The sequence below is a fragment of the Asticcacaulis sp. genome, assembly GCF_035497195.1.
In the GTDB taxonomy this organism is placed as follows: Bacteria; Pseudomonadota; Alphaproteobacteria; order Caulobacterales; family Caulobacteraceae; genus Asticcacaulis.
In genome coordinates this window covers 741202-798872 of sequence record NZ_DATJDZ010000014.1, presented here as the reverse complement: position 1 = coordinate 798872, position 57671 = coordinate 741202, and the positions used below count along the sequence as shown (strand labels likewise).

Below are 57671 nucleotides of genomic sequence, written 5' to 3'. Positions count from 1 at the left end.
GCGCTTTTCTTGATTTTCTGAGCGCACATGTGCAAATGAAATGACGCTGTTTTTTCCCCAGCGGCCTTGACACCGGTGTCACGATATTGCCTATTGACGCGCGAGAGGCTCCGGCCGCTTAACGACAAGAAAACAAGCTACAGGGATTCAGATGCCGCAGGAAAATACCGCCATCGGACCGGATGGACAGACTGGAAAACCAAGCCGTTACCGCTGGATGATCTGCGGTCTGCTGCTGGCGGCGATCGCCATCAACTATACCCACCGCCAGATGATCGGCATCCTGAAAGACCCGCTTTCAGCCGAGATGGGCTGGACCGAGCAGGGCTATGCCAATATCGTTTTCTGGTTTCAGGCGGCCTATGCCCTGGGTTATGTCGCGTGGGGGCGCATCCTCGACAAGATCGGCGCGCGCATCGGTTATACGCTGGCCTTCGTTCTGTGGACCCTGGCGCACACCCTGACCGGCGCTGTGACCACCAGCCTGCAATTCACCCTCAGCCGCGTGGCGCTCGGCCTCGGCGAATCGGGCAGTTTCCCCTCCAGCCTCAAGGCGGTGACCGAATGGTTCCCGCAGAGGGAACGCGCACTTGCCGCCGGCATCTTCAACGCCGGTTCGAATATCGGCGCCATTATCGCGCCGCTGCTCGTGCCGATGATCGCGCTCGGCGCCGTCAGCCTCAATTTCGGCCATGAAGGCATCACCCTGCCGGGTCTTGGCTGGGGCTGGCGCGGGGCGTTTTACCTGACCGGCGCCGTGTCGCTGATCTGGGCCGTGGTATGGTGGATCGTCTATCGCCGCCCGTCCGAACACCCGAAGGTCAACGCCGCCGAGATGGCGCTGATTCACAGCGACCAGGCCGATACGGTCGAAAAGGTGTCGTGGTTCAAGCTGCTGCTCATCAAGGAAACCTGGGCCTTCGCCCTCGCCAAGTTCCTCACCGATCCGATCTGGTGGCTGTGGCTGTTCTGGCTGCCTGACTTCTTCCAGAAGACCTATGGCCTTGATCTCAAGACCTTCGGCCCGCCTGTCGTCGCCGTCTATCTGCTGTCCGATGTCGGCTCCGTCGCCGGCGGCTGGATGTCGTCCTTCCTGATTAAGCGCGGTTTTTCGGTCAATGTGGCGCGCAAGGCCACGCTGTTCGTCTTCGCCCTGATGGCCCTGCCGGTGCTGCTGGCGCAGAATGTCACCAACCTGTGGGTCGCCGTGCTGATCATCGGCATCGCCGCCGCCGCCCACCAGGCGTTTTCCGCCAATGTCCTCACCCTGCCGTCCGATCTCGTTCCGAAAGCGGCCGTCGGTTCAGTGATCGGTATCGGCGGCATGGCCGGCGCCATCGGCGGCATGTTCTTCTCCAAGTTCGTCGGCTATATTCTCGACAAGACGCACAATTACTCCGCCATCTTCATAATCGCCGCCTTCGCCTATCTCGTCGCCTTCGTCGCCATTCATCTGCTTAGTCCGCACCTGAAGCGCAATGTAACGATTGGACAGTAGCGCTTATTTAAAATGTGTGTATTCCTTTAGGTTCAGGTGACAGTCTCAGGCCGGCGGCATTGAGACTGTCACCTGACAATGCCGCGAAAAAGCGGTAACTACGGAGGGGTATATCGTGTCTATTCGCGCGAGAATTCTGATCCTGGTCGGCTGTTTCGCCCTGATGGCGTTTACCGTCACCGGCCTCGGCCTCCTGACCATCAGCGATTACAACCGCATGATGAAGGACTACGACCACGCCTATGACAGCACCTGGCGCGGCGAACGTTTCAATCATCTGATCAGCAATGTCGTCATGGAGACGCGCGGTATCTATATCGCGGTCGATGACAAACAGCGCGCCGGTTTCCTCCGGAATATGGGTGATGACCTCAACGAGATGGAAACCTTCATTCATCAATGGCAGGTCGACGCCAGGCCGGCCGAAAAAGCGCAGATCGATTCTCTGGCCGCCCAGGCCGCGGGCTTCATCAGCCTGCGCCGCCACGTCATCGATCTGGCGGTCAGCGGTGATGTCGCCGGCGCCGAAGCCCTGAGCACCAGCAACCGGGCCGACCGCATCGGCTTCCAGGTCCAGATGGAGACCCTGGTGCAAAAGACGCGCAAGGACCTGGCCGCCGCCAAGGCCGAGGCCGATCATTTCAACAAACGCCGGGCCAGTGACTTCCTGCTGACCGCCCTGGTCGGCATCGCCATCATCATGGCCCTGTCGCTGTGGATCGTCTCGCACTTCATCACCGATCCGCTGCGCAATCTCGCCTCGGCGATCATCCGGACCTCGAAAGGCGAATACGATCAGGTCATCGAGGAGACGGACGGGCAGGACGAAGTGTCATCGGTGTGGCGCGCCCTGGCCGTGCTCAAGGAACGCGCCCAGGAGGCCGAACGGCTCGCCGCCGCCAAGGCCGCCGAGGAGCACGAAAAAGAGATGAAACTGCGCGAGATTTTGCTGGATTAGGGCCAGAGCGCAATCCGATAAACTGGTCACCACTTTTGGCTTCGCCGAACTTCGATTCGGATAAATTGCGCGGCAAAACAAAAAACCAGAGCAAATGACGATTCTGTCTAAAGTCATTTTGCTCTGGCAATCAGGGCTTATCCACCACCATCTTGCCGATCGGCGCCAGCGCCAGTTGCGCCAGTTGGATATCCTTGAAGGCGAACGGGATGCCGATGATGGTCACCGCCTCGGCAATGGCCGCCAGCACATGCGCCAGGGCGATATACCAGCCGGCGAAGACAAACCAGATGACATTAAGAAAGACACCCAGGCAACCGGTGCCGAGGTCGGCCTCGCCGGTATGCGCCTCGCGGTCAACAATCTGCTTGCCGAACGGCCAGAAAACGAACCCGGCAATCCGCCAGGCCGCGAAGGCCCACGGCAGGCCGACGATCGTGCAGGCCAGGACCAGTCCACCGAACAGCCACAGACAGCCGGCTATGAAGCCGCCAAAGATGAACCAGAGGATGTTGAGCAGAAGTGTCATGTAACCGTCCCGGGCGAAAAGCGCCGGGGTGCAGTATGCCCCACTTTACGCCGGCGTCATGTTAAATTTCCGTCACTTGCCCGCCATCGGCCTGAATTCCGGCGCGGGAACGGGCTACCTGAAATCACGGATACGTGCTATGGACTTGCGAGGGCCGCAGGCATATACTTGGCGGACACTAAAGAGCAGCTTTACGTCCCATACCAATGCTTAGAAAGGCTTTAAATTCGCATTTAACATTGGATTCAGACAAGTTCGATTACTTGCTATTGCGAATGAATAGCCCAAGCAACCGAACCGTACTGTACGGATTTTGGACAGCCCTTTCGCCGGACGCATGGACACAGACACCGAGGCAGACGCCAGATGGCAGACCTGATCAATCTCAACAAGGCCAGAAAAGCCAAGACAAAACAACGCGAAACCGCAAAGGCAGTGGAAAATCGTATTATATACGGCATTTCAACCGATGTTAGAAAACGAGAAAAAGCAAAGCAAAAAAGAGACGCTGAAAAAATCGGCCACAAACTTCTGAATTCCGCCCCTGACAATAAAAAAGGTTGACGACTTATAATAAAAGACCACAGATTAACTTCACTCTATGAGTATGAGGTTAAATAATACCAGAGGTCGTCATGAATAAACTACCCCCCGTGGAACCCAGAGGCCAATCGGGCGTTCCATACTCAACGGAGGCATGTCTTCATGAAATCGGAGGAAAACAATGCCTGGTCTAAAAAAACGTTCCGTAAACCTCGCCGGCCATGCCACATCGGTCGCCCTGGAACCCGAATTCTGGGTGGTTCTGGAAACGATCTCAAAGGATCGCCGAATCAGCCTGGCCGCCTTGATAGCCGAGCTTGACTCGAAGCGGGGAGAGAGCCTGCTGGCCTCTTTCTGCCGCCTGTCAGCGCTCGCCTATGTGCAAAGCAAGGGCACCGCGGCAAAGCGCAAGAAAGCCTCCGAAGCCTGAAAACCCGTCGCCCTCGTCTTCCGCCTGTCGCGGAAAAGTTGAGAACGGCGGTATTTTTAAACTCCGGGGAATAACAAAGTTACGCTAAATGAGGCGTCCGTAACCCGGATATGTCAAGTCCGGGTTACGCGACCGCTTCTCGGCGTTCACTTTTTGTGCCATTTTACAGCCTCAGCGCCATTTCGCACTTGGCGCGGCCCGCAACTGCGATTAACTGAGGGCCATGACCACATCCCCCTCCATAAGCCAGATGGCTGCCGTAAAGCCTGACTTCTTCACCGGCCTCAATCCGGAACAGGAAGCCGCGGTGCGCACCGTGCAAGGCCCCGTTCTGGTGCTGGCCGGCGCCGGCACCGGCAAGACGCGCGTGCTGACCACCCGCATCGCCCATATTCTGGCGCAAGGCCTGGCGCGACCCTGGGAAATCCTCTGTGTCACCTTTACCAACAAGGCCGCGCGTGAAATGCGCGAGCGGGCGCAGAAGCTGATCGGCGCCTCGGCCGAGGGCCTGCAAAATCTCGGCACCTTCCATTCGATCGCCGCGCAAATATTGCGCCGCCACGCCGATCTGGTCGGGCTGAAATCGAGCTTCACCATTCTCGACGATGACGATCAGGTGCGCCTGCTGAAAGCGATTTTCGAGCAGGAGAGCATCGACCAGAAGCGCTACACGCCGAAATCCTTCGCCTGGCATATCGACCAGTGGAAGAACAAGGGCCTGACGCCGGACAAGGTGCGAAATGATGAAGGGGCGGAATTCGCCGGCAATCGCGGCGTCAAGCTTTACCAGATGTATCAGGACCGCCTGCGCATCCTCAATGCCTGCGATTTCGGCGACCTGCTGCTGCACAATCTCGACATCCTGACGAAACACCCGGATATTCTCGAAACCTATCACCGCAAGTTCAAATATATCCTGGTCGATGAATATCAGGATACCAATGTGGCGCAGTATCTCTGGCTGCGCCTGCTGACCAATGCCGATCGCAACTTGTGCTGCGTCGGCGATGATGACCAGTCAATCTATGGCTGGCGCGGCGCCGAGGTTGATAACATCCTGAAATTCGAACGCGATTATCCCGGCGCCAAGGTCATCCGGCTGGAACGCAATTACCGCTCGACCGAGCATATCCTGGCCGCGGCCGCAGGCCTGATCAAGGCCAATACCGCCCGTCTCGGCAAGACGTTGTTCACCGATCAAAAAGGCGGCGACAAGGTGCAGGTCCAGGGGCTGTGGGATGGCGCCGCCGAAGCGCAGTTCGTCGCCGAGGACATGGAGCGCCAGCACAAGGGCACGCGAGATGCCGATCCGCGCAAATGGTCGGATATGGCTGTGCTGGTGCGCGCCTCCTTCCAGATGCGGGCGTTTGAAGAACGCTTCGTCATGCTGCAAATCCCCTATACGGTGGTCGGCGGCCCGCGCTTCTTCGAGCGCGCCGAAATCCGTGACGCCATCGCCTATCTGCGCCTGATCCAGTCGCCCGACGATGATCTGGCCTTCGAGCGCATCATCAATGTGCCCAAGCGCGGCATCGGCGACGCCACGGTGCAAAAGCTGCTGCAACAGGCGCGACTGGCCGGGGTTTCGGTGATGACCGCCGTGCGCGACCTGATCCAGACCGACGAACTGCCGACGCGCGCCAAAACCCCGCTGGTCGGCTTCATGCGCGATTTCACCCGCTGGCTCGACCTCAGCAAGGACGCGCAAGCCAATGTCCTGCTTGACACCATCCTGACCGACGCAGGCTATTACGACATGCAGCGCGCCGACAAGACCTCCGGCCAGACGCGCCTCGACAACCTTAAAGAGTTGAGCGACTCGATGGCCGCCTTCGACGATCTGTCGGCCTTCCTCGAACACGTCTCGCTCGTGATGGACCTGGAACGTGATAATGGCGGCGACAGCGTACGCCTGATGACCCTCCACGCCGCCAAGGGGCTGGAATTCCCCGTCGTCTACCTGCCGGGCTGGGAAGAAGGCATCTTCCCGTCGCAGCGGTCGATGGATGAGGGCGGGCTGAAGTCTCTCGAAGAAGAGCGCCGGCTGGCCTATGTCGGCATCACCCGCGCCCGTGAAATGGCCCGGATCAGCTTCGTCGCCAACCGTCAGGTCTATGGCCGCTGGACCAACCAGATTCCCTCGCGGTTTGTCGATGAACTGCCGATTGAAAACGTCGAGGCCACCTCGCAGACCGGTTATGCCTCGCAGGGCTGGCAATCGCAGCAAAGCCGCTGGGATCGCGCCGGTTACGAGCCGAACTACACCAAGAAGGCGGCCGCGCCCGCCTATGGCGGCGATCTGGCCGGGGTCGATATGCGCCGGCTGGAGCCGAAAGCCCGGCCGACGCCCCATCGTCAGCCCGCACCCGTCAAGGCCTCAGCCAAGCATTTCACCCTCGGCGAGCGCGTCTTCCATATGAAGTTTGGCTATGGTCTGATCGTCGAGATCGAAGGCAACAAGCTTATCGTTAATTTTGAGACCTCCGGTGATAAAAAGGTCATAGACAGCTTCGTTGAGCGGGCATAAGGAAGAGGTTTGCACCTGCGAAGACGGTACCGGGGGGTACGTCGCTTGCGGGAGCAACGGAGACCCTGAATGCCCGATTCCCAAGATCATGGCGCCAAAAAGCCTGCCCCTCCCCGCTTCCTACTCTTTGAATATTCCGAACTGAACCCGGCCATGCGCGCCGACCCGCACGCGCTGTTCGATCCGCAGCGTCGCGAACGCCCGGTCGAGCACGACGGCATGATCCCGGCCATGCTGATCAGCGCCTATGGCGTCGGCCGCGAAAGCCTGATGGACCGTTCGCTGTCGCGTAATTTCGATGACGCCGCGCCGGAAAATCCGGTTATCGCCAACGTCCGCCGGCTGAACGCGGCCATGGCCGCCGAGTTCGGCAAGCACGATTCCATACTGACGCTCGACGATCCGGATCACGGCCGGGTGCGCGGCATCGTCGCCGAAGCCTTCCTGAAACGCGCCGCCGGGGTGCAAGGTCTGGTCGCCCGCATCATCGACGAACAGATCGATACCCTGGCCGGACGCGACAGCTTCGATGCGATCCATGACTACGCCGGCCAGATTCCCATCCGGGTGCTCGGCACCTTGCTGGGTTCGCCGCCGGAGATGTTCGCGTCGCTGAAAGTCTGGACCGAGGCGGGGCAACTGGCTTTCGATCCCACCAAGTCCGCCGAGCAGGAAAAGCTGGCGCTGGAGGGCCGCCGTGGAATATTGAGCCACTTCAAGGGCCTGATGGAAGCGCGCCGCAACGCACCACGGGATGATCTGGTCAGCGATCTGCTGGCGGCGCAGGCCAGCGGCGCCGAGATCGACGACAACGAAATCCTGTTCAACCTGTTCGCTCTGCTGGTGGCCGGCCACCTGACCACGGCCGACCTGATCGGCAACGGCATCTACCTGCTGCTCACCCATGATGACGCCCGCCGGGCCATCCTGGAAGACCCGAAGCGGATCAATGGCGCCATTGAGGAAATTCTGCGTTATGAGCCGCCGATCTCGTTCTCGGCGCGCTTCGCCAAGGCCGACGGGGCTGCTGGCGGCTGCCCCTATCACAAGGGCGACGCCCTCGTAGTCAGCCTGATCGCCGCCAACCGTGACGAAGACCGCATCGATGATCCGCATCGTTTCGACATCACCCGCCGTCCCAATCCGCACCTGTCGTTTGGCGCCGGCGCGCATATCTGCATCGGCGCGCCTTTGGCCCGTATCGAGGGCCAGACGGCGATTTTGAAGCTGCTGGAACGCTTCCCCAACCTGCGCAAAGCCGATGACAGCCCGCCCGACTGGCGCGTGGTTCCCGGCGTGCGCGGACTGGCGAAACTGGATGTGGCGACTTGATTTTTAAACGGTTCGGGCAGATATTGATCAAATGAACATGCCGCTTGTCCAGAAAACCGCGCCTTCAAAGCGCCGCCCCAAAAACGGAACGCGCAAGTCCGAAGTGCTGGGCGTTACCAAAGATGGTGTGAAGATCCTGAAACCGGCGCGGGCGCCGACCAATTTCACGATCGAGGAAGTGCGCGAAGCCGTTGCGCGAGCGTTGGGTAAAAGCATCTGATCAATGAATTCCGAGGACGTTTTTATAAATTGTCCGTTTTCGGATGACTACGACTCCTATTTCAAAGCCATTCTGTTCACCGTCATCCGCAGCGGCTTCAATCCCCGTTGTGCGCGTGAGGATGATGACGGAGGTGACGTCCGGTTTGAGAAAATCTGCCGCATCATCGAAGACTGCAAATACGGCATCCATGACATTTCCAAGACGGAGCTTGACGCCGCATCAGGCCTGCCCCGCTTCAACATGCCCCTGGAACTCGGCCTGTTCCTAGGCGCCAGGAAATATGGCGATGCTGAGCAGATTCTCAAAAAGACGATCATTTTCGACCGTGATCCACATCGCTACCAGCAATTCATGTCAGATATTTCGGGACAGGATATACACGCCCACAATAATGATATCCCCCAGCTTATTATCGGCGTAGCGGCGTGGCTTCGCCGCGCTTCCAAACGAAAAACCGTTCCCGGCGGAACGGCGATCGCCGACGAATATGCGGTTTTCATGCAGAACCTGCCGATCATGCTCGCGGCAAGGCAGATGCAACCGGAAGACCTGACCTATGACGACGACATTACCTTTATCGCGGAATGGCTGGTGAAAAACGCATGACGCTTTTCAAAATCGTGGCCCTGTCTTTGCTGACCATCGCCCTGCCCTGCCTTCCCGTTCATGCCGCCGAAGCCGAATGGCGAGCGGCCGATCCACAAAATGTGCTGGTCATCGACACCGAAAAGGGTCGCCTCTTCATTGAGCTGCATCCGGAAATCGCGCCGAAAGCCGTCGAGCGGGTCAAGCGGCTGGCGAGGCGCGGCACCTATGACGGTTTGAAATTCCACCGCGTCATCCCCGGCTTCGTGGCCCAGACCGGCAACCCGAACAACCATGACAGCAGCAAGACCGAACTGCCCAACCTGACGCCGGAGTTCCGCTTCCGGCTCAATGCCGCCATGCCGCATACCGTTGTAGCGCGACCGGCGGGCCTCAATGAAGGCTTCATGGGCGCCCTGCCCTATATCTCGGTCGATGAAACGCGCATGGCCGCCAACCCCGATCAGGCCGTCCACGCCTGGGCCACGCACTGCACGGGCACGATGGGCATGGGCCGTGACGATACACCGACCAATTCCGCCAATTCGGAAATCTATTTCATGCTGGCGCCAACCCAACGGCTGGATCACGAATATACCCTGCTCGGTCAGGTGATTGCCGGCGGTGATATCCTGCAATCACTGACCATCGGCGAGCCGCCGGCGCATCCGGATTCGATGATCCGCGTGCAGGTGCTGGCCGATATGCCAAAGGCGCCGCGTATCGAAATCCTCAAGACGGACAGCTCGGCCTTTGCCACTTTGGCGGCACAAAAGCGCGAGGAAAAAGGCGCCGATTTCTCGATCTGCGACATCACCGTGCCGGCGCGGGTGATCCCGTGACCGACTGGATTATTTCCGGCAAGGTCCGGGCGCGGGAAACCGCTGACGGCATCGAGATCGTGATCGATGGCCTGACCACCCAGGCGAAATATTACAAGCCGCTGGTCTATGAGTTCTTCCGCAAGGAATGGCGCGGTTCAAGGCCTGCCTGGGGCGATTACGCCGTCGAAATCCGCATGGAGCATATCGGCGACCCGCCGTGGATGGATCTCGACAACCTCGCCAAGGCCCTGCTCGACGCCATCAAGGGCTTTGTCTTTCATGATGATTCACAGGTGGCCCGCCTGCTGGTCGAGCGCCATCCCGGCGAACGCGAACAGATCCATATCCGGGTCTACGCCATCAGGCGCTGATCACCCGCTTCCGATCTACCACGACCAAGGTTCGAGCGCGCCCCAGATGGTCAGGATGAAGATGTAGAACAGCCAGTAGAGCAGCATCAGGCCATGCGCCACCTTCTGCCACACCGGCCAGTCGTCCCCGTAACGGCCGCGGCCGCTATAGACGAGATAATAGGTCGCCACCTGATAAACCGTGCCGAGCATCGCCACAAAGGCCAGCGCCGAAGCCAGCCGCACCTGACCATTCGGCCAGTGGGTGAACAGGTCGCCGGGGTTATCCGCCAGCGCGGTACGCCAGGTGTGGAAGATGAAGATCGCCGCCAGCCACACCAGCGACAGGCAGGCCGAAATCACGGTGGCGCGGCCCTGCTCCTCGGTCGGGTGCTCGTTGCGGCCCGGTCCCTTGGCCAGCATGATCCACACGAAAATACAGGTAGCGATCATGATGGCCGTCAGCAGGGTCACGACCGATGGATTATACCACCAGCCGACCCGCTCATACCTGGCCACATTGGTGGCCGTCTCGAAGCCGGAGACTTTCGTGCCGTCGGCATTGAACAGAAAATGCAGGCCGCCGGTATCCGCCGCCGGACCGGGATCTTCGGCATCCTGCTGCGTGAAGAAACCGGTCGCCGAGGCCGGCACAAAGGCTGACAGGCCGTTCTGCGTGCTGAGGATCAGGCGGCCGTCGCCGTCAATGCTGACATCCGCCGTATTGAGCAGACGGGTGACCGCGCCTTCCAGACCGCCATAGGCGCGACGGGACGAGACATATTGCCCTTCGATGGCCTTGTAATAGTCGCGATGTTGGGCGTAGGCGTTCGCCAGTGACGGCATCAGCGGCGGCTTGACCATATCGCCGTTCAGGTGATCAAGCAGCAGGTTCGGGTAACTGGCGGTCAGAGGCCCGCCGGTTTGCGTATTGGCGCCGATGAAGATGCCCAGGTTCATTTCCGGCACGATGATCATGTTGGCGTTGAACCACAGGGTCGCGCCGCCATGACCGTAGGTGGTGAAACCCGCCGGCGCCTCGCGCACCATCAGGCCCGACGCCCAGCCATTATAACCTTCGGGCATTTTCAGCAGTGGCTGGCGGAAGGCGCTGGCGGAATCGGCATTGAAAAGCTGGATGCCGTCGATCTGGCCATTGCCCAGCATCATGGCCATCAGCCGCGCCATATCCTGCGCCGTCGAGGAGGCGCCGAGCGCGCCGGAAAGCGGAATGGCATGTTCGAAGGGCTGCGCTTCGTAGGTGGCACCATCCCAGACGAAGCCGTCGGACAGGTCCTGCGTCAGGCCTGCTGACAGGGGCGCCGGCAGATTCTCCAGATCTAGCGCCTGCGGACTGTAGGGTTCGCGCAGGGAGGTGTGGTTCATCCCCAGCGGCTGGAAGACGCGCGTTTCCATCAGGGTCGGCACGTCCTTCGCCCGCGCCGTCTGCTGCAAAGCGCGGGCGGCCAGGGCGGCGCCAAAATTGGAATAGGAGGCGAATTCGCCCGGTTCACGCACGCGCTTTGGCCGGTGAACACGGAAATAACTATCCGCGCCGGTCAGGTGCGATCCGTTGAGCTGGAACAGGTGGCCGAGGCTGGTATCTTCATACCCACTGGTGTGGCCCATCAGATTGCGCAGGGTAATCGGCTTGAAGCGGCGGTCCTCGCTATAGACATCCGCCGGCAGGTAGCTGCCGATCGAGGCGTCCATTTTCACGCGCCCGGCCTCCAGTTCCTGACGGGCCACGATCCAGGTGAAGGTCTTGGTCACCGAGCCGATACGAAAGAGCGAATTATTGGGGTCGACCCGGCGCACCGGCGACAGGCGATCATAACCATAGCCCTTGAGCAGCAGCGGGGTATTGCCCTGCACGACGGCGACCGTGACGCCCAGTACATGATCGCGCTGCATCAGGGTGCGCACCACCGAGTCGGTGAAGGTTTCGATATCCTCGGCGCTGATCGGCGTCGCGGCTGTGCGTGGCGGCAAGGCGGATGCCGCCACCATCGGTGTAGCCGGCTTCGCCTCGGCGCCGGGAAGCGCCGTCTGGTAACCAATCGGGCCATCCGCCGGAACAACCGGCGGCGGGGTGATCGGGAGGGCGACCGGCTTTGGTTTCGGACGCGGCCTTTTCGACGCCGACACGCTGGAAGACGCTGCATCGGACACCGGCGTCGGGACGTAGGGCTTGAGTTCGGGGATTGGCGCGGCGGTGGTTTCCGGTTCGGGCGCTTTTACCTCAGCTACGGGGGGCGTGGACTGGGTGATCGCAGGCCCGGCGGAGACGCAGAACAGACCGAGCGCCAGCATCACAGCCAGGCGCTTGCCCGTCATCCTGAACCTGTGAGCGAAACCCCGAAAAGCCATCTTCGATTCCATCCCGAAACGCATACGTCTGTTATGCGAATTTAGGCGATTCTGGCAGCGGGCGTAGCCTCTTTTTTCGACCGGACGCTTTATTTCTTGCGGAACTGATCCAGCGACACGATCTTGGGGGCATCGCCATCGGGTTCAGGCGGCTTTTCATCGGTCGCGGCGCTCTTTTTGGCGCGCTCGGCCGAGGGCGCCAGTTCGGTGACGATATCGCCGATTGTCTCGCCTTCGTCGATATCCTGGGTCAGGGCCGCCGGATCATCGACCTCGAATTCCAGCATGAACTGGGCATGCGGATCGTGGAAACGCGTGATGGCGTTATAGGGCACGGTCAGAATCTTGGGCGCGCCGCCAAAGGTCAGGGTGACGCGGAAGAAATCATCCGTCACACGCAGGTCGCGGAACTGGTGCTGCAACACGATGGTGATGTCATAGGGATAGCGCGCCAGCAGGTCGGGCGGCACCGAAACGCCGGGGGCGCGGGTCAGGAAGGTGATGTAGAAATGGTGCTCGCCGGGCAGGCCATCTACCGAGGCGGCGCGCAACAGGCCCTGCTTGATCACACCGCGCAGAGCGTTCTGGGTCAGGTTGGCGTAATCCATCTGGTCGATGATCAGTTGATCTTCGGACATAAGCAAGGGGCCTTTACGAGCGATATTGTGCAGTGCCCGCAGACTTAGCATGGCCGCACAGAAACGAAACAGCAAATTGCCGTGAAAAGCGACATTTCTATAAAGACCATAGTTTTTATATGGAAAACGGGGTGCTCGGTAGCCATTCCTTAACCCTGATAGCGGATGCCTCATTACCGTTAAGCCTGAACAGTTGAGCCTGAATATGCGTATCGAAGCGTTTGAAAACCGCCTGGCCTTTGCCCAAATCACCCCTGCCGATACGATGCGGCTTGCCGAGGTCTGGGAAACCCTCTCCCCGCACCTGCCACGCATCATGCAAGCCTTTTACGCCCATGTCATCACCGAACCACGACTGGCGGCCATGATCGGCACGCATGAAGACCGCCTGCAATCGGCGCAGATACAACACTGGAAGACCCTCTTCACCGATGGCTTCTCACCGCGTTATTTCGAGACGGCCCATCGCATCGGCCGCACCCATCACCGCATCGGGCTGGAACCGCGCTGGTATATCGCCGGTTATCAGTTCGTCCTCGATCATCTGGTGGACGTCCTGACCCGCGCTTATCGCTTCCGGCCGCAAAAACTGGTCCAGGCCCTCGCCGCCGTCAACAAGGCGGTATTTCTCGATCTCGACATCGCCCTTTCAACCTACCAGCAGGCCGGTGAAGACGTCCTGCTGCAAAGGAGCCGCGCCACCGAGGCCGCCATCAACGGTTTTCGGGCACAATTCGAACAGGTCACCGAGGCGATCGGCACCCATTCAGACGCCTTGCAGGCCACCTCGCACGATCTCGGCCAGATCGTTGAAAGCGCCGGGGAAAGCGCCCGCGCCGTCACCCACTCCGCCACCCGCTCTTCGCAGGATTCCGCCTCCGTCGCCGCCGCTTCTGAAGAACTCACGCGCTCGATTCAGGAAATCAGCGGCCGCATCATCGACGCCTCCCAGGGCATCCGCAACGTCGTCGGCATGGCCGGTATATCTTCGGCCGAAATGGCGCACCTGTCCGAGGCCGTCACGCGGATCGGCGACATTCTTGGCCTGATCCAGAACATCGCCAGCCAGACCAACCTGCTGGCGCTCAACGCCACCATCGAAGCCGCCCGCGCCGGTGAGGCCGGTCGCGGATTCGCCGTGGTCGCCAGCGAGGTTAAGGCCCTGGCCAGCGAAACGGCGCGCGCCACCACCGAGATCGGGCGTCACATTCAGGAAATCCAGACCTCGACCGACCGCGCCAACGCCTCGATCCATGACATGGTGGACGCCATCACACAGGTGGAGGGTTCGACCACGCAGGTGGCCATGGCCATGGACCAGCAAAGTGCCGCTACCCTCGAAATATCAGGCAATATCCAGAACGTATCGGATGCCGCCGCATCGCTTTCCGGGCATATCACCACGCTCGACACCGCCGTGGACCGCATCCGCTCGGCGTCGACACAGGTGGATGGCTCCGCCGGCCACCTCAATGCCAGTTCGGACGACCTGCGCAAGCATGTCGAGGCCTTCTTCGAAAACCTGCGCGCGTCATGATTTCGCTCACGGCGCATGGCGCCTCCGCGAGGGCGGCGAAACGTCGCCAACGATCCGCCGATCGCTGAAAAATTAAAATAAAGGCCCAAAAAATTTTCCGAAATGCGATGACTAATCGCGTTTCGGCAAGTGCGACTGCGCGCCGGCGACGTTTCGCCGTACTTCACATTCATAAAATGAAGGTGCTGGCCTTCTGTTGCAAGGCGGCCAACACTCCACATTAAGGTCGGAAGCGCCTGAACACATGAAGGCGTAGGTGGGAAGCTTCTGTTGCAAGGCGCTTCCCGGGCCCCGCCTGAGAGGCTTATTTCCCAGGAGTTGTAGGCTGGATTAACCAGACTGCATTACGCAGCGATGGCTTGATCCGAAGCGAAGTTATCGTTCGCAGTTAAAAAATGAGGCGATCACAGAGCCTCACACTGAGGGAAAGCTTCACCTTTACACGCCTGTCGATGCTGATCGGCCCCATAGTTCCCTAAGCCTGGGAGAGATGGTGGAGCCGCCGGGAATCGCACCCGGGTCCAGTTCGCTTATTACGTGGGCGTTTATCCCCATAGTCGGACCGAAACCCGACACTCTCAATATAGGCGCACCCGGCGGCCAAGGGAAGAGACGACGTAACAAAATCGTCCTTATCGAATTTTTGTCACAGACCCGTGAAGTCGCGGGGCAAATTTATATGACCTCCACTAGCGTGCCCCCATCAGATTTAGCTGAGGAACTCCACCATGACCCGATCAACCCATTTACGCGCCGCAGCTGCCTGCGGTCTCATTTTCGCTGTTTCGCTCGGCGGTCTCGCCGCCTGTAGCAAATCCACCACCGACAAGGTTGAGGACGCCACCGCCAGCGTCGTTTCCGACGCGTCTGCCGGCATCAGCAGCATTGGCGCCGATATGGACGCCAGCAAGACGCAGGATTTCGTCACCAAGGCGGCCATCGCCAATATGTTCGAGATCAAGACCAGCGAACAGGCGGTCAAGACCTCCAAGAACGCCGATGTCCTGGCCTTCGCCAAGATGATGATCAAGGACCACACCGCCGCCGGCAAGAAATTTGAGACCGCCGCCGCCGCCACCTCCGGCCTGACGCCGCCGGCGGCCCTGGACGACGATCACCAGAAGAAGCTCGATGACCTGGCCGCCAAGACCGGCACCGATTTCGACAAGGCCTATGTCGATATCCAGCAAAGCGCCCATGCCGATGCGGTCAGCCTGTTTGACGACTATGCGAAGAACGGCAAGGATACGGCCCTGCAAACCTTCGCCACCGACACTCTGCCGACGCTCCAGGCCCATAAGGACAAGATCGACGCCTTCAAGGAATAGGCGCCGACAGGCAACAGAATTGAAAGGCCCGCCTCCCAAACCGGAGGCGGGCCTTGTTATGCCAGCAGGGGATATCTGAAAAACGTTTGATTTGTTACAAATTTTAAGCCTTGCAGCCTTGAAATTTATCTTGCGGCGGGACTAAACACCTAAAGTCCTGGCGTGATCAGAAGAAGCCAAGTTTCCCCGGCGCGTAAGACACCAGCAGGTTCTTGGTCTGCTGGTAGTGGTCCAGCATCATCTTGTGGGTTTCACGGCCGATGCCCGACTGCTTGTAGCCGCCGAAGGCCGCACCGGCCGGATAGGCGTGATAGCAGTTGGTCCAGACACGACCGGCCTGGATGCCGCGGCCGGCGCGGTAGGCCGTGTTCATGTCCCGCGTCCAGACGCCGGCGCCCAGACCATAGACCGTGTCATTGGCGATCTCGATGGCCTCTTCCACCGTCTTGAAGGTCGTGACCGAGACCACCGGCCCGAAGATTTCCTCCTGGAAGACGCGCATCTTGTTGTGGCCCTCGAAGATGGTCGGCTTGATATAGAAGCCGTTATCGAGGTCGCCGCCAAGACGGCTGGCCTCGCCGCCGGTCAGGACTTTCGCGCCTTCGTTGCGGCCGATCTCCAGATATTTCAGGATCTTGTCATACTGCTGCTGGCTGGCCTGGGCGCCGATCATGGTGCCGGTATCGAGCGGATCGCCCTGGGTGATAGCCTCGACGCGCTTGATGGCGCGCTCCATGAAGCGGTCATAGATCGATTCCTGCACCAGGGCGCGCGACGGACAGGTGCAGACCTCGCCCTGGTTCAGCGCGAAGAAGGCGAAGCCCTCCATCGCCTTGTCGAGGAAAGCGTCATCTTCGGCCATGACGTCGGCGAAGAAGATGTTCGGCGACTTGCCGCCCAGTTCCAGCGTGATGTTGGTGACGTTGTCGGCGGCATAGCGCATGATCTCCTTGCCGACGGCGGTCGAGCCGGTGAAGGCGATCTTGGCGATGCGCGGGCTGCGGGCCAGGGGCGCGCCGGCTTCCAGCCCGGTGCCGGAAACGATATTGAGCACACCCGGCGGCAGCAGGTCGTGGATCAGTTCCATGACGACGAGGATCGAAGCCGGGGTCTGTTCGGCGGGCTTCAGGATGACGCAGTTGCCGGCGGCGAGCGCGGGCGCCAGCTTCCAGGCGGCCATCAGGATCGGGAAATTCCACGGGATGATCTGGCCAACCACGCCCAGCGGCTCATGGAAATGATAGGCGACCGTGTCATTGTCCAGTTCGCCGATCGAGCCTTCCTGCGCCCGGATGCAGCCGGCGAAATAGCGGAAATGGTCGATGGCCAGCGGAATATCGGCCGCCGTGGTTTCGCGCAGCGGCTTGCCGTTGTCCCAGGTCTCGGCCTCGGCGACCAGCGCGAGATTGTCCTCAATGCGCTGGGCGATCTGGAGCAGGATATTGGAACGTTCGGTCACTGAGGTGCGGCCCCAGTTTTCGCGGGCGCGGTGCGCGGCGTCAAGCGCCAGTTCGATATCTTCGGCCGAAGAGCGCGGCACTTCGCAGATCTTGCGGCCATTGACCGGCGAGGTGTTGTCCATGTAGCGGCCGTTCACCGGTTCGATCCACTGACCGCCGATATAGTTGCCGTAGCGTGTCTTGAAGGGGGCGCCGGCCTCGATGATGCGCTCGAATTTGGTCATGTTGGGTCTCCTTGCCTGTTCATTTGGTTAAGCCAAGGCTGCGCGCCTGTGCGGTGCAGCAACAAGCGCCATACGGCTCTCGGCACACCCGCAGACCGGCTTTTGAAGCGGTTTTACGGTGGCCTGTCGCGCGGCACGACAGGATTTCCGCCCCTGTCGCAGTTTGCGACACCACCGGCGGGTTTCGCATCAAAACTGCCGTGAAAGCGGCGAATGCGCTTGCATCATCAGGCCAAAGGGTTTTCTCTTTCCCTAAAGACAGGGAGTAGAGTTGACCGCTGCCGATCCATCGCAAATCCAGAAAGCCCGCGAGGTCTTCTTCGCGCGCAAGGGCCTGCCTGTCGATCAGATCGGTCATTCCATCCTGCGCTCATGGATACGCTGCGCCGACATGGGGCTGGACGAACGCGCCCTGCCGGCCATAGACGCCCCCACGGCGTCCGAAATCCGCCTGCTGCATGAAAAGCACGAGGCTCTGCGCCGCATTTCGCGCCCCGAACTGGACGCCCTCTATTCCGAAGCGCGCGAAATCTCCGGCATTGTCATCCTGACCAATGCGAAGGGCGAAATCCTCGACGCCGTCGGCGATCCCGGCTTTGCCGACAAGGCGGCCCAGGTGGCGCTCAGGCCCGGCATCTTATGGAGCGAGGACGGCACCGGCACCAATGCCATCGGCACCGCCCTGGCCGAACGCCGCGCCGTGGTCGTCAATGGCGGTGAACACTATTTCCAGAGCCATCAGGTGCTGACCTGTTCGGCCACGCCGATCATCGATCCGCGCGGCGCCACGCTCGGCGTGCTCGATATCTCGGTACCGGCCACCCAGCAGAGCGGTCATGTGCTCGGCATGGTGCGCATGGCGGTGGAGCAGATCGAGCACCGCCTGTTCCGTAACGGTTTCGATGGCTGCCGCACCCTGCGCTTCCAGACCGACCCCAACCTGCTCGGCGCCGCCCGCGAAGGCATACTGGTGCTGAAGGACGGCATTGTGGTCGCCGCCAATCGGCGTGGTCTTTCGCTGGTGGGGCGTAACTGGGACGGCATCGACCAGACCCATATCGAAGAAATTTTCGACATCCGCGCCGCACACCTCGCCTCCGGACGGTTGAAGGGGCAAGACGGCCGCGAATTCTTCGCCCAGTTCGAAGGCGAAAGCGCGGGGCCGACCTTGAGCACGGCCCCGCAGCAGAGCCTGGAGGATATCGAGCTTTCCAGCATCCGCCAGGCGCTGGAAGCTCACGGCGGCAATGTCAGCGCCGCCGCCCGCCACCTCGGCATCCACCGCAGCACCATCTATCGCCGCATTCACGGCGTGTAGGCGGACCTCCAAATTTCTTCATGAAAGTTGGCAAGGGCGCAATTTCTTTCGAAAACATTGGCCGCCGCGCACGTTTGCGCGTAAGCCCGCGTGGTGCCTGAGCATTTTTACCTCCAAATTTCTCCTGAAATTTGGCAAGGGCGACCGCCCGCCGCGCATGTTTGCACGTAAGCCCGCGTGGCGCTTGAGCGCATAAAATGTCGCTTCGACGGTTACATCTCATTCATGAACCCCTTTTAATTTGATTTCGGGGGGGGCTTCCTTCACTTTAGCGTCAAGTTCGATCGCTACAGATCGATGTTTCCGGCTTCGGCGCACCATAAAAGCCTTGCTCTGACGCGCTTTTCCGCAAACGCGGCCCATAAACGCGACATTGAGCAGGACAAACGCCGTGGCCTTTGGAGGTTTAGTATGCGTACCCATATTATCTATCCGGCGATAGGCGCCGCCAGCATCATGGCCCTGCTGATCGCCACCGGCGCCGCCGCCCAGTTGCGCCTGGTCAGCGACGGCCCTCAGATTGAACTGCGCGACATGGTGGCCCGTGTCGTCGTGACGCCGGAAGACCGCAGCGATATCGATATCCGCGTCCGCTACGGCAGCGTGAAAGTGCCGACCCTGATGGTGTCGCAACGCGGCAGCACAACCGTTCTGAACGGCCATATGAATTCAGCCAGCCAGACGCCGCATTTCAATTTCCGCATCAATGTCAATGACGAGGACATGGTTTCCGTCCGGAATGGCAAGGTGCACATCTCCGGCGTCGGCCTGGTGAATATCTCCGACCTGCCGCTGGTCTTCGTTCGTGTGCCCGCCAATGCGGTGATCAAGGATTCCGCCTATACCTTCGGCCGCGTCGCCCCCAGCAAAAGCCTGGACTTCATCATGAACGGCAGCGGCGAATGGGCCATAGAGCCGGTGGCCGGCCCGCTCAATATCATCAACAGCGGGTCCGGCGCGATCTCCGTCGCCAGCGCCGGCGACAGCATTGTCGACAATATGGGGTCCGGCGACATCAATCTCGGCGCCGTGCGCAATCTCCAGGCCGTCCTGACCGGTTCCGGCAATTTCAATGTCGCGCAAAGCAACAACACTGTGCTGCAAAATCAGGGCGCCGGCGATGTCAGCATCAAGCGCAGCGGCGCCCTGAAGGTTCAGCTCAACGGTTCGGGCGACCTGTCGCTTGGCGATGTCATGGGCGGCCTGAGCGTCGTCAATAACGGCTCCAGCGACATATCGGTGCAGCGCGTCGGCGGGCCGGTCAATCTCGACATTTCGGGGTCGGGCGATGTCTCCATCGCCGGCGGGCAGGTGCCGGCCTTTGTGCTGCGCGGTTCCGGGTCGGGCGATGTCGATTTCGGCGGCGTCACCCACACGGTCAATGTCGACACCAACGGCTCCGGTGATGTCAACATCATGAAAGCCACCGGCGCGGTCGTCACCAAGGTGGTCGGCTCCGGCGAAATGCACATCGGGCATTAAAATTGCCGTCTATCCCCCGTGGATACGGACGCACCGTAAGGGCCGGGCGGCCTTTTTTGAGAATCCATCCCCGCCACAGGTGAGCGGTGCAAGCTACAGGCATGACCTGCACAGACACGCACCCTCACCGCTTCGACCTGCGCCGCCGCGCCGATCGCCTGATCTCCGCCCTCGACGCCGTACCCGCACCGCAAACCCTGCCTGACATAATGCGCGCCGCCCGCGCCCTGATGATCATCGACCGCCTGCTCAGTCAGTTATGGAGGATGCCGACGGCCAAATCCGCACGACAGCCCGTAGCCGAGGTCTGCGACGCGCCGCCGGCGGACTCATTGTCAGATGACGCCGGCAGGGCCAGGCCCCCTGTCATGGCGGTCACACCACCGCTAAATCGCCATCAGCGCCGGCTGCAAGCCGCGCAGGATCGCAGCGCCCGCCCGGATGCGGACGCTCATCCCCGCCGCGAGACCGGCTGACGGCGGGTTCTGCGAAATTTGAGGCCCAAACATCACCCGGAACGCCAGGTGCGACAGCCTGCCGCACATATTTTATCCGAAATTACCACATAAAATTCGGAAATTTTCCGAACGCACGACACCACACGCATAGCTCTTGTTGCGCCGCACAATAAAATTCAAATATTAACGTTTTGTAATTTTAACATATTGAATTTGTTCGATTATTACATCTCATTCATGACATCGTATTAATTTGAACTATGCACGTGGAGGGCGCATATGAGGGTCATCGAAGCAAATCTAAAGGAGATTTCAACCATGACTGCCCAGCTCTACACCGCCACCGCCCTCGCCGCCGGCACCCTCTTCATGATCGCCGCCCTGCTCACCGTCGGCCAGTTCTAACCCCCATTTTTGAAAGGATCATTCCAATGACCAATACCTACGTTCCCGTCGCCGCCGCTTCCGCCCTCGCCGCCCTGACCCTGTTCATGGTCATAGCCCTTGCCACCGTCGGCATGTAAGTCGCTCTTCAAAAAAGGAAACTCACACATGTCCCTCTCGATCCCCGCCGTCTCCGGCCTCGCCGCCTTCACCCTGTTTATGCTTGTCGCCCTGCTGAGCCTCGGCCACTAAGCTCTTAAGTCTGCCTAGCGTAAAATAAGGCGCGGAGAGTCCAGCTCCCGCGCCTATTTCTTTGTCTACTTCTTGAGTTTCAATGTTTTCCAACAAGCGGCGCGCTCTCCGCAATTCGATCAATTTCCGCCTCAATTTCCCGAACGGACTGGGGCATACCGGCATTCAGCCCTGAGTAATCAACCAAGCACTTCTTGCGCTCAGCATCTGCCACGCAAACATCAACAAACACCTGATCTGTCCAGCTAACCGCGTATTTATCCTGTAACTTCCAAAAGCCGCGTGTATCGATATAGCTATAGAGCTTGGCCACTGCGCCCGGATCGATCCGGTAATGTTTTTCCCCGACATACGCCGTTTGTCCGTGACCGATAAAAATCACCGTTCCATCACCGTAAAGCGTCACGTCGTAAGCAGGGCATGGCCCCAGGCAGGCGCCGCGCTTCAAAGTAATAACGATGTCCGACGACGCCTTGGAGGCTACAACACCATGTGCGCAACCTGAAAGAAAACCTGTCGCTAAAGCCGCCGAAAACAAACCTGCTGCGAACCGCCCCATAACGCCTCCCCTTTTTGTTGAACATATCCATAGGGATATACAGCACGCAATAAAAAAAGCCCCACCGGGGACCGGCAGGGCTTTCGTCGCATTTGCACTCAGCCGGCTAATCAGCCCGGATGGACCATGTTTTCCGGACGGACGAACTGGTCGAACTCCTCATTGGTCAGATAGCCGCCGCCGACGGCTTCCTCGCGCAGGGTGGTGCCGTTCTTGTGGGCCGTCTTGGCGATCTTGGCGCAGGCGTCATAGCCCAGACGGCCATTGAGCGCCGTCACCAGCATCAGCGAGTTTTCCAGGCCGCGCTTGATGTTGTCGAGGCGCGGCTCGATGCCGACCACGCAGTTGTCGGTGAAGGAAACCGCCGCGTCGGCCAGAAGCCGCACCGATTGCAGGAAGTTATAGGCCATGACCGGGTTGAAAACGTTCAGTTCGAAGTGGCCTTGCGAACCGGCGAAAGTCAGCGCCGCATTGTTGCCGAAGATCTGCACGCAGACCTGCGTCATAGCCTCGCACTGGGTCGGATTGACCTTGCCCGGCATGATCGACGAGCCCGGCTCGTTTTCCGGCAGGGCCAGTTCGCCCAGGCCCGAACGCGGGCCGGAGCCTAAGAAGCGGATGTCGTTGGCGATCTTGAACAGCGACGCAGCCACCGTATTGATGGCGCCGTGCGAGAAGACCATGGCGTCGTGGGCCGCCAGGGCTTCGAACTTGTTCGGCGCCGTGGTGAAGCCCATGCCGGTGATCGAGGCGATCTTTTCGGCCACGCCCTCGGCGAAACCGATCGGAGCGTTGAGGCCGGTGCCGACCGCGGTGCCGCCCTGCGCCAGTTGCATCAGCTTGGGCAGGGTCTGGTTGATGCGTTCGATGCCGTTGGTCAGTTGCTGGGTGTAGCCGCCGAATTCCTGGCCGAGCGTCAAGGGCGTTGCGTCCTGGGTATGGGTGCGGCCGATCTTGATGATGTCCTTCCACGCCTCGGCCTTGTCGTTCAGGGCGTTGCGCAGGGTTTGCAGGGCCGGCAGCAGACGGTGGACGATTTCCTCGGCGCAGGCCACGTGCATGGCGGTCGGATAGGTGTCGTTCGACGATTGCGACATGTTGACATGGTCATTGGGGTGGACGGGCTTCTTTGTGCCCATCTCGCCGCCCAGGATCTCGATGGCGCGGTTGGAGATCACCTCGTTGGCGTTCATGTTCGACTGCGTGCCGGAACCGGTCTGCCAGACGACCAGCGGAAAGTGCTCGTCGAGCTTGCCTTCCATCACCTCATTGGCGGCTGTGATGATGGCGGCGCCGATGGCCGCATCAAGCTTGCCGAGCGCCATATTGGTTTCGGCGGCGGCGCGCTTGACGATGCCGAGCGCACGGACGATCGGCAGGGGCTGCTTTTCCCAGCCGATCTTGAAATTGCCGAGCGAACGCTGGGCCTGCGCGCCCCAGTACTTGCTGTTATCGACCTCGATGGGGCCAAAGGTATCGGTTTCGGTGCGGGTGGCTTTCGTCATTTTAGGCTCCGTGGGAGGTGTCGGATCGGATGGTCCGGTCTGGATGGCGGTATGGGTTTCCCGTTCGGGCATGAAGCTGGTGGCGGTGATCCGTCGCTTTTTCTTCGAACCGGACAACCAGTCTAACAACCCCATAACGCCCTCCATAACCGGCAAAAAACGTGCGCTTATCCGTTATGTCCGCAGGGGTCAAAGCGCAATGAATTTATGCGTAGGCGGGCATATTTTCCTCTTATACCTCCCCAATTTGTTGGGGTTTGGCGAAAGCGAAAGTATAGCTTTCGCAAGCCATGGGACCGCACGAGCCGCGAAGCGGTGAGATGTGGTGGTGGGGGTTCTTGCTACCCTAAAAAAGTAAGAAACCCCACCACCACGCCTCTGATGAGGCGCGGTCCCCCTCCCCGGCACAGCCGGGGAGGTATAAAGAATGGCTAATCTGCGTATTTCCAGCGAAACGTGAATTTTTTCCACCCGCCTGCACCTATTTGCTCCACTTCCTCAGGCTTAACCCGAGCGTATTTCAGAAACGCAAGTGCCGTTGCTTCACCAAATCCCATATCTGGCGGCGTTTCCTTAATCACGACACAGCGACTAAGCTCTCCATTGGCATCAACCTGGCAATCCACAGTCGCTGAACCATTGATCTCAAGGCGTTTGGCCTTTGGTGGATAATATCCGGCATCCATGACGAAATTCTGGGCATCCGCCCGCGTGCATACTGTGGCTCCTACTGGAATTTCCGCAGGAGGTGATGCGGACGCTTCCTCAGTTCCCATAAGCGTTGCGGCCATCATAACAGCTATAAACATAGCCCCCCCTATTTTTTGTGTGGTCAGACCTTAACAGATATCATTTGGGGCGTCACGCTACCGCCTCCGCCAGAAATCCCCCCGTCTGCCGCGCCCACAGCCGTGCATAAAGCCCGCCCGCCGCAATTAGCTCGTCATGCGTGCCGGTCTCTATGATCCGGCCGCCATCGATCACCACCAGCCGGTCCATGCGGGCAATGGTCGAGAGCCGGTGCGCGATGGCGATGACCGTCTTGCCGGCCATCAGTTCCAGCAGGCTTTCCTGGATCGCCGCCTCGACCTCGGAATCGAGCGCCGAGGTCGCCTCATCCAGCACCAGGATCGGCGCATTTTTCAGCAGCACCCGCGCAATGGCGATGCGCTGGCGCTGGCCGCCGGAAAGCTTGACGCCGCGCTCGCCGACATGGGCGTCATAGCCGCTGCGGCCCTGGCCGTCATTGAGATCGGGGATAAAACCCTGCGCATGGGCGCGCGCCGCCGCGCGTTCGATTTCGGCATCGGTGGCGCCTGGCGAGCCATAGGCAATATTGTCGCGGATCGAGCGATGCAGCAGCGAGGTATCCTGTGTCACCATGCCGATATGAGCGCGCAGGGATTCCTGGCCGACATGGGCGATATCCTGGCCGTCGATCAGGATGCGGCCGCTTTTCAGATCGTAAAGCCGCAGGAACAGATTGACGAGGGTTGACTTGCCGGCGCCCGAAGGTCCGACCAGCCCGATCTTCTCACCGGCGGCGATGGTCAGGGTAAAATCCTGGATGGCCGGCAGATCGCCATAGGAAAAGCCGACATGATCAAAGCGGACTTCGCCCTGGCGCACTTCCAGCGGCGGCGCTTTGGCGCTATCCACCACCGTATGCGGGCGGGAAATGGTCTCGATGCCGTTCTGCACCGAGCCGATATTCTCGAACAGGCTGGTGACCTGAAACATCACCCAGTTCGACATGCTGATCAGCCGCTGGGTCAAAGCGCCAACCAAGGCAATGGCCCCGACCGTTATCAGGCCCTGGCTCCACAGCCAGATGGCCAGCGTGGCCATGACCAGCAGCAAAACGGAATTTATAAAGGCGGTTGAGGTATCCAGCCCGGTGATCAGACGTTCCTGTACCTGCCATTTCTGACAGTTGGTCAGCAGGCCTTCGCGGACATAGTCGTCTTCGTGGCGCGTGCCGGCAAAGAGCTTGACCGTCTGGATATTGGTATAGGTATCAACGATGCGCCCCACCAGCGCCGAACGCGCCTCCGCCCCTTCGCTGGCCGCCACGCCGAGCTTCGGCACGAACCAGGCGCAGGCCAGGCCATAGACGACGCTCCACACGAGAAGTGGGATAACCAGACGCCAATCGGCCTGAAAGAACAGCACAATGGCGCTGCCGAAATAGATGACGACATAGAGCAATGTATCGCACAGAGTCGTCAGGGTATTACGCACGGCCGAGGCGGTCTCGACCACCTTGGAGGCGACGCGGCCGGCATAGTCATTGGTGAAAAAGCCGATCGACTGGCGCACCACATGGCGGTGTGATTGCCAGCGGATCAGGTTGGGAAAGTTGCTGGTGATCGCCTGACGCAGGAATAGCGAGTGGATAAAGCCGATCACCGGCCAGACGATGCCGATGATTACCGCCATGCGCATGAAGTCGGCGCCATGCGTGCGCCACAGATCGCCGGGCTTGGTATAGGTCAGGTAATCGACGATATCCGCCATAAAGCGGAACACCGCCACTTCGGTGATGGTGTAAAGAAAACCGGCGATGAGGATGGCGAGGAACAGCGGCCACGCCTGTTTGAGATACTGCCAGAAGAAGGGCAGCAGCTTGTCGGGCGGCGGACCGTCTTCATGCGGGCCGAACGGATCGATCATCCGCTCGAAGCGGCTATAAAGGGCATTAATCAGAGACATGTCCTGCATATGCCTTTCCCGGCCGCAAAAAGAAACCCCGCCGGAACACCGACGGGGTTAAACTTACGGGTGCAGGGTGAACCCTGCGAACCTTACTTGGCGCCGAAGAGACGCGCCCAGAAACCGGGCTTCTTCTTTGCGGCGCTCGCCGTGCTGGCCGTGAAATCGCTGGCCTTCTGGGTCACGCTGGCGGTAACTTCGTCGGCCTTCTTGGCGAGGTCGTCGATGGCCGGCTTGGCAGCCTTCACGGCGTCGTCGAGCTTGTCACGGGCGGCATCCATGGCAGCTTCGGCCTTGGCGGCCGCTTCCTTTATCACCGGCGCAGCGGCGGCCTTCAGATCGGCGGCCTTTTCAGCCACGTCGGCCTTGGCCTCGGCAGCGGCAACCTTGACCGTTTCGACGGCCTTGGCGACCTTGGCCCTGGCTTCGGTCACGGTCTTCTTGGCGGCCGGCTTGGCTTTCGCAGCCGGCGCGGAAACCGCCTTGGTGGCTTTTACCTTGGCTGCGGTCGCGGCTTTCTTCACGGTCTTGACGGCGGCATCAGCCTTCTTTGAGACGGTCTTGGCTTCGGCGACAACCGGCTTCTTGACGTCGGCAACCAGAGACTTGGTAGCCGCGGCGGCCTTCTTCGGCGCGGCTTTCACAGCGGCGGCGGTTTTGGTCGCGGCCGTCTTGGTGGCGGCAGCGGCCTTGGCCGGTGCGGCTTTCACAGCCGAAGCCACCTTTTTAGCCGCGGGCTTTGCAGCCGCCACAGCCTTTTCCACCGGGGCCTTGCGCGCCAGGGTTTTCTTCACACCGGCATCAGCCGGAATGTCTTTATTTTCGCCAGTCGTTGATTTTGTGGTAGCTCTCGCCATCGTCTGTCCTTAAATGCCCCGTTCAGGAGTGCGCATCCATCGCGCATTAAAGTGAAGTTACCCGAATCGGCCGATCAAATCAAATAAAGCCTATTCTTAATCTTATCGCAGAGCAATATGACCTACAATCCGCAGCAAATCATCGCCCGTGGCCCCCGTTTAATCTCGGAAACCGCCGCCGACGCCATCGACGGCGACGTACTGCTGGAAGGCGCCACCTATTCGATCCTCGAAGAGGACGAGGACAGGAATATCTGGCGCATCGACGCCTTCCCCACCACCGAGGAAGAAGACACGCGCCTCAAGGATATCCTGGCCGGTTATCCCGAACTGACGGTCACTGCCGATCAGTTGGCCGATGCCGACTGGCTGGCCATGGCGTTGTCGGGCCTGCCGCCGGTGCGTGCCGGACGTTTCTTCGTCTACGGCATCCATGATCGCGGCCGCGCGCCGGATAATACGGTCAACCTGCGCATCGAAGCCGGCGCCGCCTTCGGCACCGGCCACCACGGCACCACGGTCGGCTGCTTGCAGGCCTACAACGACCTTCTGAAAAAGCGCGGCTTCGGGCGCGTCCTCGATGTCGGCGCCGGCACCGGCGTGCTGGCCATCGCCGCCGCCAGGACCGGCACCGCCACTGCGGTAGGCACCGATATCGACGAAAACAGCGTGCGCATTTCCAACGAAAACGCCGCGCTCAACAAGTGTAATGCGCGCTTTGTCTATGCCAATGGACTCAACCACCGTCTCGTTCGGCAGGACGCACCCTATGATCTCGTCTTCGCCAATATCCTGGCGCGCCCGCTGGTCAGCCTGTCCATGCCGATCCGTGGCGCCCTGAAGCCGGGCGGCCTCGTGATCCTGTCGGGCCTGCTGCGCACCCAGGAGCGTTTCGTGAAAGCCGCCTATCTCAGCAAGGGCTTCCGCTTCATCCGTCACATCCACCGTGACGCCTGGTGCACCCTGGTGATGCAGAAGGTCTGAACTTCTCCTCCCCTGTAGTGAAGCGTACGGGGGAGGTGTCGAGCAAGCGAAGCGCGTCGAGACGGAGGGGGCAATTCCTCATCGTCTATTAGCCCCCTCCGTCAGCGACACCGGCTCTTCGAGCCTCGCGCTGCCACCTCCCCCGCTTTGCAGGGGAGGAGAAGGTATATTTGCCAAAAAACCACAGCTTACGGACAATTTTCTCGCGCTCTTGAAATTGTACGATTTTCCGGCACACTAAATAAATCAAATAAAAGAAACCCGCCAAATGGGTTTTACCGGGAGAGCGCCAATGTTCATGCACAAAATCCTCGCCGCTACAGTTGCGTCCGCCGCCCTGCTGGCGGCTGTGCCCGCGATAGCACAGGCGGCAAAGCCGGCGCCAATGGTCATCTATGACGATGAACTGAAAAACGACTGGCAGAACTGGAGCTGGGGCGTCACCCTGCAAATGTCCGTACCCGCCGGTCAGGTCAAGCCGATCAAGGTCGAGGGCACGCCCTGGTCGGCGCTTGACCTGCACCATTCGGCGATTTCGACCAAGGGTTACAGCAAGCTGACCTTCTTTATCAATGGTGGGGTCGATGGCGGCCAGCAACTGATGGTCAAGGCGAAGGCGCCCGGCGGTGTGGCTATCGATTCAAACTATGTCATCGCGCCCAAGGTCAAGACCTGGGTGGTCGTCGAGGTGCCGCTGAAGGATATCGGCGCCGATGACAAGATGATCGAGGATGTCTTCATCCAGGGCAGCGCCGATGCCTATAAGCCCTATTACATCACCAAAATTCAGCTTGAATAGTCATCGCATCTTCCTGGCGAGATGTTTCTTTCGTGCTTCAAGAGCATTATACATCATACATTCCATGCGGTAGGTCTGCGGTTGCGGACCGCCGCCTTCGTCATGATATTCGCCGTCCCAGGGTTCCGGTTTGAGCAGATATTGAAATGGCCAAACATCCGCGCGTGCACGACCGCAAAGGACGCAGTGGCGCGGCACATGAGCACGACGCCAATCCGACCAATCCACCATAATATGGGTTCCGCACCGTGGGCAGCGAGCGGCAGCACCGAGCGCAAAAAAGAACCAACCAAGCGCAAATGTGATAGCTGAAATTTCTAAATGACTGTCGTGCATACCGAACCGTACCGCCAGGCTGACAACCAAGCCAATGGCAAGCAAACGCCATGCGTTGGTGAGAATACAAGCGATGAAGCAGCCACCAGTGAGCAGCTCAACAAAAATGAAATCCGAGCTGTATATGCCAAAAGCCAGCAAGAAAAAGCTGGGAATAAAGAACGCTAACGGATAGCGCATACCACGCCACGCCCCCTGCAACATAGCCGCACTCTAATCTGATGCACTTATCCCGTCATGCAAATTCGCACGAAACTTTCCTTTGAAACGAAACACGGCAAGCCTATAGTGACGTCGATAATTTCATGCCTCACGAGTACCCGCCATGACCGCAGATTCCGCTCACTTCCAGCATTTCGATGTCACCACACAGCCATCGCAGGGCGTGACCAATGTCGCCGCCTTGCGCGCTGAAATGCGGAAAATGGGCCTCGATGGCTTTATCGTTCCCCACGAGGACGAGCACCAGAATGAATATCTGCCCGACGCCAATGAGCGCCTCGCCTGGGTCTCCGGCTTTACCGGCTCGGCCGGAGCGGCGATCATCTTCATGGATCGCGCCATCCTCTTCGCCGATGGCCGCTACACCCTGCAATCGCGCGAACAGACCGATCCGTCCGTTTTTTCGGTCGAGGATTTCAACGCAAATTCGCTGACCGATACGGTGGCGAAGGCGCCGCGCGGATCGGTGATCGGTTATGATGCTGCACTCATCAGCCCGTTCAGCCTGAATGCCCTGCAAGCCGCCGCCGATGGTGCCGGCGTCTCCCTGAAATCGGTCTCGCCCAATCCGCTCGATCTCGCCTGGGGCACCGCGCGGCCGGCGCAGCCCATGGCCCTGATCGTGCCGCAGCCGCTCGACTATGCCGGCGTCGCCTCGGCCGATAAACGCGCGCATCTGGCCGCCACCCTGAAAGCCAATAACATCGCCGCGGCCCTGATCACCGCGCCGTCGTCCCTGGCCTGGCTGTTCAATATCCGTGGCGGCGACGTCATCCGTTCGCCGCTGCCGCTCGGTCAGGCCATCCTGAAAAGCGATGGTTCGGCAGACCTCTTCATCGAACCCGCCAAGATCAGCGACGGCCTGCTCGAATGGCTCGGCAATGAGGTCAGCGTCAGCCGCCGGCAGGACGTGACCAAAAGCCTGACAGCCTTCGCCGGCCAAAGCGTGCTGATCGACGCCAATCTGTCCTCGGCCTACTGGCTGGAGACTATAAAGGCCGCCGGCGCCGCCCCCCTGACCGCCGATGATCCGTGCCTGCTGCCGCGCGCCTGCAAGAATGATGTCGAGCTCGCCGGCACCACCGCCGCCCATATCCGCGACGGCGCGCTGCTGACCACCTTCCTACACTGGGTCGCCACCGAGGCGCAGGACACCCTGCCGACCGAGATCGAGGTGGCGCAGAAGCTGGAGGCGATCCGCAAGGCGGGTAGCGATATCCGCGACCTGTCGTTCGACACCATTTCCGGCTTCGGCCCGCATGGCGCCCTGCCGCATTACAAGGTCAATGTGTCGAGCGACCTGAAAACCGCCAAAGGCAATCTGCTTCTGGTCGATTCCGGCGGCCAGTTCCTTGACGGCACGACCGACGTGACGCGCACCGTGGCGATGGGGGAGCCGACCGCTGAACACAGGCGCATGTTTACCCTGGTGCTCAAGGGCCATATCGCCCTGGCGACGGTGAAATTCCCCGCCGGCACCACCGGCACGCATCTTGATGCGCTGGCGCGGCAATTCCTGTGGGCCGAGGGCTTCGACTACGATCACGGCACCGGTCACGGCGTCGGCGTCTATCTCGGTGTCCACGAAGGCCCGCAACGCATCGCCAAGGCGCTCAACCGATACGCCCTGCAAACCGGCATGATCGTTTCCAATGAGCCGGGTTTCTACAAGGCCGGCGAGTTCGGCATCCGCATCGAGAACCTGCAATATGTCACCGAGGCAGAAATCCCGGCCGGCGGCGAGCGGCCAATGCACCGCTTCGAGAACTTAACTTACGCGCCGATCGATCATACCCTGATCGACGCGTCGCTGCTCACCCCTGCCGAGCGCGCCTATATGGATAGCTATCATGCGCGCTGCGTTGAATTACTCAGCCCGCTGGTTTCGGATGAGGTGCGTAAGTGGCTGGTCGAGGTCTGCAAGCCGCTGTAATCAGGCGGCGCTGGCTTTACCGGGATGACTGCCGGCGCGTTGTGGCAGCAATGCAATCAACGCAATGATCGCAACCCCCAGCACAACGGATGCGATAGGCCGGCTGAGGTTCAGGCCGCCGTGATCCAGCGGCTTGTCAAGGAAATCACCAACCGTAGCGCCCAACGGTCGTGTCAGGATGAAAGCCGCCCAGAACAGCAGGACGCGCGATATTTGCGTGCGGAAATACAGCACGGCCACAATCGCCAAAGCCACGGCGAAGACGGCCGCGCCGCCAAGGAACCCCAGGCCGGTATCGTCCGCCATCCAGTCGCCCAAAGCCGTACCGAGCGTTTGAGAAAAGGTGATGGCCAGCCAATAGAAGACCTCCACCCGCGGCGTACTGACGGTATCAACCGAAATCGATTTCTCGGTAAAGTACCAGGCGCCAAGGACAGCGATCACGCAGGCGAACAGCACGGTTGATCCACCGGCATAGCCGATGCCCAGCGAGCGGTCGAAGAAATCGGCCATAGTCGTGCCCGCGGTGGTCGAGGCGATGATGGTGGCCCAGTAGAGCCAGGGATGGAACTTTTTCGCCACGATCTGCGCGACGACCAGCACGACCAGAAACCCCAGAAAGATGAAAGTGCCGGTCAGGTAGCCGAGGTTCATGGTCATCGTGACCGTATCACCACCCGTTTCACCCAGCGTCGTGGCCAGTATCTTTATAACCCAGAAGCCGAGCGTCACCGCCGGCACCTTGCTCAAAACGTCATCCCGGCTCATATGCGTTTCTCCTGATCAAAAGGTCGTCTGAAGAGCGGCATACCAGTTATAGCGCGCCGTTTCGCCCGTGTTCTGTAAATTCGGGCCGGCATAGGCGAGCAGATGATAATGGTCGTTGAGATCATAGGTCAGGCCGGCGCCAAGGGCAGTGGAGGCCCGCCCGCCTTTCGCATCCGCCGTTTCATGAACGATCTCGCCGCCGATATGTAGGTTGGGCGCTACGTCGCGTGTCACCACCCAGCCGGCCTGGCAATAATTGCGGGCATCACCACCATGAGTATAGACGCATCCGCCGCCGCCATAGGTCGACCAGCCGTCACCACTGCGCCCGATCCACACCGGCAGGAAGAAGGCGGCGTGGTCATCCCCGACCTGATCGCTGGCGCTTTTCAGAATGATGCGTGGATAGATGGCCACATCCCAGCCAAAACCATCTTGATGCAGGAAGCGATATTTGGCGGCCACTTCGATATTACCGATCCCACTGGTGGCACGACCAATTTTCGGATGATCATATTCAAACGGCACCGCTATATTGATATGCAGGTCGCGCGCCAGACCATAATTGAAATCGATGCCGGATGCCCCGCCGAAACCATCGCGCGTCGTCGACCCCGCCGTGAAATAGAAGGTCTCGAAATGATGCAGGTCGACCGGCGCTGGATCGTCAGTGATGAAGGGCGGCCCCGCCTCCGCCGCGCAGGGCGCCAGCAGCAGGACGAGAAGGGACAGGATCAGGGGGCGTTTCATTCGCCAATCATCTCCAGCCATTCGTCTTCGGTCAGGACTATCACGCCCAGTTCGGCGGCCTTCTTCAGTTTGGAACCCGCGCCCGGACCGGCCACAACATAGTCAGTTTTGGCAGAAACCGAACCGGCAACTTTCGCGCCCAGCCGTTCGGCCTGCGCCTTGGCCTCGTCGCGCGTGAACTTCTCCAGCGCGCCGGTGAAAACCACCGTCTTGCCGCTGACCGCATGATCGCCGGTCACGGCTTCGGCATCCTGTACATCGGTGATCTGTTCGCGCAACCGGTCATAGATGCCGCGCTGATAAGGATGCGCAAAATAGCTGATCACCGCGCCGGCCACCACGGGGCCGATCTGGTCATGATGTTCCAGCCCCTCACGCGCCGCTTCATCGCCGCCAGCCGCCGCCACCATCGAGTCATAGAAATGGCGTTCGCTGCCATAGGCGCGGGCCAGCAAACGGGCGGTTGTTTCCCCCACATGCTTGATGCCAAGGGCGGCGATAAAGCGATCCAGCGACAAATGACGGCGGCTCTCGATAGCGGCGAACAGGTTCTTGACGCTGAGATCGCCGAAGCCCTCGCGGTTCTTGAGTCTGGTCAGCGAGGCGGTGTCGCGCGCCTCCAGGGTGAAGATATCGGCGGGTTCCTTGATCAGGCCTTCTTCGTAAAAACGCGCCAACTGCTTTTCGCCCAGACCTTCGATATCGAGCACACGGCGCGAAACGACATATTTCAGATATTCGATGCGCTGGTGCGGACAGGCCTGATCGCCGGAGCATTTGCGCGCCACACCCTCCTCACCCTTGGCATTGGTTTCGCGCACCACCTCGGTCTTGAGCGGACACGGGCAGACGGTCGGGAACTCGTATTTCGGCGCATTGGCGGGCCGTTCGTTGATCTCCACACCGACGATCTGGGGGATGACGTCGCCGGCGCGCTGGACGCGCACCATGTCGCCAATATGAATATCCTTGCGCTCGATCTCGTCGGCATTGTGCAGGGTGACATTGGTGACGACGACGCCGCCGACATTGATCGGCTCCAGCCGCGCCACCGGCGTCAGCGTCCCCATGCGGCCGACCTGGATATCGATGGCGGTCAGGCGGGTAAGAGCCTGCTGCGCCGGAAACTTGTGCGCGATGGCCCAGCGCGGGCTGCGCGACACGAAGCCCAGCCGCCGCTGCCAGTCGAGGCGATCGACCTTATAGACAACGCCGTCGATATCGTAGCCGAGGCCGGAACGTTCCTTGCCGATATGGTCATAGACATCGAGCAGCCCCTGCGCACCTTCGACGCGGACAGAGTTCGGATTAACCGCAAAGCCCCATTCGCGGAACTTTTCCAGCGCCTCGGACTGCGTGGTGACAAAATCGGGATCGCTTACCTCACCCCAGGCATAGGCGAAGAAACGCAGTGGCCGCGCGGCGGTGATGCTGGCGTCCAGTTGCCGCAGAGCGCCGGAGGCCGAATTGCGCGGGTTGGCGAAGATCTTGGTGCCGTCCGCTTCCGCCTTGGCGTTCATCTCGGCGAATGCCTTCAACGGCATATAGACTTCGCCGCGCACCTCGATACGTTCAGGATGATCGGCGCCAGTCAGGCGATGCGGAATGTCCTTGATGGTTTTGGCGTTCTCGGTGATGTCCTCACCGGTTCGGCCATCGCCACGCGTGGCGGCGCGCACCAGTTCGCCCTTTACATAGAGCAGGCTGCACGACACGCCGTCGATCTTTGGCTCGGCGGCGAAGGTGACCGGTTCATCAGCGGGCAACTTGAGGAACCGGCGGATGCGATCCTCGAAATCGGTGACGTCTTCCGCCGCAAAAGCGTTATCCAGCGACAACATGGGCACGCCATGAGCCACCGGCGAAAACTTGGCCGAGGCCGAACCGCCCACCGTCTGGGTCGGGCTGTCCGGCGTTTTCAGGTCCGGATATTCGGCTTCCAGCGCGCGCAGTTCGACTTCCAGCGCGTCATAATCCGCATCGGTCAGTTCCGGCGTTTCCTGATTATAATAGAGGTCGCGGTGATACTGAATCTGCGTGGCAAGCTCGGCATGGCGGGCGCGGGCGTCGTCACTGCTCATATTTGGGGTCATTGGGAATCTCTGTAAGCGGCAGCCCAGCCTAACTGCCACAAAGCTCAGATATTGTCAGGATTATTCCACGGCCTATCATCCGGCCCTTCGAGGCTGGACCGCGTGGCGCGATAGCACAGCAGGATCAGGCAAAAAAGCGCGCCGGCGACGAGGCCCAGATTAATATAGCTATGCAGCTTCGTGGCAAATTCGGGCGTCAGCCGATACTGCCAGCCATAGGTATGCAGGGTAACGGCGGCGCAAATGGCCGTCACCATCAGCGCCGCGACGGCGAATTGCAGAAGAAAAAAGAAGATATGGCGGATGATGGACATCGGCTCAGGCCTCCTTGGCCTAGCGAGATTATACCACTTCCGCCGCCTTAAGTCGAATGGCCGCTGCGCGCGCTTCCGGCGTGATCTCGGCGCCGGAAAGCATCCGCGCCAGTTCCTCCAGCGCTTCTTCCGGTTGCAGTACGACCACGGTCGAACGCACGCTGTCATTGTGCTCGGCCTTGGAGACCTTGAGATGCTGATCACCGCGCGCCGCCACCTGCGGACTGTGCGTCACCACAATGACCTGCTGGTTCTGCGCCAGACGCTTGAGACGAAGCCCCACCGCATCAGCTACAGCCCCACCGACGCCCTGATCGACCTCATCAAAGATCATCACAGGACCAACGGCATCTTCGCCGCCGCGCCCAGAACCTGAAGTGGCCAGCGCCGCTTTCAGCGCCAGGGCGAAACGCGCCAGTTCGCCGCCAGACGCGATGGCGCCGAGGCCGCCCCACTCCGCGCCCGGATTGGTCTTGACCTCGAATTCGACGACATCGCCGCCGGTCTGGCCAAAGCGTTCCGGCTCCAGCGGCCGCAGGGCCACGCGGAAACGCGCCTTGTCGAGCTTGAGCGGCACAAGTTCGCTCATCACCGCCACCGCCAGGGCTTCACCAGCCTGCATTCGTTTAATTCGCAGCGCCTCAACAGCCGCGTGGAAGGCTTTCTGCGCCGCGTGCATGGCGATGTTCAGACGGCCCAGATGCGCATCCAGGTCTTCGATCTGGTTCAGGCTGGCGGCGATGCGCACCCGTTCCTTTGGCAGGTCTTCGACCAGCACACTCAGCTTGCGCGCCATCGCGCGCAGGGCGAACAGACGCTCTTCAACGCGATCCAGTTGCCCCGGTTCGACATCGAGGCTGTCCGCCGCCTGATCCATCAGGGCCAGCGCCTCATCGGCGGCAATCAGGGTGCGATCTAGGGCATCCGCCGCTGCCGTCAGCCGCGCCAGCACTGGGTCTTCCGAGGTGGCGCCGGCCTGCATGGCGCGCGTGCGGGCATGATCGAGCGCACGAAATGCCTTGACCAGCCGCTGCGACAACTGATCGCCGCCAACCGCCGTCCGCGCCTCCAGAATATCCTCCAGCGCCCGCTCACCGGCCCCCAGCAGGGCGCGTTCGGACGCCAGGGTCGCCTCCTCGTCCGGCTGCGGATTGAGCCGATCCAGTTCCTGCAAGCGCAGGGTCAGGGTTTCCAGTTCCGCCTTGTCGGCGTGCGCGCGCTTCATCAGGTCGCGGTGTTCATCGCGGATGGCTTTCAGCGCTTTCCAGCTTTCGGATACCTTCGCCAGTTCCGGACCATTGGCTCCATAATTATCCAGCATTCCCAGATGAGACCGGGCGTCGAGCAGCCCCACCGTCTCGTGCTGGCCATGGACCTCCAGCAGGCTGTCACCCAGCGCCTTGAGCACCGCCACACTGACCGGCTGGTCGTTCACAAACGCCTTGGAGCGGCCATCGCGCGACACGACCCGGCGCAGCATCAGGCTCTCGCCCGGCTCCAGCGCCAGGCCCTTATCTTCGAGGAAATCATAGAGCGGATGGCTGGCGGCAATCTCGAATTCAGCGGTCACAGACGCCTGCGACGCGCCATTGCGGATCAGGCCGGTATCGGCGCGCGCGCCGGTGGCCAGACCCAGCGAATCGAGCAGGATCGACTTGCCCGCGCCGGTTTCACCGGTCAATACGCTCAGGCCCCGGCGGATATCCAGTTCCAGCCGGTCCACCAGGACCACATCGGCAATCGTCAAACGTGTCAGCATAGGGCACCGAAACAAAAGCGGCGTCCGACTCATGCCGGACGCCGCCTCATAAAATCACATCAATGAGAACATTACAAGAACTTAGCTGAATTTCCAGAAACTCAGCCAGCTTTTCTTCTTTTTCAGGTCCGGCGCTTCCGGCCCCTTCTTGCCAGTCGGATCGGGCGCGACGGCGGGCGTAGCGCCCTTTTCTTTCAGCAGCTTATAGGCCGCCGAATACCAGCGATCACCCGGATAGTTATAACCCAGCACGGCGGCGTCACGCGTCGCTTCCTCGTGCAGGCCCATCATTTCATTGGCTTCGACCAGGCGGTACAGTGCTTCCGGCGTGTGGCTGGTGGTCTGGTAATCGCTGGCGACCGTCTTGAAGCGGCCGATGGCGGCCAGCGGCTGGTTGTCGTTCAGATACCAGCGACCGACGTCCATTTCCTTGCCGGCAAGCTGATCCTGCACCATGTCGAGCTTGATGCGCGCGTCCTTGGCGTATTCGCTGTCGGGATAACGGCGAACCACATCGGTTAAAAGCATCTTGGCGCTGTCGGTATAGCCCTGATCGCGGCCGACATCGACAATCTGTTCAAACGAGCAGATGGCCTTCATGTAGTAGGCGTAGGGCGTCAGTTCGCTGCCCGGATAGAGCTTGATGAACTGGTCGGAAGCCGCCGTGGCCTCGGCATAATGATCGGCCTGATACTGGGCGTAGATGATCATGACGATGGCGCGGCGCGACCATTCCGAATAGGGATGCTGGCGCTGCACTTCCTCGAAATAGGTAACAGCGTCGGCCCAGCTCTTCTGGTCCAGCTTCTGCATACCGGTCTGATAGAGCAGCTCCACCGGACGCTCCTCATAGACGAGGTGCTCTTTCGGTCCCTTGCCGGCGCAGGCGGACAGGCCGGCTACGGAGACGCTGGCCAGCAGAATGACAATGGCCGATTTCTTGAGAAGCCCCACAACGCTCACGTAATAATCCTCTTGATGACAGCCGTTAGACCGGCTGTTGAATCTTTGATCGGGGATACATCTACACGAGCAGCGCGCGCGCGCCAACCGGAATTAACCGTGACCGCGCGGCTTAGCCGACATCCGCCAGAGCCGCGCCGCGGGTGACGATGCGGTAGGCATCCGGACGCGACAGTAGGGCGCGGACCAAGGCATTATTAAGGCCGTGACCGGCGCGGATTCCTTCAAACCTGCCAAGAATGGGCATCCCGAGGACATACAGATCGCCGATAGCGTCGAGCGCCTTGTGACGGACGAATTCGTCGGTGAAGCGCAGGCCGCCTTCGTTCAGGATCACGTCGCCGTCGATGACGATGGCGTTGTCGAGCGAGCCGCCACGGGCCAGACCGGCCTTGCGCAGGGCTTCGACGCCATCGAGGAAACCGAAGGTGCGCGCCGCAGCCAGTTCTTCGCGGAAGGACTGTTCGGTGATGGCGAGATCGACGACCTGGTGGCCGATCGGCGTACCCGGAAAGTCGATTTCAAAACGGACTTCGAACTGATCGGCCGGCAGCAGCGAGGCGCGCTTGTCGCCTTCGATGACGTCAACCGGCTTGAGGATTTCGATGACCTGCTGCGGCATGGCCTGACGGCGGAAGCCGGCCTGATCGAGCAGTTGCACGAAGGGCATGGCCGAACCGTCCATGATCGGCACTTCAGGGCCATCCAGCTCGACACTGACATTATCGATGCTCAGGGCGGCGAAAGCGGCCATGACATGTTCGATGGTAGATACAGAAACGCCGGCGGCGTTGGTGATGACGGTGCCCAGGGTCGTCTTGGTGACGTTATGGGCCAGGGCCGGCACGCGGTTGTCGCGGTCGGTGATATCGGAACGCACAAAAACAACACCGGCGCCGGCCGGCGCCGAACGCACGAGCATACGCACAGGCACACCCGTATGGAGGCCCATACCGGCGATAATAGCCGCATGGGCCAGAGTCTGTTCGTTCTGATCAGGTAACATACCGCTCACCTTATTGCCGCCCCCGCGTACTCAAAATCCGGCATAAAAAAAATGCGGGCGCATTTCTGGCCCGCATTCGGTATCTCATTTTTGACGCCCGTTCACAAACGAACTTCTATTTCCGTTTGTAACGCCTTACTTAACAAGGCTTTAATTAGCGAGGCGCCTTAAGGAACTTCTATTTCCGTTTGTAACGCCTTACTTAACAAGGCTTTAATTAGCGAGGCGCCTTAAGAAAGAAGGGATTTCCAGATCATCCTCCGTGTCCATCGAGGGCTGGACTTCCGAGCGCGTGGCCGGGTTCAGGTTCGATTTGACCTGACCGGGCACATAGCGATCGGCTTCGTCCTGCACAGGGGCGGATTGCGCCACGGGCGCCGCAGCCGGCATGGCGGCCGCGCTCTGGCGCTGCGGGAACAGGCCGCGCCAGAAGGATTCACGGCCTTCGTCTTCGGTGTTCAGGCGCGGTGCAGGGGCCGGCTGGCTGGGACGTGGCGCCGCTGTGTGGGCGTAAGGATTGGGGCGCTGGATCTGTGGGGCGACAGCCGGACGCGGCGCAGGCGGCGCAGCCACAGACGCCTCTTCGTCTTCAACCATCGGGTCAACGATCCGGCTGATGACACGGGGCTCAGACGCCGGCGCGGCGGGGGCCGGAGCCGCCACAGGCGCCGAGCGCTCTTCAAACAGGCTGGAACGAGCCGCCGCCGGTTGCACCACCGGCGTTACGGGAGCCGCAGGCGCAGCCGCCACAGGGGCCGGACGCGCTTCGGCTACAGGCGCGGGAACCGGGGCAGGTGTTGCGGCGGCGGGCGCTTCGCTACGACCATAGCCAAGGCCGAAGGTCGGCGCAGGCGCCGGCTTCGGCGTCGAATTGAGGGTATTGAGCGGGGTTTGCAGCGCCACGCCGTCCATGCCGGTGGCAACGACGGACACGCGCAGCTTGCCTTCGAGGTTCGGATCGAAAGCGGCGCCGAAGATGATATTGGCTTCCGGATCGACTTCCGAGGAAATGGCGTTGGCCGCTTCATCGACTTCATGCAGGGTCATGTCGAGACCGCCGGTGACGTTCACCAGCACAGCCTTGGCGCCCTTGAGCGAGGTTTCGTCGAGCAGCGGGTTCTGGATGGCGTTTTGCGCGGCGAGCAGGGCGCGGTCTTCGCCCGAAGCCTCGCCGGTGCCCATCATCGCCTTGCCCATATCGGACATGACCGAGCGGACGTCGGCGAAATCGAGGTTGATCAGGCCGGGCAGGACCATCAGGTCGGTGATCGAGCGAACGCCGGCGTGCAGCACCTGGTCGGCCATGCCGAAGGCTTCGGCGAAGGTGGTGCGCTCGTTGGCGATGCGGAAAAGGTTCTGGTTCGGGATGACGATCAGGGTATCGACATAGCGTTGCAGCTCGGAGATACCGGCGTCCGCCAGGCGCATCCGGTGGCGGCCTTCAAAGGTGAAGGGCTTGGTGACGACGCCGACGGTCAGGATGCCGCGTTCGCGGGCGCACTTGGCGATGATCGGCGCCGCACCGGTGCCGGTGCCGCCGCCCATGCCGGCCGTGATGAAGACCATATGCGCACCTTCAAGGTGCTCGGCGATCTCGCTGCCGGACTCTTCGGCGGCGGTCATGCCGACTTCGGGGTGCGCGCCGGCGCCGAGGCCCTGCGTGATGCCGACCCCCAGCTGGATGCGGGCGTCGGTGCGCGAAAACTGGAGCTGTTGCGCATCCGTATTCGCCACGACGAACTCCACGCCCTCAAGGCCGGCTTCGATCATGTTGTTGACAGCGTTGCCCCCGGCTCCGCCTACACCAAACACGACAATACGCGGCTTCAGTTCTGTTGCGCGCGGCGCAGAAAGATGAATAGCCATGTTATCCAGTGAACCTTTCACGATCTCTCCCATTCGGGGTGCGAATGGCGCTGTTAGATCCCCGATGCCAGGGTCGCATGAGACTACAATTATGCTTAACGAATAGTTACCCGATAACTTGAGTCGGCCAAAAAGGAAGCCGTTTTGGTAAGATTTTTTAACCTAGATTACCAAAATGTGACTTTTCTCCCGGCAGTGAGTCCTAAAGGACTCACAAAGGAGTCATTGGAGTTGCGCTTTTCAGCCGGAGGATGAGTAACGCTTTCCAGAAGGTTAACGCGCCGCGCCTGGGAACGGTATACGGTTAGTGATTTGACCGGCCCTACAGATTGCTTTTCAACCAGTCGATCATACGGGCGAGGATATTGCCGGCGCCACCACTCGGGGCATCCTTCGGACCGATCTTGGCCGCCATGATCTTCTTGACCGGAACGACATCGCGCGGCCCGTAAAGGGTGCGCAGGATGACCCCTGCCGTGGCGGCGAATGAAGGCCCGGCGGCGGCGTCACCCAGGTGCGGCACACGCATCGGCTTGCCCAGACGGCACGGACGGTCGAAGACGCGGATCGCCAGTTCACGGACGCCGGCCAGTTGTGACGCACCGCCGGTCAGCACAATACCCGCGCCGGGTTCGATGACCACCCCGGACGCCTTGATCTTCTCACGCAACAGTTCAAAGGTTTCCTCAACACGCGGGGCGATAATGCCCTTGAGGATCGAGCGCGGCACAATGATCGGCGCGCCGCCGCGATCGTCGCCACGCGGCGGGGCCTCGACCGTTTCGCGGTCTTCGTGGGCCGAAGCGATGGCCGAGCCATGCAGGGTCTTGATGCGTTCGGCGCCGGCGAGCGTGGTCGAAAGCCCGCGGGCGATATCCGCCGTGACGTGGCTGCCGCCGACATTCAGGCAATCGACATGAACCAGGGTGCCGTTGGCAAAAATGGCCGCGGTCGTGGAGGACGCCCCCATATCGATGCAGATGCAGCCCAGTTCCTTTTCGTCCTCTTCCAGAGCGGCGACAGCGGCGGCCAGCGGCGCGCAGACAATGGCCTGCACTTCCAGGTGCGCCAGCGCCACGCACTGATTGATGTTGTTGAAGACATTCTCGTCGATCGTCACCACCAGCAGTTCGAGGCCAAGCGCCCGGCCGTTCAGGCCGCGCGGATCGCGCACGCCATACTGGTCATCGACGCTCCACGACACCGGCAGCAGGTGGATGGCGCGGCGGTTGGGAAAACGGACCTGCGCCAGGGCCGAGGCGATGGCGCGGTTCAGATCCTGATCGGAAATCGGTTTCAGGCCGAGCGACACCAGGGCCGAAACCTTGTGCGAGGCTGTCTGCGCGCCCGGAATGGTGACGCGTACCCCCTGGATCGACACATTGGCCATGGCTTCAGCGCGTTCGACGGCCTGGGCGATGGCCTGCGAGGCCGCTTCCATATCGATGACCGAACCGGCGCGAATGCCCTTGGACTGGACATAGCCGACACCGGCGACGCGGATCGACTGATCCGACTGGCGCGCGCCTTCGGGACGCATGATGAAGCAGCCGATCTTCGAGGCGCCGAGATCGAGCGAGGCGATCAGGCCCGATCCGGCGGGCGGACGGCTGCCGGCCTCACCACTGGTGGCGGGCGCCAGCCGGGCGGCTTTTGCCAGTTCCGGGTTTATGGCGGCGGCTTTGGCGTTCTGGCGATCTTCAAATCTGGACATGAGTTTCTACTTTTGTCAGACTTAGTGGAGGGAGGGAGCGGGAGACGGCGGCGTGGCGGGATGGGCGTCAAGCGGCACCACGACAAGGGAATCGGGATCGAGCAGGTCGATCGAGGCGAAGCCCTGATCGAGCACGCGTTGCTGCGTCATCAGGACGTCGAGCCGGGCCATGGCCTGTTCCTGATTGAGCGCCGGCAGCTTGATCACCGCGCCATTCTTGAGCAGGACATTCCAGCGGCGCGTATTGACGCGTTGCAGGGCGTAGGTTTTTTCGAGCAGGGCCGGGCGCTGGCGCATCAACTCTATAATGGACGGCGCGGCTTCATTGGCGCCCTCGCCCACCACGAACGGCAGGTCAGGAAAGCGCGTCGAAACGGCTTCGGGGATGATATTCCCCTCGTCGTCGATGACGGTGTTCTTGCCATTATATTGCCAGACGGCCAGACGCGGACGCTCGACGACGTCAACGATCAGCACACCCGGAAACTGGCGACGCACCGTGGCCGATTTCACCCAGCCGACATTCTCAACGTCTTTCTGCACGCTGGTGAGGTTCATCAGGGCAAACGGCTGGTCCTTCTCGAACTTGAGCGCCTTGCGCACGTCCGGCGAGGCTTCCTCGCTGACATTGACGAGTTGAATCTTTTGCAGCTTCAGGCCGATGGAGGCCATGCGGGCGTCGGCAAAGCGGGTCATGGCGCTGCCCAGGGCCTCGGCGCGATGGCCGGTCAGCAGGACAACGGACAACAGGCCGGCAATGATCAGAACCGCTACCCAGGCCGTCAGTTCGTTCGGCATATGGACCGTGCCGATGACGCTGCCCTTGCCAGCAGGCGCGCCCTTGCGGCCGGAAGACCGACCCGCCGCACGCGGCTTTGCCCCGGCGCGCCCGGCAGGCTTCGCCGCCGATTTGTCGGCGGGGCTGGCTTGTCGTCTGCCACCTCGAACGACAGCGGGCATAGGCTCTCTCCAATTTATCCTGGCCAAGGGTTCTCTGGCCACAGTCTGCCCGGAAAAGAGCGCATCACGCGCGCGCTTTGATTCAAGCACGCTTCGTCAAACACTCCCGCCCGGCTGGTAAGCGCCTATAAAAGCCTGAACGTCCTTAATAGAGTGATAACGGCGGCAAAAATCGTAAGGAATTTGTAACGATATTTGCCGGAATGGCGCCGCGACTTGTAACGCCGCCTCTCTGCGCCTAATTTCGCACCATGGCATCCAAGACAACCCTTAATACCCAGAACCTGGAAACCCTGGGCGCCGCCCATCTGGCCCGGTTGCTGATGGAGATCAGCGAAGGTAACGCCAACGCCAAACGCTTGCTGCGTCTCGAACTGGCCGGCAGCGAAAGCCCCTCGAAGCTCGCCAACGAAATCCGCAAACGCCTGACCGCCATCAGCGCGGCGACGACCAATGTCGGCTGGCGGACGCTGAAGGGCTTCCGCGCCGATCTGAACACCCAGCGCCGGCTGATTGCCGAACAGGTGTCGGCCGCCGCACCGCAGGAGGCCTATGACCTGATTTGGCAGTTCATAACCTTAAGCGACGCCGTGATCGAACGCACCAGCGATACCTCTGGCGGCGTGCGCGAGGTCATGGCCAGCGCCTGCCAGGATGCGGCAGCAATCGTAGCGCTTGCGAAGCCGGATGTGAGCGACTTGGTAAGGTTGATCACCGCCGCGCAGATGGCCAACAGCTATGGCCAGAACGATACTCTGATACCGCTGATGTCACCCTTGCTGGGCGAGGACGGGCTACAGCGGCTGAGGGAGGCCATTCTTGCCGCGGCGAAGGAACCGGCCGCCACGGTGACCGCGCGGTCGCGCCCGGCGAAACGCTGGCGCAAGCGCGTGCTGGCCGCTTCGGAAGCCCTGCGCAAACGGACGCGCGCCGAAAGCACGCGCGTGGCCTTGCTGGCGATCGCCGATGCTTTGGGCGATGTCGAGGCCTTCATTGCCCTGATGGCGGACGCCTACCTGCCGGCCTCCGCCGCGCAGATCGCCAGCCGCCTGCTCAAGGCGGGGCGGCCGGCCGATGCGCTGAAGGCGCTCAACGGCGCCCGGCAAAATCCGCGTTCCGGGATGCCGTCCGAATGGCCAGCCGAGTGGATCAATGCCCGCATCGCCGCCCTGGAGGCCCTGGACCGCAAGGATGAGGCGCAGCGGGTTCGTCTTGAGCGCTTCCGCCGCACCCTGGAGGCGGATTATCTGCGCGCCTATTTGAAACGCCTGCCCGATTTTGACGATATCGAGGCCGAGGACGCAGAACTGGATCACGTCAAGGCATGGCCCGATGCCAATGCCGCCTTAGGCCTGCTGACGGGCTGGCCGTCGCTCGAACGCGCGGCGCATCTGGTTATCGACAGGGTGCGCGAGATGGACGGAAACGACGCCGAACGCCTGACCTACGCCGCAGACCGCCTGTCATCCCGCTATCCGCTGGCGGCCCTGCTGCTCCAGCGCCAGATCGTCGAGGCGCGTCTGGCGTCCTTCAGCGAAGCGGCACACGAAGCCGCCGTACTGCCTTTTCTGGAAGCCGAAAGCCTGGCGCGGCATATCGACGACTTCGGCCGCCACGAGCCGCATGATGTCTGGCGGAAAAAGCTGGAAAACGTCTATGCGCGCCGCACGGTTTTCTGGAAGGGCTTGCCGTAGGTTAAGACCTCAGAATCTTCTCCATCGGCCTGCCTTTGGCCAGTTCGTCAATCAATTTATCGAGATAACGGATTTCGCGCATCGTCGTCTCTTCGATATCCTCAATACGGACGCCGCAGATCACGCCGGTAATCAGGCTGCGTGCCGGGTTCAGGCGGGGAGCGGCGGCGAAAAAGGACTCAAAATCGGTCTTTGCTTCCAGCAGACCTTCAAGCTGCGCCTGGCTGTAGCCAGTCAGCCAGCGGATGATCTCGTCGACCTCGGCCTGAGTACGCCCCTTCTTTTCCGCCTTGGCGACAAGGTGCGGATAGACGCTGGCGAAGCTCATGGCATAGATGCGGTGTCCGGCCATCGTCTCAGCCTTCATTGACCTGGAAGCAGCCCCAGCCGTCATTGCGGCCGCCCAGCGGCGTGGCGGCGTCCTGCAATTCGCCTTCAAAAGCCGTGATGGCGGCATGGTCGGGCGCCATGTGGTGAACGACCTGCACATTCCATTTGCCGAAATTGAGATCGGTCACGTTGTCATGGTCGATCTCCCACGGCCCGTAATCGACCTCATAGCCCTTTTCGGCGAAGATCACGCAGAAGGTCTTCGCCGACTCTTCATCCGGAAACAACAGCGAGAAATCAATGTCGCGCGCCACCGACAGATCATCGCCATCGGCCTGCATGGAGCGCAGGACATCGCCATTTTCATCGGCGGGAAAATCGATAGGCATAACAAAACTCCAAATAAAAAAGGCAGGCGAGATACAATCCCGCCTGCCCTTAACATATAATCTCGAAAACGCTACTCGGCGATCACAGGCACGGCCGTTGGGGCCGCTTCGGTTTCCGGCACCGCCGAATGGGCGCTCAGTTCGAGGGCCACACCGGTTTCCTCGTCGCGGACGATTTCCTCGCCATTCAGAATCTTGGCGATTTCATCACCGCTCAGGGTTTCGAGATCGAGCAGCGTTTTCGCCAGGCGATGCAGACCGTCGAGATTTTCGGTCAGGATACGCTTGGCTTCTTCGTAACCAACATTGATCAGGCGCTTGACTTCGTCATCAATGATCTGCTGCGTCGCTTCCGAGGTATCGCGGCCGAGCGCGCCGTATTCATCTTCGCCCTGCTTGTAATCGACAAAGCCCAGCTTGTCCGAGAAGCCCCAGCGCGTCACCATCGACTTGGCCAGACGCGTGGCGGCCTGGATATCCGAGGAAGCGCCGGAGGTGATGTTGTCCTTGCCCATGATGATTTCCTCAGCCACGCGGCCGGCCATCATGATGGCGAGGCGCGAGGTCATCTGGGTGTAGTTCATCGAATAGCGGTCGCCTTCCGGCAACTGCATCACCATGCCGAGCGCCCGGCCACGCGGAATGATCGTCGCCTTGTGAACGGGATCGGCCTGCGGGGTTTTCAGCGCCACGATGGCGTGGCCGCCTTCGTGATAGGCGGTATTGCGCTTTTCGTCTTCCGACATGGCCATCGACTTGCGCTCGGCGCCCATCATGACCTTGTCCTTGGCGTCTTCGAAATCGCGCATGGTGACGAGCTTGCGATCCTTGCGGGCGGCCATCAGGGCGGCTTCGTTGACGAGATTGGCGAGATCGGCGCCGGAGAAGCCCGGCGTACCACGCGCGATCACCTTGACATCGACATCAACCGCCAGCGGCACCGGCTTCATATGGACGCGCAGGATCGCTTCGCGGCCGGTCAGGTCCGGGTTCGGCACCGTCACCTGGCGGTCGAAACGGCCGGGACGCAGCAAGGCCGAGTCGAGCACGTCGGGACGGTTGGTGGCGGCGATCATGATGATGCCTTCATTGGCCTCGAAGCCATCCATTTCAACGAGAAGCTGGTTGAGGGTCTGTTCGCGTTCGTCGTTACCGCCGCCATGACCAGCGCCACGATGGCGGCCGACGGCGTCGATTTCATCGATGAAGATGATGCACGGCGCGTTCTTCTTGGCCTGTTCAAACATGTCACGGACACGCGAGGCGCCGACGCCGACGAACATTTCAACAAAGTCCGAACCGGAGATCGAGAAGAAGGGCACACCGGCTTCACCGGCGACGGCGCGGGCCAGCAGGGTTTTACCCGTGCCCGGAGGGCCTACGAGCAGCGCGCCCTTGGGGATCTTGCCGCCCAGCTTCTGGAACTTCGACGGGTCTTTCAGGAAATCAACAACTTCCTGCAGGTCTTCCTTGGCTTCCTCGACACCGGCCACCTCGTTGAAGGTGACGCGGTTCTTATGCTCGGTCAGCAGGCGCGCTTTCGACTTGCCGAAGCCCATGGCCCCGCCACGTCCGCCGCCCTGCATCTGGCGCATGAAGAAGATCCAGATGCCGATGATCAGGATGACCGGCAGGAGTGTGGTGAGGACGCTCATCAGCAGCGACGCCTTGCCGCTCTCTTTCTTGGTCGGCACGTTCTTCTGCGTCAGGGCGTCGTCCAGATCCTTGTGATCGAAACCGACCACCGCATGGAACTTCTTGCCGTCCGCCGTCTTGCCGGCGGCCTCGTCATTATGAATGACAATTTCCGTAACCTTGCCGCCATTCACATTGGCGACGAGTTCGGAATAGATCATCTCGACCGGCTTGTTATTGTCAGGCACCAGCGCGCCATGATTGGTGTTCATGACGACGTAAATGCCCAGCAAGAAAGCCAGTATCACGCCGATAATCGCCATGGACTTCAGGTTCATGCCAGTGTCTATCCTCAATAAGGCCCCGAAAGCGGGCCGCCCCTCCACGGGGTTTTCTTACATTACCTGCTCATATAGGATGTGCCGAGCGGTTTCGCTACACGCCATTTATCCGCATAAGAACGCAATCGTTTTTTGGGCGCTTTCCGTTGCGATTAATCCCATTGCGGCATAGAGGCGCGGCAGCACGAGACATTTCGCTGATAGGGCGTTATAATCACTTTGTCTTAAGGCCGGGTTCGTCAGCAAGCATTTATTTTGATTATCCTTTTGCTCATTCACGACAAAAACCGGCTGGCTGTCGCGCAAGGCTTCCGGCAAGGTCAGGCGCCAGGCCTTGTCACCATCGCCCAACGCCCCACGCACAGCCGCCGCCGCGACGATTTCACCGGCCTGCGGCGACCGGACAACAAAGCGCCCATCCCAAACCGCTTCATCCATCCCGTTCAGCGACAGTGTGCCTGCCCGGTTACGTCCGATATCGCCGGCTTCGCGGCTGATGGTGATCAGATCGTCCGCGCACCGCAGCCGCGCACCGCAGAGCGTCAGCGCCTTGCCCGCAGCCAGATTGACCAGCAGGGCCGCCACTTTTTCATGCTTCGGCAGTTTGCCGCCGCCGCCGGCACAGACCGCCGCTGTCGCCAGCAGATTCAACGCTGTATCCCGCGGCAAGGCATCAAACGCACCGGCTCTTAAGGCGATTATGCCGAGCGGACCGAGGGGTTCCGGCGCGTGAAGCAAGGTTTGCATCTGGTCCGAAGTGATAATTTCCCTTTCCGGCAAGCCCCCCTCCCTTACCTGACCACGCAAGGCCTTTCGCGTCCGGGCGCGCAGCGAATACGGACTTTCGTTGGCCGGGTCTTCGATCCAGTTCGCCCCAATCTCGCGCAGATACTCCCGCAAGGTTTCCCGGCGCACATCGATAAACGGCCTGTAGAGAAAAATACCGCGTCCTTCCGGCCAGACCGGTGACGGCGACCACACTTTCGGCGCGCCGACATTGGACCCTTGCGCCCGCATGGCTTCGGCTTCGGCGATATCATCGATGGTATGCGCCAGACACAGGACGGATACGCCCTTGCCGCGCGCCGCTTCGGCCAGCAACCGGTGACGCGCCAGACGCGCCGCCGCCGCCAGACCTGTGGACGGCTTATCCCCTTGCCAGTGCAGCGCCGTAAAGCCCGCGCCAACCCGTGCCGCATGATCGGCGACCGATTGCGTCCATTGCGGACTTAAGGGATTCAGTCCGTGATCGACGCAGAAGACTTCCAACGGTCTTTTGCCCCATGCCGCCAGGGCATAAAGCAGCGCCACGGAGTCACCGCCGCCCGAAACGGCCACACCCAAGGGGCCATCGCCATCGAGCCGCCCGGCAAATTCAGGAAATTTGTCTTGAATAGAAGTCGAAGCAGGCAAAATGGTGCTTAAACCGCCCCGCACCTGTTCTTGTCCTTCAGAACCTTGGCCTGGTTACGCATTTCGTTGGTGGCCAGCTTGGCATAAACCTTGTCGAACTGGGTCAGGGACGCGCAGACATCCGCCGGGCGATTGCTGTCATTCAGCGCCTGGGCCAGCCTTACCGTCGCTTCCGGCGCCCACGACGTCTTGGGCCAGCCCTTGAGCGAGGTGGCAAAGGCCGATACCGCGCCGGACGGATCTCCCTTGATGGCGCGGACCTGCCCGAGGCGGAACCAGGCTTCCGGCGTCTGCGCCGATTGCGGATAGGTGGTGGTGAAGGCCTCGAAGGCGCGGCCGGCCTCATCGGTCTGGCCGGAGCTCATCAGATTGAACGCCTGATCGAAATCGCCCTGGGCGCTGCCAGTCGAGGCCGGCGGCGGGGGTGGCGGCGCCAGTTGCGCATCGAGGTCCTTGATGTGGGCATCGGCCAGATCGGCGCGCTTGGTCAGGGTGTCCATGCGGGCGTTCTGGTTATTGATTTGCTGGAGCAACTGCTGGTTCTGGTGCTGCAATTCCTCGACCTGGCCGATCAGGGTCGTAATCGAACCGGCCTGCTGATCCAGCTTGCGCGCCTGATTGTCGACGGTCGCCTGAAGCGCAACCACTTCCGGATCGGGTTCAATCAGGATCGGTGGCGCGCCCTTCTTGTTTTCGACACGCGAAACGGCCCGCTCCAGTTTGCGGACATTGCGATCCAGCTTTTGCAGCTTCTTGGCATCCCAGACCGTGTTGTCAGTCGGCTGCTGGCCGGGAATTTCCTTGTCGTCCTCGTCGTCAAAGATCTGGGCGTGCGCCCCGGCGGGCGCAAAGGCCGTCACGGTCATTGTCGTCAGGGGCAGGGAAAGCGCCAGGATGGATAGGCCGAACACCGCCTTGCCGCGAAAACCTTGGCTGCGGAGTCCCCGGCGGGTGAAATTACTGTCCGTCATATGCCTGACCGCCCTCTACTAGGTATCGGAAATTATCTTATAACTAACAACATAGTCGGGCTGAAATAAGACGCAAACCCTAAATTGCGTCTGGAGAAATAAAGGGCGCGAACCTTTCGGCCGCGCCCCATTTCGTAGCGCAAGCCGCATGGCTTCTTCGCATCGGCTCAGGCGCGCCTTGCGCTTGCCGAACACGCCTTAAAGCGTGTTCGGAGCCATTTCTTGCGCTTACTGAGACGCCGCCAGACTGTCGTTCTTAACCCAGCCGACATTGTCATTGTCGTCGGCCACTTCCCAGTACATGCCGTCCTTGTTGCCTGTCGGGTAAACGGTGAGGCCCACCGGCAGGGCGCGCACGACCTTGCCGGTCGGGCTGGGCGCCGAGCGCAAAGTCGTCGCGGTCTGGACGGAGAAGCTGCGGCTCGGCGCGGCTTCCTTGCCGCCGATATCGACGCCACCGAGATTATTGACCATTTCCGCATAGGCGACGATGAAGGCCTGGGTGACGATCTTGCCGACATCGGTATCTTCATAACCGCCGCCGACCGCGCCGCCAAAGCCGATGCCGCCGCCGGCGCCCCAGCTCAGGTCGTTCTTGGCCGCATGGCCTTCAAATGAGTTGGATTCCGAGGTCCGCACATCGGTCAGGGACAGCACGACATCGGATTCCAGCTTCTTGGTGCGGAAACCGCCGACGATCGCCCCGGCCCGGCCGCCGACCAGCCCGCCAAGCAGGCCCGCCGCGCCACCGCCGCCGGTGTTGGAATCGGCGCTGCCGACTTCGGCCACCAGCACGAAATCGGCCGCCTTGATCTGGCCCTTGCCGACATTCGAGTTGCGTTGCAGGCCCAGCGAACTGCCGATTTCACGTTCGCGCGCTGCCGCATCCATGCCGGCGCCGCGATCGACCAGCGAGAAACAGCCGGACTTCTGCACGATAACCTTCAGCAGCTTTTGCGGCGCCGCCAGGCTGTTATTGGTCCAGCCCGAAGAGTCATCGCCGTTGACGACGGAGATGGTGCCGAGCTTGGTCTGACAGTGCGGCAAGCCCGCCATCATTTTATCCTGAGTCTGCTGCGCCTTGCTGGCCTTGGCCTGGGCGAAAACCGGCTGAGCGGCGGACAGGCTGAAAAAAGCGGCAAGCGCGACACTGACGGCGGCCGTCTTGCGAATGGAAATGGTGGTCATGAAACAGCTCCCCAAAATAGGATGTAAATGGCAGGGGGCTGGACAGGGAAAGGCCAAAGGAGATCAGCCCTTCCGTCACGCATGGCCGCTCCCCAGGCCAGCGTCAGGTACGCTACAAACCCGCGCGAGCGCACGGAAGGTATTCCGTTGATGGTAAGGGAGCGTGGTAACGCTTAAATGACAACCCCAGAAACGCATCATGCCGCCTGACATTACGGTCAGGCGACATGACTTTCAATTTAAAAATGCGTCAGGTGCGGCTTATTGCGCGCCCGAGGTCAGGCTGGTGTGAGCGTTGCGGTTCTTCGCCCAGGCATCCTCACCCGAACCGTTGTCGATCGGGCTTTCCTTGCCGTAGGAGATGGTCGAGATGCGGCTGCCAGCCACGCCTTTGCCGGCCAGGAAGTCCGAAACGGCCTGTGCACGGCGGGCGCCGAGGGCGAAGTTGTATTCGCGGGTGCCGCGTTCGTCGGCATTGCCTTCGATGCGGATATTGACCTGAGGATAGCGGACCAGCCAGGCGGCTTGTGCGGCCAGTATGCCTTGCGCGTCGGAACGAATGTCAGAGGAATCGGTGTCGAAATAGACGCGATCGCCGACATTGACGACGAAGTCTTGCTGCGAACCCGGCACGATGCCCGGCAGCGGCGCCTGGGCCACGGGAGCCTGCGGCTGCGGGGCCGGTGCGGTTTCGACCGGCGCCGGCGGCGGCGCGGTCTCGACGACCGGCTTGGGCTTGCTGGTACAGGCCGCCATAGACGCCATAATCAGGGCCATAACGGCTACTTTTGCTACGGACTTGGTCGATACCATGATGTTAAATCCTCTCATTCAATTTCAATACGTGATGTATCTCACTGTCTTGTGACGGGATTATGCACAAAACTCATAAAGATACGATGATATGCCTATTAACTTTTGTCAAACCTGCGATGCCATTTTTCCAGAGAACTGGATACTTTTCGCATCTTGGGTGAGAATTGGGCAATAATACGACCGCTATACCTCAATTCCCATGAATTTTCGGTTTGCGGATATAGTTACCCAATTCTCACTCAGGCTTATAAATGCAAAGCCTTTCAGGCCTTACTTCAACCGCGGGGACCAGGCCGGATCGGACGCGCCACCAGGATAAGGCACGGCCCGTTCGATGCGGCCGGTGACCTCCACCATCCACAGGGACGGATTACCGCCCTGGCTCTCGCGGAAGAACATGATGTAGCGGCCATTCGGCGCCCAGGTCGGGCCTTCTTCCAGATAGGAGGAGGTGAGCAGCTTGGCGTTGCCGCCGCCGGCGTCCATCACGCCGATCGAGAAACGCCCGCCCGACTGCTTGGTGAAGGCGATCTGATCACCCTTCGGCGAGAAAACCGGCGTGGAATAGGAACCGCCGCCGAAGGTGATGCGGCGCACATTGCCGCCAGAGGCATTCATCAGGTAGATCTGCGGCGAGCCCCCGCGATCGGAGGTGAAGGCGATGGTGCCGCCATCGGCCGAGAAGGATGGCGAGGTGTTGATGAAACCGCCGCTGGTCAGCTTGGTCAGGCCCCGGGTGCGCAGGTCCATGACATAGATATTGGTGGCGCCGCCCTGACTGACCGAGAAGGCCAGTTTCGAGCCATCGGGCGAGAAGCGCGGCGCGAAGGCCATGCCCTTGATCTGGCCCACGGCCTCCTGGCGGCCGGTCTCCAGATTATAGATGTAGATGCGGGCGCTGTCGGCGGTCAGGGCCATATAGGCGATTTCCTGGCTGTCGGCGGAAAAGCGCGGCGTCATCACCTTGGTGTTGTTGCCGGCGACCGGCAGGTAGGACGGATTGGCGCCGTCCTGGTCCATGATGGCCAGGTGCTTGACGCGCGCCGTCTTGTAGCCGCTTTCGGCCACGAAGACGATGCGGGTATCGAAATAGCCTTCCTGGCCGGTCAGTTTCTCATAGATGGCGTCAGCGATCTTGTGGGCGACGCGGCGCCAGTTCTCCGGCGTGGCCGTCAGGGACTGGCCGAGCATCTGGTTTTGCGAGAAGATATCCCACAGCCGGAAATCGACCTGCAACCGGCCGTCGGCATCGACAAAGGCGCGGCCATTATTAAGGTATTGCGCGTTGATCGTCTTCCAGCTGGCAAATTCCGGCTGGACCGCGACATCAGGGTTTTGCTGAATAAAGGCAGCCGGATTGATCGGCGCGAAATAGCCGGAGCTTTCCAGGTCGTTCATGATGACCTTGGAAATCTTGTTGCCGAGATCGCCGCCCGACGCATCATTGCCGCCAATGGCGATGGCGATCGGCAGGGGCTTCATAACGCCCTGACTGATCGTTCCCGTCAATTCATCCTGGGCATTCGCCACAAGCGGAGAACAGAACAGCGCCACCACGCCCATCAGAATGACGGCGGCCCGCTGAAAGTTATAATTCAGGATAGTTATCATGATCGTCTTCTTTCAGTTAGTTCCGGCGGCGATACACTTATTGCCCGTTACAGAACTGTTCAGCAGAGAAGGTAAACGTAATTGGACGATTATAAAGACCATCCGGCAGTCCCGCGTAAGGCTGCCCTTTATTTACCGCCGCCAGAGCCAGATTGGCTCCCGCGACCCAAATCGGATCGGTCCTCTTATTAATCCATTGCGCCTGCATAACACGCCCGTTAGGCGAAAGTGTGAACTTGATCTGCGGATTGACTTCGCGGCTGCCCGGCACATCGCAATTCACAATCCAGTTTTCTTGCATACGCCGCATCAGTTCGTCCAGGGCGGTTTTCTGTCCGGCGTCGGCCGGTCCAAAACCTTTTGCTGAAATACCTGCCGTTTTCTGCGTCGATGCGCGAGGCTGACGGCGCGTCGGCGCTTGTGAGGGCGTTGCGGCGAGACGGCTCAGAAGATCATCCTGCGGCTTGGCCTTGGACGCCGGTTTGGCGGGCGTCGGTTTCTTCGCGGGCGCAGGCTCTGGCTTCTTCAGGCCGTTCTTGTGGGGCGGCGCGGGCGTCGGCTTCGCCGGCACGGGCTTTGCCGCTGGCTTGATTGGCGTCGGCACCGGTTGCGGCGGCGCCGGGGTCGGCTGCGGCGGCACGGGTTCCGGCTGCGGAATCGGTTCAGGCGTCTTGACGGCCAGTTCATCGACCGGGGCCTCCGCCATCTGGCGGCTCGGCATGTCGGAAATGATCGTCACCGGCACCGACGCCACCTTGACCGGCGGCGGGCTTAATTGCAGGCTGACAAAGGCAAGCAGGATCAGGCCGACGTGCAGCAGCAGGGAGATAATAAAGGACGGTCCGGACTTCTTCATGCGTCTATGGGGTCACGCTTTCGGGCTCAGCGGCGTTGGCGGCAGGCTTGCCCATCGTATCGGTCACCAGGCTGATCTTGGTGAAACCGGACGACGACAGCTTGCCCATCACGCGCGCGACCGAATCCCAGGTCGCTTCGCCCGCACCGCGGACATAGATCTGCGTTTCGGTATCGCCGCGGGTAATGGCCAGCAGGCGCGGCGCCACCTGGTCATAGCTCGCCGGCTCGTCATTGACATAGAGCTGGCCGGTTTTGTCGATCGACACCGTGACGGGTTCGCCCTCGTCCTTGAGCGCGGCGGCCTCGGTCTTCGGCAGATTGATCTTGATGCCAGAATTGAGCAGCGGCGCCGAAATCATGAAGATGATCAGCAGTACCAGCATGACATCGACCATCGGCGTGACGTTGATTTCCGACAGGGCCGCGCGGCGGCGCGTGCGGCGGCCTCGACGATGTCCTCCGCCAGATCCGGAACCTCCCATAGCCATGTGATCAGCCCCCCAGCTTGTCGCCAAGGCGGCGGGTCAGCGACACCATCAGTTCATCGGCAAAGCCTTCCATGCGCGAGGTGAAGCGCGCCACCTTCGCATTGAACAGGTTGAAGGCGATATAGGCCGGGATGGCGGCGAAAAGCCCCATGGCGGTGGCGAACAGGGCTTCCGAAATAGCCGGGGCCACGGTGGTCAGGTTGGTGTCGCCCTGGGAGGCGATGGCCGAGAAGGCGTTCATGATGCCCCAGACCGTACCGAACAGTCCGACGAACGGTGACGCCGTGGCGATAACCGCCAGGATGCTCAGGCCGTCTTCGATGGTGTCGGCTTCGTTGGCGATGATGTGGTTCATTTCGCGGTCGACCTGAGAGACCAGCAGATCGCCCTGAACGGCGCTCATGGTCTTGCCCTTGTAATCCTTCCAGGCGGCGGTGACGGCGACCAGCAGCTTCTGGAACGGCTCCTTCGGCTGGGTGCCGAGCGTGGCGGCGATATCATCGAGCGCGCGGCCCGAATTGAGCGCGCCTTCGAAGCCGTCGGCCTCCTTGTTGACGCGGCCGAGCGCGCCGGTCTTCTGAATGATGATGGTCCATGACCACAGCGAGGCCAGGGCCAGCCCGACCATGATGATCTGGACCACGACATCGGCGTGCAGGAAAAGGCTGACGAAATTCAAGGCGCCGGGAAGGCTGTCAGTGGCAGAGCTGGCGGTGGCAGAGATGGCGGCGGAACTGGCGCTCATGTCGCATCCTCGGTTTTAAGTTAATACGAATAGTGAATCTGCAATGCGCCGTACCATGCCCGACAATTGGCGACATTTCTATGGCGTTGGAACAGAAAAAGACGCCTTTACAGTGCGTTTTCCCCGGCAACCCGTGCTTTTATGGCGGCTTGCAGGTCTTTCGGCAGGCGTTTCGGCCGCCCATTGAGGTCGATGCAGACCACCTGGACCTGGGCTTCGGCGAGGGTTTGACCGTCACGTTCGACCCATTGGTCGAGCTTGAAACTCGCCCCGCGCGCCACGATCAGGCGGCTTTTGACGCACACCAGGTCATCGATCCGCGCCGGGCTCAGATAACGGATATTGATTGAACTGACAGCGAAGGCCAGAGGCTCTTCCAGTGCGGCGAGCTGATGGTGATGGACACCGATCAGCCGCATATATTCGGAGCGCCCGCGCTCGAAATATTTGAGATAATTGGCGTGATAGACGACACCGGAAAAATCGGTGTCCTCGTAGTAGATGCGCACCGGCAGTTCGTGATGGTCGCCGTTGATCCGGCCGGAAAGGTCTTGGCTCTGAAGGTTTGGGGTCATCCGGCTGTTTTAGCGACAGTTCAGCGCAGTTTCCACCCTCTTATACCTCCCCGGCTTTGCCGGGGAGGGGGACCGCGCCTGAAAGGCGTGGTGGTGGGGTATCTTGCTTTGAAAACGAACCACCCGCTTTTTAAGTAAGAAACCCCACCACCAACGCGCAAGTGCGCGTCGGTCCCCCTCCCCACCAGAGGTGGGGAGGTATAATTTAAGGCCGGTCCAGCAGGGCGCAGATATCCGACCGCATACCGTCTTCGGTCTGGCTGCCCTTGCGGGTGAATTCGATATAGCTGCCCTTGCGCCCATAATGCGGCCAGTCATCCAGCCCCTTGCGGTTCGGATCTCCTGTTTTGGCGAACTGCACCCAGTAATCCATCAGGCGCGGCCAGTGATCTTCTTTTACGCCTTTCGGACGATCATTGAAGACGAAGCTCAACTCAGACCCATGATGCACATCGGCTTTCGGGTCGGCGTCGATATCGAGCTGATAGAGCCATGCCTGCTGCCCGGCGGCTGTCACCTGACGCGCCATCCAGTCCGCCGGACAACGCAGCATGAGATCGGTCGAGAGTTGCAGCGGCACGTCACCCAACACCTCATCCCGCTTCGGCGTCTTGTCGATATCGAGCTTGTAGAACCGCAGGGCCTTGCCGCGATCCGCGCCAAAACGCGTGGCGATGGCGCCGTACAGCGAGGCGCTGACATCGGCCAGCATCAGTTCACGCGCGGAAACGCCGATAATCAGCGGCACCTTGGCCCCCTCACCGGCCTTGAAAATTTCCGCAGGCGATTTCGGCAGGATATAGCCATCGACCGTCCCCTGATCCCAGATAAAACCGGCGTCCTCCATCAGCGGCGAGAGCTTGTCACCCGCCTGTTGCAAGGCCATAGCCGGGGCGTGGCGCAGGCCGGCCAGAGCTTTCGCACCATCAGCCGGCTCCTGGCTGAACTGTTCGGCCAGCCGGATGCCCAGCGCCTCGTTTTGCACCAGGGTGCGCGGCGCGAAGCCGAACTGCGGCGTACCGCTTTCCTCGATCGCCTTGTGGAACAGCCCGCGCGCCAGCGGCGAGGCCAGCATCAGCCCGACATCCTGCCCGCCGGCGCTGTGGCCGAAGATCGTCACATTATCCGGATCACCACCGAAGCTGGCGATATTATCGCGCAGCCATTGCAGCGCCTTGATCTGGTCCATCAGGGCATAGTTGCCCGAAGCGTGATTGGCGCTCTCGGCGGTCAGGGCCGGATGCGACAGAAAGCCGAAAACACCCAG

The 57671-nt window shown here is 60.8% G+C and carries 55 protein-coding genes and 1 other RNA gene (2 of these 56 only partly in view); 21 read left to right on the top strand and 35 right to left on the bottom strand.

From position 1 onward, the window contains the following. From VL130_RS07860 to VL130_RS07850, 3 genes are all read left to right on the top strand, one after another. A protein-coding gene (locus VL130_RS07860; RefSeq protein WP_325362211.1) for a LysR family transcriptional regulator crosses the window boundary here: on the top strand, positions 1-44 show its final stretch. It extends 859 nt beyond the left edge of the window; the window shows 44 of its 903 coding nt (coding positions 860-903); the start codon falls outside the window, past its left edge; its stop codon occupies positions 42-44. Positions 45-151: 107 nt separating this feature from the next. Continuing rightward, complete coding sequence (locus tag VL130_RS07855; protein WP_325362209.1) at positions 152-1498, top strand: MFS transporter; 1347 nt, start codon at positions 152-154, stop codon at positions 1496-1498. A gap of 115 nt (positions 1499-1613) precedes the next feature. Continuing rightward, positions 1614-2456, top strand: a complete 843-nt coding sequence (locus tag VL130_RS07850) for a HAMP domain-containing protein (RefSeq protein ID WP_325362208.1) — start codon at positions 1614-1616, stop codon at positions 2454-2456. A 130-nt stretch (positions 2457-2586) separates the two neighbouring features. On the opposite strand, the gene VL130_RS07845 is transcribed toward VL130_RS07850, so the two are convergent. After that, positions 2587-2985 (bottom strand): YccF domain-containing protein, encoded by a 399-nt coding sequence (locus tag VL130_RS07845; protein ID WP_325362207.1) that lies wholly within the window; start codon positions 2983-2985, stop codon positions 2587-2589. Positions 2986-3351: 366 nt separating this feature from the next. Here VL130_RS07845 and VL130_RS07840 point away from each other — a divergent pair, with 366 nt between their 5' ends. From VL130_RS07840 to VL130_RS07805, 8 genes are all read left to right on the top strand, one after another. Next, positions 3352-3549, top strand: coding sequence for a DUF4169 family protein (locus tag VL130_RS07840; RefSeq protein WP_325362206.1), 198 nt, complete (start codon positions 3352-3354; stop codon positions 3547-3549). A 160-nt stretch (positions 3550-3709) separates the two neighbouring features. Then, positions 3710-3958 (top strand): ribbon-helix-helix domain-containing protein, encoded by a 249-nt coding sequence (locus VL130_RS07835; protein ID WP_325362205.1) that lies wholly within the window; start codon positions 3710-3712, stop codon positions 3956-3958. A gap of 223 nt (positions 3959-4181) precedes the next feature. Beyond that, positions 4182-6485, top strand: coding sequence for an ATP-dependent helicase (locus VL130_RS07830; protein ID WP_325362204.1), 2304 nt, complete (start codon positions 4182-4184; stop codon positions 6483-6485). A gap of 69 nt (positions 6486-6554) precedes the next feature. Further along, positions 6555-7817 (top strand): cytochrome P450, encoded by a 1263-nt coding sequence (locus tag VL130_RS07825; RefSeq protein ID WP_325362203.1) that lies wholly within the window; start codon positions 6555-6557, stop codon positions 7815-7817. A 31-nt stretch (positions 7818-7848) separates the two neighbouring features. Next, entirely contained in the window at positions 7849-8037 is a 189-nt protein-coding gene (locus VL130_RS07820) for a hypothetical protein (RefSeq protein ID WP_325362202.1), read from the top strand. 3 nt (positions 8038-8040) lie between these two features. After that, positions 8041-8646, top strand: coding sequence for a hypothetical protein (locus tag VL130_RS07815; RefSeq protein ID WP_325362201.1), 606 nt, complete (start codon positions 8041-8043; stop codon positions 8644-8646). Next, positions 8643-9467, top strand: coding sequence for a peptidylprolyl isomerase (locus VL130_RS07810; protein ID WP_325362199.1), 825 nt, complete (start codon positions 8643-8645; stop codon positions 9465-9467). Before VL130_RS07815 ends, VL130_RS07810 begins: the two co-directional genes overlap by 4 nt. Further along, complete coding sequence (locus VL130_RS07805) at positions 9464-9820, top strand: RusA family crossover junction endodeoxyribonuclease (RefSeq protein WP_325362198.1); 357 nt, start codon at positions 9464-9466, stop codon at positions 9818-9820. Before VL130_RS07810 ends, VL130_RS07805 begins: the two co-directional genes overlap by 4 nt. Before the next feature lie 15 nt (positions 9821-9835). On the opposite strand, the gene VL130_RS07800 is transcribed toward VL130_RS07805, so the two are convergent. Then, entirely contained in the window at positions 9836-12169 is a 2334-nt protein-coding gene (locus VL130_RS07800) for a serine hydrolase (protein WP_325362197.1), read from the bottom strand. Positions 12170-12258: 89 nt separating this feature from the next. After that, positions 12259-12807: an SspB family protein gene (locus tag VL130_RS07795; protein ID WP_325362196.1), complete on the bottom strand. Its 549-nt coding sequence runs from the start codon at positions 12805-12807 to the stop codon at positions 12259-12261. 205 nt (positions 12808-13012) lie between these two features. Between VL130_RS07795 and VL130_RS07790 the strand changes: the two genes are divergently transcribed. Beyond that, complete coding sequence (locus VL130_RS07790) at positions 13013-14344, top strand: globin-coupled sensor protein (RefSeq protein WP_325362195.1); 1332 nt, start codon at positions 13013-13015, stop codon at positions 14342-14344. Between the two features lie 255 nt (positions 14345-14599). On the opposite strand, the gene ssrA is transcribed toward VL130_RS07790, so the two are convergent. Continuing rightward, positions 14600-14957: a transfer-messenger RNA gene (gene ssrA, locus VL130_RS07785) on the bottom strand. A gap of 115 nt (positions 14958-15072) precedes the next feature. Here ssrA and VL130_RS07780 point away from each other — a divergent pair. After that, positions 15073-15672, top strand: coding sequence for a DUF4142 domain-containing protein (locus VL130_RS07780; protein ID WP_325362194.1), 600 nt, complete (start codon positions 15073-15075; stop codon positions 15670-15672). A 166-nt stretch (positions 15673-15838) separates the two neighbouring features. Here the strand turns inward: VL130_RS07780 and VL130_RS07775 are convergent, their stop codons facing one another. Continuing rightward, positions 15839-17356, bottom strand: a complete 1518-nt coding sequence (locus tag VL130_RS07775) for an aldehyde dehydrogenase family protein (protein WP_325362193.1) — start codon at positions 17354-17356, stop codon at positions 15839-15841. A gap of 271 nt (positions 17357-17627) precedes the next feature. On the opposite strand from VL130_RS07775, the gene VL130_RS07770 reads away from it, so the two are divergent. Next, positions 17628-18674, top strand: a complete 1047-nt coding sequence (locus VL130_RS07770) for a sigma-54-dependent Fis family transcriptional regulator (protein ID WP_325362192.1) — start codon at positions 17628-17630, stop codon at positions 18672-18674. Between the two features lie 219 nt (positions 18675-18893). Here the strand turns inward: VL130_RS07770 and VL130_RS07765 are convergent, their stop codons facing one another. Continuing rightward, positions 18894-19097 (bottom strand): hypothetical protein, encoded by a 204-nt coding sequence (locus VL130_RS07765; protein ID WP_325362191.1) that lies wholly within the window; start codon positions 19095-19097, stop codon positions 18894-18896. Here VL130_RS07765 and VL130_RS07760 point away from each other — a divergent pair. From VL130_RS07760 to VL130_RS07750, 3 genes are all read left to right on the top strand, one after another. Further along, a complete protein-coding gene (locus VL130_RS07760) occupies positions 19086-20156 on the top strand; it encodes a GIN domain-containing protein (protein WP_325362189.1) in 1071 nt (356 codons plus the stop codon). The two genes, VL130_RS07765 and VL130_RS07760, sit on opposite strands and share 12 nt — an antisense overlap. A gap of 101 nt (positions 20157-20257) precedes the next feature. Then, a complete protein-coding gene (locus tag VL130_RS07755; protein WP_325362188.1) occupies positions 20258-20632 on the top strand; it encodes a hypothetical protein in 375 nt (124 codons plus the stop codon). Between the two features lie 261 nt (positions 20633-20893). Beyond that, entirely contained in the window at positions 20894-21019 is a 126-nt protein-coding gene (locus VL130_RS07750; RefSeq protein ID WP_325362187.1) for a hypothetical protein, read from the top strand. Between the two features lie 310 nt (positions 21020-21329). Here VL130_RS07750 and VL130_RS07745 read toward each other — a convergent pair whose 3' ends face one another. The 5 genes from VL130_RS07745 to VL130_RS07725 all read right to left on the bottom strand — a co-directional run bounded on the left by VL130_RS07745 (position 21330) and on the right by VL130_RS07725 (position 26883). Continuing rightward, the gene (locus VL130_RS07745) at positions 21330-21809 is read right to left on the bottom strand and encodes a DUF6438 domain-containing protein (protein ID WP_325362186.1); all 480 of its coding nucleotides are present in this window, start codon (positions 21807-21809) and stop codon (positions 21330-21332) included. 110 nt (positions 21810-21919) lie between these two features. Next, positions 21920-23314 carry a class II fumarate hydratase gene (fumC, locus tag VL130_RS07740; RefSeq protein WP_325362391.1) on the bottom strand — a complete coding sequence of 465 codons (1395 nt, stop codon included), beginning with the start codon at positions 23312-23314 and terminating at the stop codon, positions 21920-21922. Between the two features lie 431 nt (positions 23315-23745). Further along, positions 23746-24123 carry a TonB family protein gene (locus VL130_RS07735; RefSeq protein ID WP_325362184.1) on the bottom strand — a complete coding sequence of 126 codons (378 nt, stop codon included), beginning with the start codon at positions 24121-24123 and terminating at the stop codon, positions 23746-23748. A gap of 52 nt (positions 24124-24175) precedes the next feature. Beyond that, the gene (locus tag VL130_RS07730) at positions 24176-26035 is read right to left on the bottom strand and encodes an ABC transporter ATP-binding protein (protein WP_325362182.1); all 1860 of its coding nucleotides are present in this window, start codon (positions 26033-26035) and stop codon (positions 24176-24178) included. 83 nt (positions 26036-26118) lie between these two features. Then, a complete protein-coding gene (locus VL130_RS07725) occupies positions 26119-26883 on the bottom strand; it encodes a hypothetical protein (protein WP_325362180.1) in 765 nt (254 codons plus the stop codon). 117 nt (positions 26884-27000) lie between these two features. Between VL130_RS07725 and VL130_RS07720 the strand changes: the two genes are divergently transcribed. After that, complete coding sequence (locus VL130_RS07720; protein WP_325362179.1) at positions 27001-27867, top strand: 50S ribosomal protein L11 methyltransferase; 867 nt, start codon at positions 27001-27003, stop codon at positions 27865-27867. A gap of 292 nt (positions 27868-28159) precedes the next feature. Next, entirely contained in the window at positions 28160-28666 is a 507-nt protein-coding gene (locus tag VL130_RS07715) for a hypothetical protein (RefSeq protein WP_325362178.1), read from the top strand. Here VL130_RS07715 and VL130_RS07710 read toward each other — a convergent pair whose 3' ends face one another. Beyond that, on the bottom strand, positions 28667-29182 hold the full coding sequence (locus tag VL130_RS07710; RefSeq protein ID WP_325362177.1) for a hypothetical protein: 516 nt from the start codon (positions 29180-29182) through the stop codon (positions 28667-28669). A gap of 145 nt (positions 29183-29327) precedes the next feature. Here VL130_RS07710 and VL130_RS07705 point away from each other — a divergent pair, with 145 nt between their 5' ends. After that, a complete protein-coding gene (locus VL130_RS07705; RefSeq protein ID WP_325362176.1) occupies positions 29328-31157 on the top strand; it encodes an aminopeptidase P family protein in 1830 nt (609 codons plus the stop codon). On the opposite strand, the gene VL130_RS07700 is transcribed toward VL130_RS07705, so the two are convergent. The 10 genes from VL130_RS07700 to VL130_RS07655 form a co-directional block, all read right to left on the bottom strand. Beyond that, positions 31158-31925: a hypothetical protein gene (locus VL130_RS07700; RefSeq protein ID WP_325362175.1), complete on the bottom strand. Its 768-nt coding sequence runs from the start codon at positions 31923-31925 to the stop codon at positions 31158-31160. A 15-nt stretch (positions 31926-31940) separates the two neighbouring features. Further along, a complete protein-coding gene (locus VL130_RS07695; protein ID WP_325362174.1) occupies positions 31941-32675 on the bottom strand; it encodes a hypothetical protein in 735 nt (244 codons plus the stop codon). Then, on the bottom strand, positions 32672-34768 hold the full coding sequence (gene ligA, locus VL130_RS07690) for an NAD-dependent DNA ligase LigA (RefSeq protein WP_325362173.1): 2097 nt from the start codon (positions 34766-34768) through the stop codon (positions 32672-32674). The genes VL130_RS07695 and ligA overlap by 4 nt, the downstream gene beginning before the upstream one ends. Positions 34769-34812: 44 nt before the next feature. Then, a complete protein-coding gene (locus tag VL130_RS07685) occupies positions 34813-35082 on the bottom strand; it encodes a hypothetical protein (RefSeq protein ID WP_325362172.1) in 270 nt (89 codons plus the stop codon). Positions 35083-35110: 28 nt separating this feature from the next. Continuing rightward, positions 35111-36841 carry a DNA repair protein RecN gene (gene recN / locus VL130_RS07680; RefSeq protein ID WP_325362171.1) on the bottom strand — a complete coding sequence of 577 codons (1731 nt, stop codon included), beginning with the start codon at positions 36839-36841 and terminating at the stop codon, positions 35111-35113. Positions 36842-36922: 81 nt separating this feature from the next. Then, a complete protein-coding gene (locus VL130_RS07675) occupies positions 36923-37804 on the bottom strand; it encodes an outer membrane protein assembly factor BamD (RefSeq protein ID WP_414636234.1) in 882 nt (293 codons plus the stop codon). Positions 37805-37916: 112 nt separating this feature from the next. Further along, on the bottom strand, positions 37917-38810 hold the full coding sequence (gene lpxC / locus VL130_RS07670) for a UDP-3-O-acyl-N-acetylglucosamine deacetylase (protein WP_325362170.1): 894 nt from the start codon (positions 38808-38810) through the stop codon (positions 37917-37919). A 213-nt stretch (positions 38811-39023) separates the two neighbouring features. Further along, a complete protein-coding gene (ftsZ, locus tag VL130_RS07665; protein ID WP_325362169.1) occupies positions 39024-40676 on the bottom strand; it encodes a cell division protein FtsZ in 1653 nt (550 codons plus the stop codon). 322 nt (positions 40677-40998) lie between these two features. Then, positions 40999-42390, bottom strand: a complete 1392-nt coding sequence (ftsA, locus tag VL130_RS07660) for a cell division protein FtsA (protein WP_325362168.1) — start codon at positions 42388-42390, stop codon at positions 40999-41001. Positions 42391-42411: 21 nt separating this feature from the next. Further along, complete coding sequence (locus VL130_RS07655) at positions 42412-43350, bottom strand: cell division protein FtsQ/DivIB (protein WP_325362166.1); 939 nt, start codon at positions 43348-43350, stop codon at positions 42412-42414. A gap of 251 nt (positions 43351-43601) precedes the next feature. On the opposite strand from VL130_RS07655, the gene VL130_RS07650 reads away from it, so the two are divergent. Next, positions 43602-45044, top strand: coding sequence for a DUF6880 family protein (locus VL130_RS07650; RefSeq protein ID WP_325362165.1), 1443 nt, complete (start codon positions 43602-43604; stop codon positions 45042-45044). 1 nt (position 45045) lies between these two features. Here VL130_RS07650 and VL130_RS07645 read toward each other — a convergent pair whose 3' ends face one another. The 13 genes from VL130_RS07645 to VL130_RS07585 form a co-directional block, all read right to left on the bottom strand. Then, entirely contained in the window at positions 45046-45396 is a 351-nt protein-coding gene (locus VL130_RS07645; protein WP_325362164.1) for a DUF2200 domain-containing protein, read from the bottom strand. A 4-nt stretch (positions 45397-45400) separates the two neighbouring features. Beyond that, entirely contained in the window at positions 45401-45763 is a 363-nt protein-coding gene (locus VL130_RS07640) for a ribonuclease E inhibitor RraB (RefSeq protein WP_325362163.1), read from the bottom strand. A gap of 71 nt (positions 45764-45834) precedes the next feature. Continuing rightward, entirely contained in the window at positions 45835-47736 is a 1902-nt protein-coding gene (gene ftsH, locus VL130_RS07635) for an ATP-dependent zinc metalloprotease FtsH (protein ID WP_325362161.1), read from the bottom strand. Positions 47737-47844: 108 nt separating this feature from the next. Beyond that, positions 47845-49077 carry a tRNA lysidine(34) synthetase TilS gene (gene tilS, locus VL130_RS07630; protein ID WP_325362389.1) on the bottom strand — a complete coding sequence of 411 codons (1233 nt, stop codon included), beginning with the start codon at positions 49075-49077 and terminating at the stop codon, positions 47845-47847. Between the two features lie 83 nt (positions 49078-49160). Beyond that, complete coding sequence (locus tag VL130_RS07625) at positions 49161-50123, bottom strand: tetratricopeptide repeat protein (RefSeq protein ID WP_325362160.1); 963 nt, start codon at positions 50121-50123, stop codon at positions 49161-49163. Between the two features lie 228 nt (positions 50124-50351). Then, positions 50352-51311, bottom strand: coding sequence for a CsgG/HfaB family protein (locus VL130_RS07620; RefSeq protein ID WP_325362159.1), 960 nt, complete (start codon positions 51309-51311; stop codon positions 50352-50354). Between the two features lie 261 nt (positions 51312-51572). Further along, on the bottom strand, positions 51573-52124 hold the full coding sequence (gene pal / locus VL130_RS07615; protein WP_325362158.1) for a peptidoglycan-associated lipoprotein Pal: 552 nt from the start codon (positions 52122-52124) through the stop codon (positions 51573-51575). Positions 52125-52397: 273 nt separating this feature from the next. After that, the gene (gene tolB / locus VL130_RS07610) at positions 52398-53738 is read right to left on the bottom strand and encodes a Tol-Pal system beta propeller repeat protein TolB (protein WP_325362157.1); all 1341 of its coding nucleotides are present in this window, start codon (positions 53736-53738) and stop codon (positions 52398-52400) included. 37 nt (positions 53739-53775) lie between these two features. After that, positions 53776-54594: a hypothetical protein gene (locus VL130_RS07605; protein ID WP_325362156.1), complete on the bottom strand. Its 819-nt coding sequence runs from the start codon at positions 54592-54594 to the stop codon at positions 53776-53778. A 4-nt stretch (positions 54595-54598) separates the two neighbouring features. After that, complete coding sequence (locus VL130_RS07600; protein ID WP_325362155.1) at positions 54599-55084, bottom strand: biopolymer transporter ExbD; 486 nt, start codon at positions 55082-55084, stop codon at positions 54599-54601. Between the two features lie 4 nt (positions 55085-55088). Beyond that, positions 55089-55829 carry a protein TolQ gene (tolQ, locus tag VL130_RS07595; protein ID WP_325362154.1) on the bottom strand — a complete coding sequence of 247 codons (741 nt, stop codon included), beginning with the start codon at positions 55827-55829 and terminating at the stop codon, positions 55089-55091. Positions 55830-55936: 107 nt separating this feature from the next. Next, a complete protein-coding gene (gene ybgC, locus VL130_RS07590) occupies positions 55937-56404 on the bottom strand; it encodes a tol-pal system-associated acyl-CoA thioesterase (RefSeq protein ID WP_325362153.1) in 468 nt (155 codons plus the stop codon). A 205-nt stretch (positions 56405-56609) separates the two neighbouring features. After that, positions 56610-57671: the 3' portion of a carboxylesterase/lipase family protein gene (locus tag VL130_RS07585; protein ID WP_325362152.1), read on the bottom strand. Its footprint extends 624 nt past the window's final position; 1062 of the gene's 1686 nt are visible here — the last part of the coding sequence; its start codon lies beyond the right edge, outside the window — the gene reads right to left on this strand; the stop codon is at positions 56610-56612.

Excerpts from the sequence above, each read along its gene's own strand:
- VL130_RS07765 (WP_325362191.1), bottom strand. The coding sequence starts at position 19,097 with ATGGGTACGCATACTAAACCTCCAAAGGCCACGGCGTTTGTCCTGCTC.
- ybgC (WP_325362153.1), bottom strand. The coding sequence starts at position 56,404 with ATGACCCCAAACCTTCAGAGCCAAGACCTTTCCGGCCGGATCAACGGC.
- VL130_RS07620 (WP_325362159.1), bottom strand. The coding sequence starts at position 51,311 with ATGACCACCATTTCCATTCGCAAGACGGCCGCCGTCAGTGTCGCGCTT.
- VL130_RS07725 (WP_325362180.1), bottom strand. The coding sequence starts at position 26,883 with ATGGCGAGAGCTACCACAAAATCAACGACTGGCGAAAATAAAGACATT.
- lpxC (WP_325362170.1), bottom strand. The coding sequence starts at position 38,810 with ATGTTACCTGATCAGAACGAACAGACTCTGGCCCATGCGGCTATTATC.
- VL130_RS07855 (WP_325362209.1), top strand. The coding sequence starts at position 152 with ATGCCGCAGGAAAATACCGCCATCGGACCGGATGGACAGACTGGAAAA.
- VL130_RS07795 (WP_325362196.1), bottom strand. The coding sequence starts at position 12,807 with ATGTCCGAAGATCAACTGATCATCGACCAGATGGATTACGCCAACCTG.
- VL130_RS07710 (WP_325362177.1), bottom strand. The coding sequence starts at position 29,182 with ATGCGCTATCCGTTAGCGTTCTTTATTCCCAGCTTTTTCTTGCTGGCT.
- VL130_RS07625 (WP_325362160.1), bottom strand. The coding sequence starts at position 50,123 with ATGACGGACAGTAATTTCACCCGCCGGGGACTCCGCAGCCAAGGTTTT.
- VL130_RS07640 (WP_325362163.1), bottom strand. The coding sequence starts at position 45,763 with ATGCCTATCGATTTTCCCGCCGATGAAAATGGCGATGTCCTGCGCTCC.
- VL130_RS07790 (WP_325362195.1), top strand. The coding sequence starts at position 13,013 with ATGCGTATCGAAGCGTTTGAAAACCGCCTGGCCTTTGCCCAAATCACC.
- VL130_RS07695 (WP_325362174.1), bottom strand. The coding sequence starts at position 32,675 with ATGAAACGCCCCCTGATCCTGTCCCTTCTCGTCCTGCTGCTGGCGCCC.
- VL130_RS07800 (WP_325362197.1), bottom strand. The coding sequence starts at position 12,169 with ATGGCTTTTCGGGGTTTCGCTCACAGGTTCAGGATGACGGGCAAGCGC.
- ftsH (WP_325362161.1), bottom strand. The coding sequence starts at position 47,736 with ATGAACCTGAAGTCCATGGCGATTATCGGCGTGATACTGGCTTTCTTG.
- VL130_RS07810 (WP_325362199.1), top strand. The coding sequence starts at position 8,643 with ATGACGCTTTTCAAAATCGTGGCCCTGTCTTTGCTGACCATCGCCCTG.
- VL130_RS07700 (WP_325362175.1), bottom strand. The coding sequence starts at position 31,925 with ATGAGCCGGGATGACGTTTTGAGCAAGGTGCCGGCGGTGACGCTCGGC.
- VL130_RS07775 (WP_325362193.1), bottom strand. The coding sequence starts at position 17,356 with ATGACCAAATTCGAGCGCATCATCGAGGCCGGCGCCCCCTTCAAGACA.
- VL130_RS07780 (WP_325362194.1), top strand. The coding sequence starts at position 15,073 with ATGACCCGATCAACCCATTTACGCGCCGCAGCTGCCTGCGGTCTCATT.
- tolB (WP_325362157.1), bottom strand. The coding sequence starts at position 53,738 with ATGATAACTATCCTGAATTATAACTTTCAGCGGGCCGCCGTCATTCTG.
- VL130_RS07705 (WP_325362176.1), top strand. The coding sequence starts at position 29,328 with ATGACCGCAGATTCCGCTCACTTCCAGCATTTCGATGTCACCACACAG.
- tolQ (WP_325362154.1), bottom strand. The coding sequence starts at position 55,829 with ATGAGCGCCAGTTCCGCCGCCATCTCTGCCACCGCCAGCTCTGCCACT.
- VL130_RS07830 (WP_325362204.1), top strand. The coding sequence starts at position 4,182 with ATGACCACATCCCCCTCCATAAGCCAGATGGCTGCCGTAAAGCCTGAC.
- ligA (WP_325362173.1), bottom strand. The coding sequence starts at position 34,768 with ATGACCCCAAATATGAGCAGTGACGACGCCCGCGCCCGCCATGCCGAG.
- recN (WP_325362171.1), bottom strand. The coding sequence starts at position 36,841 with ATGCTGACACGTTTGACGATTGCCGATGTGGTCCTGGTGGACCGGCTG.
- VL130_RS07600 (WP_325362155.1), bottom strand. The coding sequence starts at position 55,084 with ATGGCTATGGGAGGTTCCGGATCTGGCGGAGGACATCGTCGAGGCCGC.
- VL130_RS07755 (WP_325362188.1), top strand. The coding sequence starts at position 20,258 with ATGACCTGCACAGACACGCACCCTCACCGCTTCGACCTGCGCCGCCGC.
- VL130_RS07745 (WP_325362186.1), bottom strand. The coding sequence starts at position 21,809 with ATGGGGCGGTTCGCAGCAGGTTTGTTTTCGGCGGCTTTAGCGACAGGT.
- ftsZ (WP_325362169.1), bottom strand. The coding sequence starts at position 40,676 with ATGGCTATTCATCTTTCTGCGCCGCGCGCAACAGAACTGAAGCCGCGT.
- VL130_RS07720 (WP_325362179.1), top strand. The coding sequence starts at position 27,001 with ATGACCTACAATCCGCAGCAAATCATCGCCCGTGGCCCCCGTTTAATC.
- VL130_RS07685 (WP_325362172.1), bottom strand. The coding sequence starts at position 35,082 with ATGTCCATCATCCGCCATATCTTCTTTTTTCTTCTGCAATTCGCCGTC.
- VL130_RS07750 (WP_325362187.1), top strand. The coding sequence starts at position 20,894 with ATGAGGGTCATCGAAGCAAATCTAAAGGAGATTTCAACCATGACTGCC.
- fumC (WP_325362391.1), bottom strand. The coding sequence starts at position 23,314 with ATGACGAAAGCCACCCGCACCGAAACCGATACCTTTGGCCCCATCGAG.
- ftsA (WP_325362168.1), bottom strand. The coding sequence starts at position 42,390 with ATGTCCAGATTTGAAGATCGCCAGAACGCCAAAGCCGCCGCCATAAAC.
- VL130_RS07730 (WP_325362182.1), bottom strand. The coding sequence starts at position 26,035 with ATGCAGGACATGTCTCTGATTAATGCCCTTTATAGCCGCTTCGAGCGG.
- VL130_RS07820 (WP_325362202.1), top strand. The coding sequence starts at position 7,849 with ATGAACATGCCGCTTGTCCAGAAAACCGCGCCTTCAAAGCGCCGCCCC.
- VL130_RS07760 (WP_325362189.1), top strand. The coding sequence starts at position 19,086 with ATGCGTACCCATATTATCTATCCGGCGATAGGCGCCGCCAGCATCATG.
- VL130_RS07835 (WP_325362205.1), top strand. The coding sequence starts at position 3,710 with ATGCCTGGTCTAAAAAAACGTTCCGTAAACCTCGCCGGCCATGCCACA.
- VL130_RS07655 (WP_325362166.1), bottom strand. The coding sequence starts at position 43,350 with ATGCCCGCTGTCGTTCGAGGTGGCAGACGACAAGCCAGCCCCGCCGAC.
- VL130_RS07645 (WP_325362164.1), bottom strand. The coding sequence starts at position 45,396 with ATGGCCGGACACCGCATCTATGCCATGAGCTTCGCCAGCGTCTATCCG.
- VL130_RS07815 (WP_325362201.1), top strand. The coding sequence starts at position 8,041 with ATGAATTCCGAGGACGTTTTTATAAATTGTCCGTTTTCGGATGACTAC.
- VL130_RS07825 (WP_325362203.1), top strand. The coding sequence starts at position 6,555 with ATGCCCGATTCCCAAGATCATGGCGCCAAAAAGCCTGCCCCTCCCCGC.
- pal (WP_325362158.1), bottom strand. The coding sequence starts at position 52,124 with ATGGTATCGACCAAGTCCGTAGCAAAAGTAGCCGTTATGGCCCTGATT.
- VL130_RS07605 (WP_325362156.1), bottom strand. The coding sequence starts at position 54,594 with ATGAAGAAGTCCGGACCGTCCTTTATTATCTCCCTGCTGCTGCACGTC.
- VL130_RS07650 (WP_325362165.1), top strand. The coding sequence starts at position 43,602 with ATGGCATCCAAGACAACCCTTAATACCCAGAACCTGGAAACCCTGGGC.
- VL130_RS07735 (WP_325362184.1), bottom strand. The coding sequence starts at position 24,123 with ATGTTTATAGCTGTTATGATGGCCGCAACGCTTATGGGAACTGAGGAA.
- VL130_RS07840 (WP_325362206.1), top strand. The coding sequence starts at position 3,352 with ATGGCAGACCTGATCAATCTCAACAAGGCCAGAAAAGCCAAGACAAAA.
- VL130_RS07845 (WP_325362207.1), bottom strand. The coding sequence starts at position 2,985 with ATGACACTTCTGCTCAACATCCTCTGGTTCATCTTTGGCGGCTTCATA.
- VL130_RS07715 (WP_325362178.1), top strand. The coding sequence starts at position 28,160 with ATGTTCATGCACAAAATCCTCGCCGCTACAGTTGCGTCCGCCGCCCTG.